Source organism: Pseudomonas sp. K2I15 (assembly GCF_002204795.1).
Taxonomy (GTDB): Bacteria; Pseudomonadota; Gammaproteobacteria; order Pseudomonadales; family Pseudomonadaceae; genus Aquipseudomonas.
Genome location: NZ_NIXO01000024.1, coordinates 1 through 56,857, shown reverse-complemented (window position 1 = coordinate 56,857; position 56,857 = coordinate 1). Strand labels below are relative to the sequence as shown.

Below are 56,857 nucleotides of genomic sequence, written 5' to 3'. Positions count from 1 at the left end.
CTGAATGGTTCCGGTGTCGATCCCCAGGCGATCCACCGCCTCCTGGTCAGACCATTCATCGGCGTTGCCGATACGGTCGTCCGCCTGGGCGAAGCGGCAGTACAGCAGGTAATGCGCGCCGGCAGCACGGGCCTCCGACATCGCCTGCTCCAGACCTTCGGGCTTGCGGGCGCGACGGACCATCGGGAAGTATTCGACAAAACCGTTGAAAGCTTCCTCGGCCACCACATTGGGCCGCGGATAAGCGCTGCCCGGCGGAGTGAACGCGCCTTGGGCGATGAAGACAAAGGAGTCCGGCTGAATGCGAACCGAATTGACGCGGCGGGTATCGCTGTGGTCCAGCAAGCCGGCATCGCTCATCTGATAGCGCGTGCCTTCGGCCATATCACTGACGGTCATGCAGCCACCCAGCGCGAGTGACGCCAGCACCAAAACCAGACTACGCATCCTAATTCTCCAGAGGCCGGTGACGGAAAACCGGCGAATGGGCACGAGATGCAGATTTTGCGCCAGCTTGCGGGACTAGCCGCCGATGATCTTCATGATAGTGGCGCCGCCGGAGAAGGCCACTTCCTGCTTGTCGCCCAAGGCCTTGACCAGCAAGCGCTGCAAGGCCGGCAGAGCCTGATGGCGCGGTTTGTCCAGCAGGTCGCCGACGTAGTGGCGGTTGCTCGACGACAGGCAGCCATGCAGCCAGCCGGTGGACGACAGGCGCAAGCGCGAGCAGGTGCGGCAGAACGGCACGCTTTCGTTGGCGATTACGCCAAAGAAGCCTTTGCCGGGCACTTCGTAGCGTACGGCGGTGGCGTCCACCGGGGCGTTGGCTTGCAGGTATTCGTGATGCTCGCCGATCAGGCTGAGCAATTGCTGCAGGCTAACGAACTGCTGCAGGAACGCATTGGAATCGGTGGCCAAGTGGCCCATACGCATCAATTCGATAAAGCGCAGCTCGTAGCCACGCTCCAGGCAGTAGTCGAGCAGCGGCATCACCTGGTCGAGGTTCTGGCCGCGCAACGGCACCATGTTGACCTTGATCTTGATCCCGGCGGCGCTGGCCTGGTCCATGCCATCGAGCACGGTGGCCAAGTCGCCACCACGGGCGATGCTGCGGAAGGCGTCGGCGTCCAGGGTGTCGAGTGAGACGTTGATGCGGCGAATCCCGGCGTCCACCAGCAGCGGCAGTTTGCGCGCCAGCAGTTGGCCGTTGGTGGTCAGGCTGATATCACTCAAGCCCATCTGCCCCACTGCGCCCATGAAGGCTTCCAGCTTGGGGCTGACCAGCGGCTCGCCACCGGTAATGCGCAGGCGTTCGATGCCGGCGGCCTCGATCAGGTATTCAACACCGCGTGCCATTGCCTCGGCCGACAGTTCATCCTGCGCAGCCACCAGCCGCTTGCCGTTGGGCACGCAGTAGGTACAGGCGTAATTGCAGGCTGAGGTCAGGCTGATCCGCAAATTGCGGAATCGCCTGCCTTGACGATCAACGATCATGGATCACTCCGGCAGAGGATAATTCGGGCGCACTAAAACCTGACTGAAAAATCAAGTTTTAGCAAGGTCCTTGCCTGAGTATATTCCTGGGTTACTGCGCTGGGCAGGAAATCATATCGCCATCACGTTGGCGAATGATTCAAGTGGCCGGCGTTTCGGCGTTCGGCAAATCGGTGCTGTGCTTGCGCTTGTTGCCCATGCGCACGCCGATATCCATCAGGAACTGGAAGAAACCTTCCTGGTCTTCCAGCACATTGCTCCAGAACGGCGAGTGGTACAGCGCCACGGCGCCGTGCACCAACGCCCAGGCGGCGCAGTAGTGGAAATACGGTGGCACGTCTTCGAGCTTGCCTTCGCTGATGCGGCCCTTGATCAGCAGGGTCAGGCGTTCGAAGTTCGAGGCACGGATCTTGTGCAGCTCCTCGACCATTTCCGGCACCTGATGGCCCTTGACCACTTTTTCTTCCAGGCGATCGAACAGGCGGTAGCGCTGCGGGTCACGCATGCGGAACTCAAAATAGGCGCGGGACAGCGCTTCCTTGTCCTTGTCGACATCGGCCGAGTGCAGCAGCTCGTTCAAATCGCGCTCGTAGTCGAGCATCAGGCGCAGGTAGATCTCGGCCTTGGACTTGAAGTGCTTGTAGATGGTGCCTTTGCCGATACCCACGGCATCCGCAATCATCTCGACGGTGACGCTGTCTTCACCCTGGTCGAGGAACAGCTTGAGTGCGGTGTCGAGAATTTCCTGCTCGCGGCGGCGAAACTCACGGACCTTGCGGGGTTCTTTGTGCATAAGAGAAAGGTCTGCAGAGATAGATATTGGGAGGGTTGCGTGCCCCAAGCCGTGCTGGTCGGAACGTTTTACCCAGTGCGCGGGATTATCCCGACTGAACGGTCGTTGGGCAACGCCTATATGAACAACCTTTGCACTTAACTTACAGCGCGCCAACGAATAAGCCGATTTGAGTCAGAAATAAAACAGGCCATCCCTGCATGTGCATCGCAATCAATGAGAACTCAACCGAAGCGGGCGTATTCCAAATCTGTTTAAAAAACGATCAGATGCGGCTGGACTGAATCGGATACTGATCAATACTTGAAATGTCGGCGTGGCATCTCCCCCAAGTGACGCGTCGACCTGGGTACCGACGGACTGCGTGCCCTTGTTTTACTCCTAATGGTCTTAGCCCGGATTCACCCCCCCAGAACCCGGGTTTTTTTTGCCTGCGATTTAGTGGCCGACGTGGGCCAGCGGGAACAGGCGCTTGAAGTTTTCGGTGGTCTGTTCGGCAAACCGCTCGTAGGACTCGCCCCGCAGCATCGCGAGGTAATCCGCCACATCCCGTACGTATTCCGGCAGGTTGGGTTTGCCGCGATGAGGGATCGGCGCCAGGTACGGCGAATCGGTTTCCACCAGCAGGCGGTCTGCCGGCACCTGCCGCGCTACATCGCGCAGGGCGTCGGCATTGCGGAAGGTCACGATGCCAGAGAGGGAAATGTAGAAACCCAGGTCGAGGGCGGCCTTGGCCATGTCCCAGTCTTCAGTGAAGCAATGCAGCACACCGGCCTGGGGCAGCGCGGCTTCGCGCAGCAGGGTCAGGGTGTCGGCACGGGCGCCACGGGTGTGGACGATCACCGGTTTGCCGGTCTGCTGGGCGGCTTGCAGGTGCAGGCGGAACGACGCCTGCTGCAATTCGGCGGCTTGCGGTTCGTAGTGGTAATCCAGCCCGGTCTCGCCGATGGCCACCACGCGCGGGTGATTGAGTTCGCCGAGCAACCAGTCTAGGGCCGGGGCTTCGCCGGGTTTCAGATCCAGCGGGTGAATGCCCACCGAGCAGTCGACGTCGGCATAACGATCGGCCAGGGCTTTGACGTCGGCGGCATTTTCGGCGCTGACGCCGATGCACAGGAAGTGCCCTACTCCGCGCTGGCGCGCTGCTTCAAGGGCAGCGTCGAGAGAACCGCCGTGCTGGGCCAGGTCGAGGCGATCAAGGTGGCAATGGGAATCTACGAGCATAGGGATCTACAACTTGAGTCACGGGAAGTGTCTGGCCAACGATACACCCGTCGGCCACTGAAGGTTAACGCCGGCCGAGCAAGCCGACCCACTGCACCAGCAAGGCCTCAAGCAACAACACGCGGTTGAGGTTGGCTTTGCCCAGGACTTTCTGGCGTTGGGCGAGGATCCAGTCCTGAATATTCAGGACCTTGTCCTGGGCGCTCTTCTGCGCCAGGTATTGCACAACCTTGCGCATGTCCGGAAGGCCCAGGCCGTTTTCGTCCTGGGTCAGTTGGTAGCGCAGGATCAGGCTCGACCAGTCGCAGAACCAGTCGAACAGCAGCAGCAAGGGAATGTCTTTCCAGGCGCTTTCGGCCAGTTGCGTAGCGGACAGTTCCTGCTTGAGCAGCTTCTTCACGCCATCCACCACCAGCGCACGCTGTTCACGCACGCCCTGGGCATGGAGTTTGACGGCTGCCAACGGCGAGCCCGCCGCCAGGGTCAGCAATTCGACGCGCTCTGCCTCGCCACACTCCGGCAACGCCTGGGCCAGCCATTGCAGGCTCATGGCTTCGCTAGGCAACGGGCAAGCCTGTTGCACGCAACGGCTGCGGATGGTCGGCAGCAGGCGGCTGGACTGGTGGCTGACCAACAGCAGCACGGTATCGCCGGACGGTTCTTCGAGGCTCTTGAGCAAGGCGTTGGCGGCGTTGATGTTCATCGACTCCACCGGTTCGATCAGCACCACCTTGCGCCCGCCCATCTGCGCGGTCTGCACCACGAAGCTGACCAGATCACGCACCTGGTCGACCTTGATCGCCTTGTCGGCTTCTTCCGGTTCCAGCAGGTAGTTGTCCGGGTGGCTGCCGGCCCTGAGTAGCATGCAGGATTTACATTCCCCGCACGCCTCCAGGCCGTTGGGCCGCTGGCACAACAAGCTGGCCATCAGCCGCTCGGCGAGCGCGCGCTTGCCGATGCCCACCGGGCCGTGCAGCAAATAGGCGTGGGCGTGCTGGGCACGGCCCGCCAGTTGCTGCCAGAGACTGTCCTGCCACGGGTAGGCTTCAGCCACGGACACGCTCCAGGAGTTTCGGCAACAGGGCGTCAATCGCCTGTTGTACTTGAGTCAGGGGCAATGCGGCATCCAGCAAGTGATAGCGTGCAGGGTCGGCTTCGGCGCGCTTGAGAAACGCGCTGCGCACGGCCTCAAAAAACACCCGGGTTTCCAGTTCGAAACGGTCCAGGCGACCACGGGCAGTGGCGCGGGCCATGCCGACTTCAACCGGCAGATCGAACACCAGGGTCAGGTCGGGACGCAGATCGCCCTGGACGAAGGTCTCCAGGGTCGCAATGCGCTCAAGGGACAAGCCCCGACCGCCACCCTGATAGGCGTAGGTCGAATCGGTAAACCGGTCACAAATCACCACCGCACCACGGGCCAGCGCCGGGCGAATGACTTCGGCCAGGTGCTGGGCGCGGGCGGCGAATACCAGCAACAGCTCGGTGTCGGGGTTCATCTGTTCGTCGCCCGGGGTCAGCAGCACTTCACGGATGCGCTCGGCCAGCGGCGTGCCGCCGGGCTCGCGGGTCAGCAGCACCTCGATACCCTCGGCGCGCAGGCGCTCGGCCAGGTATTCGCGGTTGGTGCTTTTGCCGGCGCCTTCCGGGCCTTCCAGGGTTATAAACAAGCCAGTCACAGGCAGTCCTTAGTCAGAGTCATTGCGGGCTTTGCGGCGCGGCTTCGTCGGCTGCGGGAGACGGTTCAGCAGGCGTATCCACCGGCGCGTCCGCAGGTTTTGCCGCCGGCGCGGGCGCCGGGCTCGAACGGTAATCGGCGCGACGCTTCATCTGGAACTCACGCACCGCAGCGTTATGCGCATCCAGGTTATCCGAGAAAATATGGCTGCCATCGCCGCGGGCGACAAAATACAGGCTGCTGCCCGCCACCGGGTTCAGCGCGGCATGAATCGCCTCCCGCCCGACCATGGCAATCGGCGTCGGCGGCAGGCCGGCGATCACGTAGGTGTTGTAGGGCGTGGACTCCTTGAGATGGGCGCGGGTCAGCTTGCCGGTGTAGCGCTCGCCGAGGCCGTAGATCACCGTGGGGTCAGTTTGCAGCAGCATGCCGATCTGCATGCGCCGCACGAACACCCCGGCAATCTGGCCGCGCTCTTGCGGCACGCCGGTTTCTTTCTCGACCAGCGAGGCCATGATCAGCGCTTGATAGGGTTCGGTGTACGGCGCATCGGCCGCGCGCTTGCTCCACTCCTGGGCGAGGACATCATCCAGACGGTTGTAGGACTTTTTCAGCAACTCGACGTCGGTCATGCCGCGAACGAAGCGGTAGGTGTCCGGGAAGAAGCGGCCTTCGGGGAACACCCCAGGGTGGCCGAGTTGTTCCATCACCTCGCTGTCACTCAGGCCCGACAGGGTTTGCTCGATCTTTTCATGCTTGGCCAGGGCGGCGCGCACCTGGCGGAAGTTCCAGCCTTCCACCAGCGTGATGCTGTACTGCACCACCTCGCCACGCTGCCACAGACCGATCAGGCCCTCGGCGGTAAGGCCCGGGGTCATGCGATATTCGCCGCTGTGCAGCGGCTGGCCGTCAAGGTTGAAGCGCCAGTAAAGACGCAACCAGAACGCATCCTTGAGCACGCCGTCGTTTTCCAGGCGATTAAAGGTGCCGGTGGGCGTCGCGCCAGCGGGTACGTCCAGCAATTGCTCCTGGGTCAGATTCAGGGGCTGCTCAAGGGCCGAGTTCAGCTTCCAGGCCGAAGCGCCCAGCAGCAAACCCGCCAGGACCAGACCGATCTCCAGCAACAATACAAATTTACGTCTCAAATCAAATACCCAATAGTGCGCGAACAATGCCCTGCAGTTTACGGGTGAGCGGCCCAACCGGCCAGCTCATCGCAGCACATCCGCGCACCGGCCAAATGCCATATACGCTGTTGCACACAAAGACTTCGTCGGCCTGTTGCAGCTGTTCAAGGCTGATATCGGCCACGCTCGTCGGGATGCCCAGCGCTTGTGCCTGCGCCAACAGCTCGGCCCGCATGACGCCGGCGACTCCACAGCGATTCAGATCAGCGGTCAGCAACACGCCGTCACGTACCAGAAACAGGTTGCTGAATACGCCTTCGACGATTCGACCGGACATATCCAGCATCAAACCTTCGGCGTGCTCGGCATCCTGCCACTCGGCGCGGGCGAATACCTGTTCCAGGCGATTGAGGTGCTTGAGGCCGGCGAGCAACGGTTGCTCGGACAAACGGGTGGTACACGCAAACAGGCGAATGCCTGACGCTGCATGTTCCGGGGGATAAGTGGCAGGAGGACTGCCTTGCAGAATGCGCCGCGCCGGGGCGCCAGCGCTGATGCCATAACCGCGCTGGCTATCGCCACGGGTCAGGATCAACTTGAGTACACCGTCACCGAGGGCGGCGGCATAGGCCAGCAATTCGCTGCGGATCAACGGCTGATCCGCAACAATCGCCAACCGCCTGCAGCCTTCATCGAGGCGCTGCAGGTGGCGGTCGAGCAACACGGGCTGCCCGGCCTTGACGGCAATGGTCTCGAACAAACCATCACCGTACGCCAGGCCACGGTCTTTCAGGGGCACTGCGCCCGCCGGCTGACCGTCGACCCAGCTCTCCATCACTCGGCGAACCGGCGGAACACCAGGGAACCGTTGGTGCCACCAAAACCGAACGAGTTGGACAACACCACGTCGATCGGCATCTTCTGCGGCTCGTGAGGCACAAAGTTCAGGTCGCAGCCTGCATCCGGCTCATCAAGGTTGATGGTCGGCGGGGCGACCTGATCCTTGATGGCCAGCACACTGAAGATCGCCTCGACCGCGCCCGCCGCACCCAACAGGTGGCCGGTCATGGACTTGGTGGAGCTGACCGCCAGCTTGTAGGCGTGCTCGCCGAACACCGACTTGATGGCCTCGGCTTCCGCCAGGTCGCCCGTCGCGGTCGACGTGCCATGGGCGTTGATGTACTGCACCTGGTCAATGTTGACCTTGGCATCACGCAACGCGTTGGTGATGCAGCGTGCAGCGCCTGCACCGTCAGACGGTGGCGAGGTCATGTGGTACGCATCACCGCTCATGCCGAAGCCAATCAGCTCGGCGTAGATGGTTGCGCCACGGGCCTTCGCATGCTCCAGCTCTTCAAGCACCAGCGCACCGGCACCGTCGGCCAGTACAAAGCCGTCACGGCCCTTGTCCCACGGACGGCTGGCACGGGTCGGCTCGTCATTGCGGGTCGACAGCGCACGGGACGCGCCGAAGCCGCCCATGCCCAGGCCGCAGGCGGCCATCTCGGCGCCGCCGGCGATCATCACGTCAGCTTCGTCATAGGCGATGTTACGAGCCGCCATGCCGATGCAGTGAGTGCCCGTGGTGCACGCCGTGGAAATGGCGTAGTTAGGCCCCTGGGCACCCAAGTGGATGGACAGGAAACCGGAAATCATATTGATGATCGAGCCAGGCACGAAGAACGGTGAAATTCGACGGGGGCCAGACTCGTGCAACGTGCGGCTGGTTTCTTCGATATTGGTCAGACCGCCAATACCCGAACCCATGGCCACGCCGATGCGCTCACGGTTGGCGTCGGTGACTTCCAGGCCGGCATTACGCACCGCCTGAAAACCGGCTGCCAGGCCGTATTGAATGAACAGGTCGAGTTTGCGGGACTCTTTGACCGAGAGATATTCCTCGACATTGAAGTCCTTTACCGAGCCGCCAAAACGGGTGGAATAGGCAGAAAGGTCCGTGTGTTCGATCAGACCAATACCACTGCGGCCAGCCAGAATGCCCTGCCAACTGCTCGGCACATCCGTACCCAGTGGCGACAACATACCCATACCGGTGACTACGACGCGTCTACGCGACACAGCACTCTCCTTTTTCTAATGACGACACTTTGCATCAGGCTTAAAGGAAAAAACCGCACGCCATAGGGCAGTGCGGTTTTTCCATCACAGCAAGCGACGATTACAAACTATTACGCCTGGTGGCCAGTAACGTAATCAATAGCAGCTTGAACGGTAGTGATTTTTTCAGCTTCTTCGTCCGGGATTTCGGTCTCGAATTCCTCTTCCAGAGCCATCACCAGCTCAACGGTGTCAAGGGAGTCGGCACCCAGGTCTTCAACGAAGGAAGCGCTGTTGGTCACTTCTTCTTCTTTAACGCCCAGTTGCTCGGCAACGATTTTCTTGACGCGCTCTTCGATGGTGCTCATACCTTGTTTTCACTCCTAATGGACAAATTCAGGCAGCTGGCCAGTGGGTAAGTGTATAGAAAGACTTTTCAGCTTTTCAACTGAAAGCTTCACCCTCGTACCCTATTGGCCATCTGCCTATAAATAGATTGCAGCTTTATAACGGATTTTAGACAGCTCGTATGACATTTTTTTGAAGCGATCCGTCACAATTTAACTCATGTACATCCCGCCGTTAACCGGGATTGTAGCCCCAGTCACGTATGCCGCACCGTCGGATGCCAGGAAAGCGACCACATTCGCGATCTCTTGAGCCTGGCCCAGACGGCCCAGCGGAATCTGCGTCAGCAACGCTTCACGCTGCGCTTCAGGCAGTTCGCGGGTCATATCGGTGTCGATGAACCCAGGGGCCACCGAGTTGACCGTAATCGACCGCGAGCCCACTTCACGCGCCAGTGCACGGCTGAAACCTTCCAGACCGGCCTTGGCCGCTGCATAGTTTACTTGGCCTGCGTTGCCCATGGCACCCACTACAGAGCCAATATTGATAATTCGCCCCCAACGGGCCTTGGTCATGCCACGCAAAACACCCTTGGACAGCCGAAACAGACTGTTCAAGTTGGTATCGACGACGTCATGCCACTCGTCGTCTTTCATGCGCATCATCAGGTTATCGCGGGTGATACCGGCATTGTTCACCAGAATAGCCGGCACACCGAATTGCGCTGTGATTTCAGCCAATACAGCAGCAACGGATTCATCGCTGGTTACGTTAAGCTCAAGACCGGTGCCCTGAACGCCGTTTTCCTTCAGCGTCGCGGCAATGCGCTCAGCGCCGGCGGCGGAGGTTGCGGTACCGATGACCACAGCGCCCAGACGACCCAGCTCCAGGGCGATCGCCTGGCCAATGCCACGGCTTGCGCCGGTAACCAGTGCAACTTTACCTTGCAGACTCATGCAGGCTTCTCCTAAGTTCGGAAATTAAGGCTCAGGCCAGGGCTGCGCGAGCGGCAGCGAAGGCATCCGGGGTATTGAGGTTGGAAGTCGACACGCCTTCGGCGCAACGCTTGTTCAGGCCAGCCAGGACTTTGCCCGGGCCGCACTCTACCAATTGGGTTGCACCGTTGGCGGCCAGGGCCTGCACCGACTCAACCCAGCGAACCGGCTTGTACAACTGCTCCAGCAGGTCGCGCTTGAGGGTTTCCAGGTCGGGAGCAACGGCAGCGCTGACGTTCTGCACCAGCGGAATCTGCGGCGCCTGCCAGTTGATCGCAGCGATCGACTCGGCAAAACGCTCGGCAGCCGGGCGCATCAGCTCACAATGGGACGGCACGCTCACCGGCAGCGGCAATGCACGCTTGGCGCCACGGGCCTTGCAGCCTTCGATGGCGCGCTCGACAGCGGCCTTGGCACCGGCGATCACCACCTGGCCAGGGGAGTTGAAGTTGACGGCGCTGACCACTTCGCCCTGGGCCGCTTCGGCACAGGCGGCGATCACGTCCGCATCTTCCAGGCCGAGAATGGCAGCCATGCCGCCCTGCCCGGCTGGAACCGCTTCCTGCATCAACTGGCCACGACGCTCGACCAGCTTGACCGCTTCACCGAGGGTCAGGCTGCCAGCGGCCACCAGGGCGCTGTATTCGCCCAGGCTGTGACCGGCGACGTAGGCCGGACGCGCACCACCTTCAGCCAGCCACAGGCGCCACAGGGCAACGGAGGCGGTCAGGATGGCCGGTTGGGTCTTGTCGGTTTGGTTGAGCAACTCTTCCGGCCCTTGCTGGGTCAGTGCCCACAGGTCGTAACCCAGGGTATCGGAAGCTTCCTTGAAAGTTTCCAGGATCAGCGGATGTTCCGCGCCCAGCTCGGCCAACATGCCGAGGGACTGCGAACCCTGCCCTGGAAAGACGAATGCGAGGGATGTAGACATGTAACAAGCCCCTAATGATCTGGTCGTCGGAAATTGGCGCCCCACAGCGGGGAGCGCAAGAAACTGACAGATTGGATGGTCAATTGAACTGGCCGGTCACATTTAAGCATTTCCGGACCGATTCGCCTAAGGCAACAGATCCTCAAGGCGGCCGTGCAAGCGTTGCGGCAGGTTTTCCTGGATCTCGATCAAGGCGCGCTGGATGGCACTTTGAAAACCCTGCACCCCCGCCGAGCCATGACTTTTCACCACGATGCCCTGCAAACCCAGGAAACTCGCGCCATTATGCCGCGCCGGTGCCAGGTCAGCCTGCAAGCGCCGCATCAAGGGCAGCGCCAGGGCACCCACTAGCCGCGACGCCAGGTTGCGCTTGAACAAGGCCTCGATGCGCGCCGCAATCATCGTCGCCAGGCCTTCGCTGGACTTGAGCAGGATGTTGCCGACAAACCCGTCGCACACCACCACGTCTGCTTCGCCGCGGTACAAACCGTCACCCTCGACAAAGCCGATGTAGTTCAAGCCGCGCGCGCTTTGCAACAGCGTCGCCGCCAGCTTGACCTGCTGATTGCCCTTGATGTCTTCGGTGCCGATATTCAGCAACGCCACCCGCGGCCGGGCCACGCCCAGCGCTTCGGCCGCCACCGAGCCCATCAGCGCAAAATGCAGCAAATGCTCGGCGCTGCAATCGACGTTCGCCCCCAAGTCCAGCAACTGGCAATAGCCTTGCTGGGTTGGGATCGCCGCGACCATCGCCGGCCGGTCAATGCCCGGCAGGGTTTTCAGCACATGCCGCGACAACGCCATCAACGCCCCGGTATTGCCGGCACTGACACAAGCCTGGGCCTTGCCGTCGCGCACCAACTCAAGGGCCACCCGCATCGAAGAATCCGGTTTGCCGCGCAAGGCCTGCGCAGGCTTTTCATCCATAGTGATGGTTTCGCTGGCCGGTGTAATAGTCAGGCGCGCGCGATCCACCGCCGGATGGCTGGCAATCAGTTCTTCAAGTAAGGAGGGTTGACCGACGAGGGTCAGGTGCAGCGAGGGCGTAGCAGACAGGCAAGCAATGCAGGCCTGAACAATGCTGCGGGGACCGAAGTCCCCGCCCATTGCGTCAATCGCGATGACTTGAGCAGACAAGTGATTACTCGTCAGCGCCCTTGTCGATCACTTTACGGCCACGGTATACGCCTTCTGGCGATACGTGGTGACGCAGGTGAACTTCACCGGTGGTTTTTTCTACAGACAGAGTGCTTGCCGTCAGGGCGTCGTGCGAACGACGCATGTCACGGGCAGAGCGGGATTTTTTGTTCTGCTGAACAGCCATAATTGATTAACTCCTAAACGTTTGGGTCACGCTTTAACTGCGCCAATACACTGAACGGGTTGGACCGCGTTACCTCGTCCTCGCTCGGTTCGGGCTCATCGAGACCCGCCGGCTGCTGGCATTCTTCCGGATGATGAGCAGGCACAATGGGCAAGGCGAGCAAAAGCTCCTCCTCGATCAGTGACTGCAGATCCAAAGGATCTTCGCCCAGTTCCAGCACGTCATAACCTTTCGGCAACGACTGGGTATTCGCACCCTCTTTCACCACAGCATAACTGCATTCGCTGTGGATCGGCAGGGTGACCAGCTCAAGACAACGCTGGCAAACCATTTTGACTTCGGTGTCGATAAAGCTGTGGATTACCACAGACTTACGTTCATCTCGTTCAAAAACGAATTTAGCCTGCACCGTACCGACAGTGTCGGAAAGCGGGTCGCAGAGTCTCTCCAAATCGGCCAGCAGCACTTCACCTTGAAGGGTAGTGCCACGATCAGCCAATTTGCGCGGGTCAACGTGAGGTGGAATCGGGTCATTCAACATAGGCGCAGCATTATAGGGATGCACCCAGCCATGTCAAAGGAAATTCAGCCCTGTCCGTCGCGAGGCCTCCCCGCTAGAATCCGCGACTGCCTTGAGGAGACGCCCATGCTGCCTTTATTACTCGCTTCCAGCTCGGTTTATCGCCGGGAATTGCTGAATCGTCTGCACCTGCCGTTCATCTGCAGTTCGCCGGATATCGACGAAAGCCGGCGCCCGGACGAGTCTGCCGTGGCGCTGGTCAAGCGCCTGGCCGAAGAGAAGGCCCGCGCCTTGGCCGGCAGCCACCCGGGGCATTTGATTATCGGCTCGGATCAGGTCGCCGCACTCGACGGCCAGATCATCGGCAAGCCCCACACCTTCGAGAAGGCCCGCGAGCAGTTGCTGGCGGCGAGCGGCAAGCGCGTCAGCTTCCTCACAGGCCTCGCCGTGCTGAATAGTGCCACCGGGCACTGCCAGGTCGACTGCATTCCCTTCACCGTGCACATGCGCACCCTGGACGCAGCCCGCATCGAGCGCTACCTGCGCGTCGAGCAGCCCTACGACTGCGCTGGCAGCTTCAAGGCGGAGGGTTTGGGGGTGAGCCTGTTTCAAAGCACCGAAGGGCCGGATGCTACCAGCCTGATTGGCCTGCCGCTGATTCGACTGGTAGACATGCTGCTGGCCGAAGGCGTGCAGATTCCCTGAGAACACCACAAAACAAATGTGGGAGCGGGCTTGCTGGCGAAGGCGGTGTGCCAGTCAACATCAATATCGACTGACCCACCGCCTTCGCGAGCAAGCCCGCTCCCACATTTTGAGCTATATCACTTTCAAGATCTCAGCGCAGGGTCGGCCCCTGGAAGCCCATCCACATCGCCAACTGCTCCGCCACACTGGCGCCGAGCTTCTTCGAAAAGCGGTCAAACGGCGATTCCTGAACGGTGAAGTCCACCAGTTCTTTCTCGCCAATCACATCCCGAGCCACCGAACTGGCACTGCCCAGCCCATCGATCAAGCCCAGCGGCAGCGCTTGCTCACCGGACCAGACCAGGCCGGAGAACAGTTCCGGATGCTCTTTATCCTTGAGCCGGTCACCACGCCCTTGCTTGACGCTGGCAATGAACTGGCGATGAGTGGTGTCCAGCACGCCCTGCCAGAACTGCGTTTCATCCGCCTTTTGCGGCTGGAACGGGTCCAGGAACGACTTGTGCTCGCCCGACGTGTAAGTACGCCGCTCAACCCCCAGCTTCTCCATGGTGCCGACAAAGCCGTAGCCGGCCGCCGTCACACCAATGGAACCCACCAGGCTGGCCTTGTCGGCATAGATCTGGTCGGCGGCGCTGGCAATATAATAGGCGCCCGAGGCACCCAGGTCGGAGATCACCGCGTACAGCTTGATGTCCGGATGCAGGGCGCGCAGGCGACGAATCTCGTCATACACATATCCCGACTGCACCGGACTGCCGCCCGGACTGTTGATGCGCAGGATCACAGCCTTGACCTTGGAGTCCTCGAAGGCGGCCCGCAGGCTGCTGACGATATTGTCGGCACTGGCAGACTCCTTATCGGCAATCACCCCGCGCACCTCGATCAACGCCGTGTAATTACCGCTACGCGTGGCGCTCTTTTCCATATCCATCAGCGGACTGAACAACGCCAGCATGCCCAGCAGATAAATAAAGGTCAGGAGCTTGAAAAAGATCCCCCAGCGCCGCGAGCGACGCTGCTCCTGCACACTGGCCAGCAGGGTCTTTTCCAGCAACTTCCAGCTTTTGTCATCGCCATTGTTATCGGCATTGGCCTTCTCAGGCGCTTTCCACTCATCGGTCATGCCATCTACCCCAGCAAAGACTTAATGGGCCCGGCTGAGCCAGGCCTGCAATTCAGAAAAACGGTCAATCGTCAGTCTCGGCTCATACGCCTGCAAGGCCTGGGCAGACTGGGCGCCGTAGCTGACCGCCACGGAGTCCATGCCAGCATTGCGTGCCATCATCAGATCGAACGACGCATCACCCACCATCAACGCCCGCCGAGGCGACACGCCACATTGAGCGAGGATCTGTTCGAGCATCAGAGGATGGGGCTTGCTGGCAGTTTCATCCGCCGCACGGGTCGCGTCGAAATAATCTCCCCAGCCATGGGCCTTGAGCACCCGGTCCAGGCCGCGCCGAGCCTTGCCGGTCGCCACTGCGAGGTGGTAACCATCGGAGCGAAACGCTTCCATGGCCTGCGCCACGCCTTCAAACAGCGGCGACGGCTGGGCATCAAGCGCCATGTAGTAATCGGCGTAGTGCTGACGAAACGCTATCAGCTCGTCATCGCCAATCTCGGGATACAGGGTGCGGATCGCTTCCGGCAGGCCCAGACCGATAATGCCCTTGACCGCCAGGTCGTCGCACAACGCGTAACCGGAACGGGTCGACGCTGCGTGCATCGACTCGACAATCCGACCAATGGAATCGCACAGGGTGCCGTCCCAATCAAAGATCAGCAGCTTGTAGTCAGGGTGCGGCACTCAGGCGCTCCACGGTCTTGGCCCACATCTCATCGACAGGCGCTTGTAGCTTCAACTCGCCGCCGTCCGGCAGCGGCACGGTCAGCATGTAGGCGTGCAGGAACAGGCGCTTGCCGCCCAGGTCACGGATTTCCTTGGAGAAATCCTCGTCGCCGTATTTGGTATCGCCAGCGATGCAGTGACCCGCGTGCAGGGTATGCACACGAATCTGGTGGGTACGGCCAGTGACCGGCTTGGCCTCGACCATGGTCGCGAAGTCACCAAAGCGGCGCAGTACCTTGAACAGGGTCAGCGCTTCTTTGCCCTCCTCGTCCACCTCGACCATGCGTTCGCCGGAGCGCAGGTTGCTCTTCTGCAACGGCGCACGGACGCTTTTGATCGAGGTGGCCCAGTTGCCGCGCACCAGCGCCATGTAGCGCTTGTCCACGCCATCACCGCGCAGGGCGGCATGCAGGTGGCGCAACATGCTGCGCTTTTTGGCGATCATCAGCAGGCCGGAGGTGTCACGGTCCAGACGGTGGACCAACTCCAACTCCTTGGCATCCGGGCGCAACTGACGAAAGGCTTCGATCACCCCGTAGTTCAGGCCGCTGCCGCCGTGAACAGCGATGCCGCAAGGCTTGTTGATCACGATCAGCTTGTTGTCTTCGAAGACAATCGACGCTTCAAGGCGCTGCAACAGGCCCTGGGCCAGAGGAACCGGTTCGTCCCGCTCAGGCACCCGCACCGGCGGCACACGGATGATGTCACCCGCCTGCAGCTTGTACTCGGGCTTGATCCGGCCCTTGTTCACGCGCACTTCGCCTTTACGCAAAATGCGGTAAATCAAGGTCTTGGGCACGCCTTTGAGCCTGGCAAGAAGAAAGTTGTCGATGCGTTGGCCGGCATATTCCGGCGAGACCTCAAGCAGCTGGACGCTGGGGGTCTGGGGGGCGGTAGTCGTCATGGCGGCGATGATAACAATTTTTTATGGAATTGAAGCACTTAATCATTGCTGCTATAGTCGCGAACGCCGCCAAAAGCGGCCTGGACAGAGGACTAGCGGCAAACTGCCGGCCCTGACCATCGCAATTCATCAGGACGCGAGGCCGTCCTACGGGGCTTTCGCCACCCTGGAAGGCTCGAGATTGTAACAAGCGCAGGTGACATGAGGCCTGAAGCGAGTGCAAAAAGCAGAGTGATTACTCGCCTTTTGCGCCGATATTTACGGCCAGTTCACAAAGTGCAGTCAGTCTTGAGCCAGACCACGGCGAATGCTTCGGAAACAACGCCTGTTACAAGCTGAGTGAGAGCACAGTCGCCCACACCCGGTCTTGTTTAGCCATGAGCGTGTTCTCCCCATTGGAGAACACGGTAAATGCCAACCCGCTGCGGATTCTGCGCGCGGCAGCACCCGAATTATCAGGGATACGTGTAGGGTGGAGATGCACAACCGTCGGACCGTGTAGCACTAGGCTTATATTTAGACGCTTCATCTCGTCCACAGTCGCCGGTTGATTCCTCCTCCTGACTGAGTGCTTAAGTCACCACAGCAAGCAGGAAGCGTACGTCGCGATATCGCCCATTTTGGCGGGTATTGCTGGACACTGGAGTGGCCAACCACTCTTGACGCACCTGACACCGACCGTGAGAAGTCGTGTGTGCCGAACGCCGTTTCCGGCAGCCCGGAAACCGACGGTACAACATGAAAAGAATGCTGATTAACGCAACTCAACCCGAAGAGTTGCGTGTTGCACTGGTAGACGGCCAACGCCTCTACGACCTGGACATCGAGTCCGGTGCACGCGAGCAAAAGAAGGCCAACATCTATAAAGGCCGGATTACTCGTATCGAACCAAGCCTTGAGGCTGCCTTTGTCGATTTCGGCTCCGAGCGCCATGGCTTCCTGCCCCTCAAAGAAATCTCCCGCGAATACTTCAAGAAAGCCCCCGAAGGCCGCGTGAACATCAAGGACGTCCTGAGCGAAGGCCAGGAAGTCATCGTTCAGGTGGAAAAAGAAGAACGTGGCAACAAGGGCGCCGCCCTGACCACCTTCATCAGCCTGGCTGGCCGCTATCTGGTCCTGATGCCGAACAACCCGCGTGCCGGCGGTATCTCCCGTCGCATCGAAGGCGAAGAACGCAACGAACTGCGTGAAGCGCTGAACGGCTTGGTCGCTCCGGCCGACATGGGCCTGATCGTGCGCACTGCCGGCCTTGGCCGCAGCAGCGAAGAAATGCAGTGGGACCTCGACTACCTGCTGCAACTGTGGACCGCTATCAAAGAAGCGTCGCTGGATCGTTCCGCGCCATTCCTGATCTACCAGGAAAGCAACGTGATCATCCGCGCTATCCGCGATTACCTGCGCCAGGACATCGGCGAAGTGCTGATCGACAGCGTTGAAGCCCAGGACGAAGCCCTGACCTTCATCCGCCAGGTGATGCCGCAGTACGCCAGCAAGATCAAGCTGTACGAAGACAGCGTTCCGCTGTTCAACCGTTTCCAGATCGAAAGCCAGATCGAAACCGCTTTCCAGCGCGTAGTCGAACTGCCTTCCGGCGGCTCCATCGTGATCGACCCGACCGAAGCCCTGGTGTCCATCGACATCAACTCGGCGCGCGCCACGAAGGGTAGCGACATCGAAGAAACCGCCCTGCAGACCAACCTGGAAGCGGCTGAAGAAATCGCCCGCCAGCTGCGCCTGCGTGATATCGGCGGCCTGATCGTGATCGATTTCATCGACATGACCCCAGCCAAGAACCAGCGCGCCGTGGAAGAGAAAGTCCGCGAATGCCTGGAAGCTGACCGTGCCCGCGTACAAGTCGGCCGCATCTCGCGCTTCGGCCTGCTGGAAATGTCCCGTCAGCGCCTGCGTCCATCGCTTGGCGAAAGCAGCGGCATCGTCTGCCCGCGCTGCAACGGCACCGGCATCATCCGTGATGTTGAATCGCTGTCGCTGGCGATCCTGCGCCTGATCGAAGAAGAAGCCCTGAAAGACCGCACTGCCGAAGTGCGCGCCCAGGTGCCGATCCCGGTCGCTGCGTTCCTGCTCAACGAAAAACGCAACTCGATCACCAAGATCGAACTGCGCACCCGTGCCCGCATCGTCATCCTGCCGAACGATCACCTCGAGACGCCGCACTTCGAAGTGCAGCGCCTGCGTGATGACAGCCCCGAAGCCCACGTTAATCAGTCCAGCTACGAAATCGCTGCTGCCGCTGCCGAAGTGGAAGAAGTCCAGCCAGCCGCTGCGACCCGCACCCTGGTTCGCCAGGAAGCCGCCGTCAAGACCGCGCCAGCCCGTGCCAACGCACCGGTTCCGGTTGAAGCTGTTGCTCCGGTTGCAGCGCCAGCCGCCCTGCCTGAGCCAAGCCTGTTCAAGGGCCTGGTGAAGTCGCTGGTCAGCCTGTTCGCCACCAAGGAAGAGCCGGTAGCTCCAGTTGTGGTCGAGAAGCCTGCCACCGAACGCCCTGCACGCAACGAAGAGCGTCGCAACGGTCGCCAGCAGAGCCGCAATCGCAACGGTCGCCGTGACGAAGAGCGCAAGCCTCGTGAAGAACGTGCACCCCGCGAAGAACGCGCCCCACGTGAAGAACGCCAACCGCGCGAAGCCCGTGAAGAAACGCCAGTTGTAGCCCGTGAAGAGCGCGCACCGCGCGAAGAACGTGCACCGCGCGCGCCACGCGCTCCTCGTGAAGACCGCAAGCCACGTGGCGAGCGTGAAGAACGTGTGCGTGAACTGCGCGAGCCGCTGGATGCTGCTCCGGCCGTAGCCGCTGCTGCTGCCACCGTTGCCACGGCTGAAGAGCGTCCAGCTCGCCAGCCGCGTGAAGAACGTGCGCCGCGCGCTCCTCGTGAAGAGCGTCAACCACGTGCCGAGCAGGCTGCTGTTGCCGGTGAAGAAGAAGAGCTGCTGTCCAACGAAGATCAGCAACAGGAAGACGGCCAGGACAACGCCGAAGGCGATCGTCCACGCCGCCGCTCCCGTGGCCAGCGTCGTCGCAGCAACCGTCGTGAGCGTCAACGTGATGCCAACGGCAATGAAATCGAAGGCTCGGAAGAGACCGGCGAAGCCACTGCAACCGACGAACCCACTGGCGCCGAACTGGCTGCCGGCCTGGCCGTTACCGCTGCTGTTGCCAGCTCGGTCATCAGCGCACCTGCTGAAGCCCAAGCCAACGAGCAAGCTGAAGCCGCCACCGCTGCCATCCAGGAAAACACGGTTGTAGAGACGCCAGTCGTCGAAGCGCCAGTGGTTGAAGCGACGACTCCAGTCGAAGCGCCAGCTGCTCCGGAAGTGGAAGTGGAAGTAGCACCGGTTCGCCACGTTCGTGAAGTTCGCGAGCCTCAGCCTGAAGCTGAAGTGGTTGCCGAGCCTGCGGTTGTTGTTGAACAACAGCCAGTGGTTGAAGCCGCTGTTGAAGCACCGGTTGCCGAGCCGACCCCTGAAGTGCGTGAAGTTCGTGAAGAACAGACCGCCTTCCAGTGGACTGCCGAGCCAGCCGCAGTAGTTGAAGCGGTCGAAGCACCCGCACCGGCTCCAGTCGTCGAACAAGCTCCAGCGCCAGTCGCTGAAGTGGTTGTCGCCGCTGAACCCGTCGCCGTTGTTGCCGAGCCTGCTCCAGTGGTTGAAGCGCCAGTGGTTGCCGAAGTGGCAGCACCGGTGGTTGAAGCCGCCCCGGCCAGCGCCCTGACAGAAAACGGTCGTGCGCCGAACGACCCGCGTGAAGTGCGTCGTCGTCGCAAGGAAGCTGAACTGGCTGCTGCCGCTGCTGCGTCGGCGCCTGTCGAAGCTGCACCGGTCGTCGCTGAAGTTGTCGAAGCAGCCCCTGCTCCGGTAACCGAAGCTGTGGTTGAGCACACTGCCCCTGCTGTCGAGGAGAACCTGCGTTCCGTTGAAGAAGTGGTAGAGCACAACCCTAAAGCCCTGGAAGAAGAGCACGAGCCTAAACCCCTCGTCTGATTCCATCGGCCACTAAAACGCCCCGCCTGAGTGATCAGGCGGGGCTTTTTTATGTCTGCGCTATCAGCTAGCGGTAGTTCAACAACGCCGGCACATCAACATCCCACACCACACCGGGATCATCGACCGCCACTTCCTGTACGGTCGCCTGGGCGAACAACGGCTTTGCCCCACGATCGCCGGTCAACGCCATTAAGGCCGGGCCGAATAAACGACCAAACCCTACGGGATGCCCGTACTGGCCTGCGTGCACCGGCACACTGATACCGTCTTCCTCAAGGCGCGAAATCACCTGCTCGATACTCGCAGGCAGGGTGAACGGCATATCCCCCAATACCACCAGCCAACCGGCAGACGGACCACTGGCAGCCACCGCCGCAGCGATGCTGTCACCCATGCCCGGCGAGCGCAAAAGCAGCACTTCACAGCCATGCTCCTTTGCCAGTCGAATGACTTCAGTGCGGTCCGGCGACGTCACCAGCCAACGCCTGGCAACCGCAAGTGGCAAATTCACCAGTACCTGCTCAATCACCGGCCGCGTGATGCCATCACGACCCACGCAGGGCGCCAGCAGCTTGTCCTTATTCGCACCCGCTTCAGCCCGAAAACGACTGCCCTGCCCCGCTGCCAGGATGATCGCGGTGATGCCCGTCAACTGACCGCTGCCTGCGACGGTTTTTTCTGCAACAGATCAATCCCGTTCTTGATGGCCACGATTTCCGCCATCAACGACAACGCGATCTCCGCGGGCGTATGACTGCCGATATGCAACCCAATAGGACCATGCAGCCGCGCAATGGCCTCCCCGCTCAACCCCAACGCTGCCAGGTTTTCCCGACGTTTCTGGCTGTTGACTCGCGAACCCAGGGCGCCAATGTAGAACGCCTTGGAATTGAGGGCCGTCAGCAGCGCCATGTCATCCAGGCGCGGGTCATGGGTGAGCGCGACAATGGCCGTGCGTTCATCGGTCTGGATATTCAGCACCGCTTCATCCGGCATGCCCGGTACAAAACGCCCGTGCTGTTCTTCCCAGCCATAGACAAACTCCTGGCGCGGGTCGCAGATCAGTACTTCGAAATCCAGCAAGCGCGCCATTTCCGCCACATAACGCGATAGCTGGCCCGCGCCGATCAGCAACAGGCGCCAGCGCGGGCCATAAATCGCCCGCAAACGTTCGCCGTCAAAGCTGACCGTATCGGTCTTGCTCGCACCGCTCAACACCACCTCACCGGTGGTCAAGTCCAACTCACGGGCAACAATCTCGTGCGCCGCGCAACGTGCCAGCAGGTCCGCGACCCAGCCTGGATCGCCCACACGCTCCTCGGTCAGGCGCAAGGTGCCGCCACAGGGCAGGCCAAAACGCGCGGCCTCATCCCGAGTGACGCCATACGTCACAAGCTGCACCGGCGGCCCGTCTTCAGGCAGCCGGCCATCCTGCAAACGGGCGATCAAGTCGTCCTCAATGCACCCGCCAGACACCGAGCCAATCACCACCCCGTCACCGCGCAAGGCCAACATGGCCCCCGGTGGACGCGGCGCGCTGCCCCAGGTCTGGACCACGCTGTACAGCACCACCCGCTGCCCGGCGCGGCGCCATTCCAGCACGCTGCGCAACACATTCAGATCAACACTGTCCATCAGGCCTTCGCCTCCTGCCAACCCTGCAACTGATAGCGGACCGGCAGGTTGCGGATGCGCTTGCCGGTAGCGGCAAAGATCGCATTGCACAGGGCCGGCGCAATCGGCGGTACGCCCGGCTCACCGACGCCACCCAATGGAACGTCACCCTTGGGCGTGACCAGGTGCACCGCGACTTCCCTGGGCGCGAGGGACATGCGCGCCACTTCATACATATGGAAGTTGTCCTGCTGGACCTTGCCGTCCTTGAAGCTGATTTCCCCCAGCACCGCATTGCCCAGGCCCATCACGCAGGCGCCTTCGAACTGCGAGCGAATGCGCTCCGGGTTGATCTGCGGGCCGCAATCCACGGCGATGTCGGCCTTGTGCACGATCAGGGTGCCGTCGTCTTTGACTTCTACCTCGATCACCGCCGCCACGTAAGTGACGAAGCTGTAGTGCACCGCCAGCCCCAGGCCGCGGCCCTTGGGCAAGGTGCGGCCCCAACCGGCAGCCTTGGCGGCGGTCTCAAGCACGCCGCGCAAGCGAGCCGTGTCAATGGGGTAACGCTCTGGTGATTCGCCGTAGTTCCACTCATCGCTCAGGGTCTTGGGATCGATCTGACGGTCTGGCCCTAGGAGTTTGAGTTGGTACTTCAGCGGATCCTCACCGGCCTTGTGGGCCAGTTCATCGACAAAGCTCTGAATCGCGAAACCGTGGGGAATGTTCGACACCGAGCGGTACCAGCCGACTCGCGTATGGGCCGCCGCTTCCGGGTTTTCCAGGCGTACGTTGGGAATCGCGTAGGCCATGTTGGTAAAGCCCATGCCCAGTTCGAACGGTGCCTCATGGATCATGTTCGGTGCAAACAGCGCAGTGATGCTCGGCGCCACGGTACGGTGCAGCCAGGCGGCGGGCAGGCCATCCTTGTTCAGGCCGGCCTTGAGGTACTCGGCGGACACAGTATGGAAGTACGAGTTATGGATATCGTCTTCACGGGTCCATTGCACCCGCACGGCCTTGCCGGGGAATTCCTTGGCCAGCACGGCGGCTTCAACGATGAAGTCCGGCTTGGACTTGCGACCAAACCCGCCACCCAGCAGCGTGACATTAAAGGTGACGTTATCGAACGGCAAGCCCAGGCGCTCGGCAATCCGTTCGCGGGTCACTTGCGGGGCCTGGCTTGGTGCCCAGGCTTCGCACTGGCCCTTGTCGTAGCGGGCGACGGCGACCATCGGCTCCATCGGCGACTGGGACAGGTGCGGCAGGTAATAGGCCGCTTCCAGGGTGCTGTCGGCATCGCTCAACGCCTGGTCGATGGTGCCGGTATTGCGCACCACTTTGCCCGGCTTCAGGGCTGCGGCTTCCAGCTCCTTGCGGTAGTCGATGGAGTTGTAGCTGGCGTTGACGCCATCATCCCAGACGATGTTCAAGGCATCGCGGCCCTTGATCGCCGCCCACGTATTGCTCGCAACAACCGCCACACCGCCCAACGGCTGAAACTCCGAAGGCAATGGCCGGCTTTCGATTTCCAGCACCTTGATCACACCAGGGACTTTCAACGCCGCACTGGCATCGAAAGATTTGACCTTGCCGCCGTACACCTTCGGCCGAGCGATGGTGGCGTACAGCATGCCGTCGAAATGCACATCGGCGCCATAGACCGCCCGCCCGTTAACGATGTCGGCACCGTCGATGGCCTTGACGCCTTCCTTGCCAATGTAACGAAACTCCGACGGCTGCTTCAGCTTCAAGCTATCCCGCGCAGGCACCGCGAGTGCACCGGCAGCGGCGGCCAAGGCGCCATAGCCCAACTCACGCCCGCTCGGCTGGTGAACCACTTTATGCAACTGAGCATGGCACTCACCTACCGAAACTTTCCATTGTTCAGCAGCGGCCTGCTCCAACATCGCACGAGCGGCAGCGCCACAGCGGCGCATCGGCTCATACCAATGGCGCATGCTGCGGGACCCGTCGGTGTCCTGGTTGCCGAACCGCACTTCATCGCCCGGTGCCTGCTGGACTTTGACCCGCGCCCAATCGGCATCCAGTTCGTCAGCCACCACCATGCTCAAGCTGGTGCGCACGCCCTGGCCCATTTCCGAACGGTTGCAGATCACCGTCACGGTGCCGTCGGTGGCGATACTCACGTAAACCTTGGGATCGTCGATCACGCCATGGGGCATGGCGTCACCGCCGTACTTCTTCACCGCGTCGGCGGCAAACGCTTCCGGCAAGCCCCAACTGGCAGCGATCACCAAGGCGCCCGTTGCACCGACACCCTTGAGGAACCCCCGGCGGCTGAGGTTATTCAGGACAAAATCAGCGGGTAACTGGCTCATGCCTTGGTCCCCTGCAGGTGAGTGGCGGCCTGGCGGATCGCGGTCTTGATCCGGTTGTACGTGCCGCAGCGGCAGATATTGCCAACCATGGCTTCTTCAATCTGCTCGTCGCTGGGATTCGGGTTGGTTTTCAGCAATGCGGTGGCAGACATGATCTGCCCGCCCTGGCAGTAGCCGCACTGGGCCACGGCCGTTTCGAGCCAGGCTTGCTGCACCACTTGGCCGACCGGGTCGGTGTGCAGGTTATCGATGGTGCTGACGTCTTGGCCCTTGACCGAGCCGATCGGGGTGATGCAACTGCGCGCCGGCGAGCCGTCGATATGAATGGTACACGCGCCGCACAAGCCCATGCCGCAACCGAATTTGGTGCCGTTGTAACCGGCCACGTCGCGGATCGCCCACAACAGGGGCATATCCTCGGTGACATCCAGTTGATGGTCTTGACCGTTGAGCTTGAGGGTAATCATGGGCACGCCCGCATAGAGAAAAGGTTATGGGGTCGAGCAATCTGCCACTTGGGGGCCAAGCGGAGTCGGTTCACGCAGATGGCTCAGGCTAATCGGCTCTCTTGTGAAAACGAATCTTCACCGGGCCTTTGATAAACAGGGTCTATGAACTGATAAAAACACATCGATAGCCAGCTAAGTTAACTCAGCCGCAATAAAAAAGCCCTGCAATGCAGGGCTTGGTGCGTCAAAAAACAAGCTTAGTTCAATAGCGGTTGGGTTCCATTTCCAGCACAACCTTGAAACGTTTTTCAATGTCCTGCTGGATACGCAGCGCGAGGCCGGCAATGTCCTGGCCGGTGGCCGCGCCATAGTTCACCAGCACCAGCGCCTGCAAGCGATGCACGCCCGCATCGCCGTCGCGAAAGCCCTTCCAGCCAGCCTTGTCGATCAGCCAGCCGGCGGCCAGCTTCATCTGCCCGTCCGACTGTGGGTAAGCCACCAGGTCCGGGTATTGAAGCTGCAACTCGGCGGCCAGTGCCTGGGACACCAGCGGGTTCTTGAAGAAGCTGCCGGCATTGCCGAGCACCGCCGGGTCTGGCAGTTTCTCGCTACGAATGCTGCAAATCGCGCGGCTGACGTCGCTGGGGGTGGCCTGCGCAATGCCGTGCTCGGCCAGGCGCTGCTGCACTGGCCCGTACTCAAGCTTCAGGTGCACGGCGCGGCTCAGGGCAAAACGCACCCGCAGGATCAGCCAGCGGCCGACTTCGTGCTTGAACAGGCTGTCGCGGTAGGCAAAGTTGCACTCGGCCAGGCTGAAATCACGCAGCTCGCCGGTGTGGCGGTCGAGGGCGGTCAGGCCGGCGAACACGTCCTTGATCTCCACACCGTAGGCGCCGATGTTCTGCATCGGTGCGGCGCCCACCGTGCCGGGGATCAAGCTGAGGTTTTCCAGGCCAGAAAAGCCCTGGGCCAACGTCCACAGTACAAACGGATGCCAGGCTTCGCCGGCTTCGGCTTCAACCACCACGTGCACGCCATCATCCTGCAATACCCGAATACCGTGACTGGCCATGCGCAGCACCAGCGCGTCGATGTCCTGGGTCAGCAGCAAGTTGCTGCCGCCACCAATCACCAACAACGGCAGCGCTTGCACAGCCGCATAGGCCAGGGCTTCGCGCACGTCGGTGTCGTTGTGGGCCTCGGCGAACAGCCGGGCACGCACGTCGATGCCAAAGCTGTTGAACGGCTTGAGCGAAACCCGTGCTTGCACCTGCAAAGTCATAACCGGCCCTTCAATTCAATCACCAACAGGTCACAAGCGCGCTCGATCAGGTCGAGGACGGTTTCGAAGCCTTGATCGCCTTCGTAATACGGGTCCGGTACTTCATCCACCACCGAGTCGTAACGGCGCAGGAACAGGTCCAGGTCCGCCTTGCCTTGGGCTGGCTGCATGGCCTTGAGGTTGCGCAAGTTGCTCTGGTCCATGGCCAGGATCAGGTCGTAGCGGGAAAAGTCGGCACGCGACACCTGTTGTGCGCGCTGGGCCGACAAGTCATAGCCACGTAGCAGCGCTGCGCGCTGGCTGCGCTTGTCCGGTGGGTTGCCAACGTGCCATTCACCGGTGCCGGCCGAGGCCACTTCAACCTGATCCGCCAGGCCGGCCTCACGCAGTTTGTGGCGCAATACACCTTCTGCCGTAGGCGAACGGCAGATGTTGCCCAGGCAGACGAACAGAACTTGCATCAGGCCCCCAGCAGGCGACGGACGCGCTCGAGGTCTTCAGGGGTGTCGACACCGGCCGGTGGCGCTTCCAGCGCATCGCCCACGTGAATGCGCACGCCGTGCCACAGGGCCCGCAGTTGTTCCAGGGATTCGGTGTTTTCCAGCCAGCACGGGCCCCAACTGACGAAGTCATGCAGGAAACCGGCGCGGTAGGCGTAGATGCCGATGTGGCGGCGGTAAGGCACGCCAGCCGGCAGCACGTCAGGCTGTTTGGCGAATGCATCCCGCGCCCACGGCAAGGTGGAGCGGCTGAAGGTCAGCGCCAGGCCATGGATGTCGCTGACCACTTTCACCACGTTGGGGTTGAACAGGGTCTGGATGTCTTCAATCGGCTCGGCCAGGGTCGCCATGCGGGCTTCGCCATGAGCTGCCAGGTTGGCCGCCACCTGGTCGATGACGCAGGGCGGAATCAACGGCTCATCACCTTGCACGTTGACCACGATGGCGTCCGCCGCCAGCCCCAGCTTGGTGGCCACTTCGGCCAGGCGGTCGGTGCCGGAGTTGTGGTCTTCACGGGTCAGCACCGCTTCGGCGCCAAAGCGTTTGCAGGCCTCGATGATTCGCGGGTCATCGGTAGCCACTACCACCCGTTCGGCGCTGCTTTTGCAGGCCTGTTCCCACACCAGCTGGATCATCGGCTTGTCGCCGATCAGTTGCAGTGGTTTGCCGGGCAGCCGGGTGGAGGCGTAACGGGACGGGATGACAACGGTGAAGGCGGTGGTCATTTATCCAGGCGCTCGTCGGTGGTCAGGGTGCGGGCTTCGCTTTCAAGCATTACCGGAATGCCATCACGGATCGGGTACGCGAGGCCGGCGCCCTTGCTGATCAGCTCGGTTTTGTCGGCGCTGAGCTTGAGCGGGCCTTTGCAGATCGGGCAAGCGAGGATATCGAGCAGTTTGGTGTCCATGAGTGTTTCCTGGAGAGCAGCGTTTTAAGGCAAAAGGCGAGCGGGCAGCAAGCGCATCAACTGCGTGTCAAACCAGGCGACAAACGCCGGTGACGGTGCCGCGTCCACCGCAAGGTACCACCAGTCGGGCTGGGCAAAGGCGCGGCACTTCACCGCGTCCTTTTCAGTCATGACCAACGGCAGTGCCGGTGTGAAATTCAAGACCTCGGCGCTGTAGGGCGCGTGGTCGGCAAAAGCATGGAGTATTGGCCGCCAGTGTAGCGTTTCAAGGGTGTTGAAGAAACGTTGCGGGTTGCCGATGCCGGCCACCGCGTGCACTTGTTGTCCCAGCGGGAAGTGATCAACGGGTTTGCGCTCGCCGGTGTGCAGGTTGACCAGGGCGGTGGGCAGCAGCCGGAAGGCAAAGCCGTCGTCACGGTCTGCACCCGCGCCGTTATAAAGCAGCGCATCGACGCTTTGCAAACGCTCGACCGGCTCGCGCAACGGGCCTGCCGGCAGGCAGCGACGGTTGCCGAGCCCACGGGCGGCATCAATCAAAACCAGCTCCAGATCACGGGCCAGGCGGTAATGTTGCAGGCCGTCGTCGGAGAGGATCAGGTCCAGGGTTTCGCTGGCCAGCAGCGCCTTTACCGCGCGGCTACGGTCGGGGTCGATCATCAGCGGTACGCCGCTGCGCTGCACGATCAGCAAGGGTTCGTCCCCCGCCACCGCTGCGGTCTGACTGGCTTCGACGCGCCATGGAAACTGTGGCGGTTTGGCGCCATAACCGCGACTGACTACACCGACGCGCAAGCCGCTGCGCTGGCAATGGTCGATCAGCCAAAGAATCAAGGGGGTCTTGCCAGTACCGCCGACGGTGATATTGCCTACAACCACGACTGGCACCGGCGACTGATAGATCTCGCCCTCGCCCGCCAGGAACCGCGCGCGTTTGCGCTGCACCACCCGGCGATAGAGGGATTCCAGCGGCTGCAACACCGCGAGCGCCGGATGGCCTTCGTACCACGCCTTGAGCAAACGATCAGTCATGGCCATCAGGGTTGGCTCGCCGCCTCGACGGTGGTCATGCGCAGATGGCTGAAACCGAGCTTGCCGGCAGCGTCCATCGCAGTGATCACCGCCTGGTGCTTGGTGTTGCCATCGGCACTGATGGAAAGTGGCAGGTTGGTATCACCCCCCGACTCTTTTTGCAGCGCCTCCATCAGGCTCGCCAGGTCGTTTTTCTCCAGCAACTGGTTATTCACCGAGAACACGCCATCGGCGCTGATGGCGATATCCAGTTGCTTGGCCTGCTGGTCTTGCGCCGGGGAGCCGCTGACGGCTTCCGGCAGGTCGACGCGCAGTTGGGTTTCCCGGGTAAAGGTGGTGGTGACGACAAAAAACAGCAGCAGGATAAACACGACGTCGATCAACGACGCCAGGTTGATATCGACGTTTTCCCGTTGCTTGCGGCGAAATTTCACGCGTTGCCCTCAACCAGGTCCACATCACGGTCGCCTTGCACCACTTCCACCAGCTTGATGGCTTCCTGCTCCATGCCCACCACCAGCTCGTCAATGCGCCGTTGCAAGAAACGGTGGAAGAACACCGAAGGAATACCGACCATCAGGCCCGCCGCGGTGGTGATCAATGCCTTGGAAATACCACCGGCCAGCACCGCAGCGTTGGTGGTCATGCCCGAGCCCATGAAGGAGCTGAAAATATCGATCATGCCCAGCACCGTACCGAGCAGACCGAGCAACGGCGCCATGGCGGCGATGGTGCCGAGGGCATTGATGTAGCGCTCCAGCTCATGAATGACCCGCGCGGCGGCCTCTTCGATGCACTCCTTCATGATCTCGCGACCATGCTTGGAGTTGGCGAGACCGGCGGCAAGGATTTCACCCAGGGGCGAGTTGGCCCGCAGTTCCTTGAGTTTTGCCTTGTCCAGTTGCTTGTTCTTGATCCAGCCCCAGACCTGGCCCAGCAGGTGGTCAGGTGTTACACGGCTGGCACGCAGGGTCCACAGGCGTTCGGCGATGATGCCGAGTGCGGCGATGGAACTCAAAATGATCGGCAACATCATCCAGCCGCCGGATTTGACCAATTCCCACACAGTGAAAGCCCCCTCGAAAAAGTGCGCCACTTTACCATAAGGGTCCGGCGCAAGGGCGGGCCTGCCCCAGAGCATCCTGTCGCAGGGGCTGGTCTTTGGTAACGCTGTTTTGCGGCGGGCGCTCGCGCCAGAAACGGCGCTGGCTGCGGGCGGCCACCGGCGGCTGGAAGGTGCCCAGTTGCAGGCGAAGCGCACCTTGTTCGGCGCTGTCATAAATCGCGCTGCCCACGGCCCGGTAACGCTCCAGCACCTGGGGATGTGGATGGCCAAAGGCATTGCTGCGGCCCCGGGAAATCAATACAGCCTTGGGGGCGAGGCGCTGTAGAAACGGCCATGACGACGAGCTGCGGCTGCCATGGTGGGGCGCTTGCAGCCAATCGACGGGGGCGCCGAAGGGTGTGGCCAGCAATGCCCGCTCGGCTTCACGGTCAATATCACCCGTCAGCAACAACCGTTCGCCGTTGGCCTGCACCCGCAATACACAGGACATCTGATTACCGTCCGTCGCATCAGGCCATTGCCACAGCTCGAACGTCACGCCGTCCCATTCCCACTGCTCGCCGCTGACACACGCCTGAGTACCGAGTGCCGCCGGGAGCCGCTCGGTCTCACCGCCCACCACACGTTTGACCGGCAACCCCTGGGCGACGGCCAATGCACCGCCGGCATGATCGGCGTCGGCATGACTGAGCAGCATCAGATCCAGCTCCGCGACACCCAGCTTGCGCAACGCGGGCAGCACCACGCGAGCCCCAAGATCGAACTCACCGGAACGTGGCCCGGCGTCATACAGCAGCACGTGGTTGCGGGTACGCAGGATCATCGACAGCCCTTGGCCGACATCCAGTTGCACCACATCGACCTGCCCATGGGGCACTGATTCGCGAGGGGGAAACACCGCCAGCAGCAACATCGGCCAACCCAGCAGCCGAAACGGGATGCCCTTGGGCAGCAATAACAACACCGCACCCAACACGCTCACCAACCATAAACCTACGGGCACTTGCGCCGGTATCCAGGCCGGCACGTACTGCGCCAGCAGCGCCAGGGCCTTGAACAGCCAGTCCAGCGTGCCGCCCGCCAGCCATAACAAACCCTCACCTATATAAGGCAGCGGCAACAAAGCCGTCCCCAGCAAGGCCAGGGGCAATACCACCAGGCTGATCCACGGCACCGCAACCAGGTTGGCCAGCGGCCCGCTCAGGCTGATGGGCAGGCCGAGCACCAGCAGCAGAGGAAACAGACCGATGGCAATCAACCACTGGGCCCGGGTCCAGGCCTGCCAGGCACTCCAGGGGCCCAGTCGGCCACTGAACGCCAGGATCAGCACCGCCACAGCAGCAAAAGACAGCCAGAACCCCGGTTGCAGGCTGGCCAACGGTTCGAGGACCAGCACTGCATTCAGTGCCAGCAACAGCGGCCACCAGATCCCCAGGTGTCGAAACCGCAGGCGCCACAGCAGGACCAATCCCACCATCACGCAGGCCCTTTGCACCGGCACCTCGAAACCCGCCAGCAAGCCGTAGCCCAGCGCAGCGGCAAACGCCAGGCCGCAAGCCCAGGGCAGCCACGGCAAGGGTTTCGGCCAACACCCGTAGCGCGCCAAGCCGGCGACCAGGCCATAAATCAGCCCCGCCAGCAGCCCGATGTGCTGGCCGGAAATCACCAATAAGTGCACGGTGCCGGTCGCTTGCAGAACCTGCCAATCCTCGGCGGCCAACCCGGAACCATCCCCGAGTACCAGCGCAGCAATCCCGGCCTCACGCCCTTGGGCATCTACCGCCAACAGCCGCTGGCGAATCCCGTCGCGCCAGGCATGCCGCGCAGGTGCCAACCGCTGGCCATCCTTGACCGAACCGGTGGCGCCAATCCGCTGGGCCAGCAACCAGGCTTCATAGTCAAAACCCTCGGCATTGAGCAAACCGGAGGGACGCTTGAGGGTGACGGCCAGCCGCCAGCGCTCACCACTCTGAACCGGCGGGCCGCCACGCCATGACAAGCGGATACGCTTGGGAAGCAGGTCCTTGCGTGACCGGCTGTCGGTCAGTTCGAAACGCACACCGTCGCCCGTCTGTTGCGGTAACCCGGTAACACGCCCTTCCACCCAGCGGGTCTGGCCCTCCAAACGCGGTGCCAACCGGTCATCCAGCGCCCACTGCGCACTGAGGCACGCCCAGCCCAACCCCAGCAAGAAAAACGCCAGCGGATAGGTACGAAAGGGCAACAGCATCAGGGCCAGCACTGGCATCAGCAGCAGCCAGCCGGTGGACGGCAACGCAGGTAAAAAGCGCAAGGCAAGCAGCCCCAGCGCGAGTGCGAACATACCTGTTCTCATGGATCTTTCCTTGAAAGCGACCCATTGAGTCTTAGCCGGGCTGCCGATGCGGCCTATTATTATTTGTCACAAAGTCTGAATTTCCCGTTCGTAGAATGCGGGCATACTTGCCCTTCGAACTGACCTGGACCCCTTATGCCACGGCGCTTATTCAAACGGTACATGCCCGATCCGACCAGCATTCGGGAACACAAGTCCTTACGCTTTCTCGGCAAATTGCTGCATGACCCGAACCTCTGGCACCTCAATCGGCACTCGGTCGCGCGGGCGATGGCGGTTGGCCTGTTCGCGGCGTTTATCCCGATTCCTTTGCAAATGCTGCTGGCGGCGATCCTCGCCATCAGCGTGCGCGGCAACATGCCGATTGCCGTCAGCCTCGTATGGCTGACCAACCCGATCACCATGCCGCCGGTGTTCTTCTGTACCTACATGACCGGCGCCTGGCTGATGAACGTGCCGCCCCGCAGCATGCCCGACGAACTGACCTGGGAATGGATCAGCGGGCAGTTATCGACGCTCTGGCAACCGTTCCTGCTGGGCTCGGTGGTGCTGGGGCTGGTGATGGCGGCGCTGGGTTATTGCCTGACCATGGGCTACTGGCGCTGGTGGGTGGCGCGCCAGTGGAAAAAACGCAAACAACGCAGAATGTAAACGCTACCGGGCGGTGAACCGTCCAGCCCGGTTTACGACGCAAAGATCCGCTCCCACTCCAACTCGTCGGTTCCGACGCCTGCTTACTGTCGCGGGCCACACACAGCGTTCTGAGTGCCCAACTGATCGATACAGGCCGGCAAAGGACCGCCGCCGGGCGTCCGTGGGTCCAAGGTTTGCCCAAGGTCATTAATTTGCAAGATTCCACACCGCGCAAATGGCTACACTGCGCAGGTGGCGCGGGCCGGATGCCTGCGTGGAATTCGACAACAGTGTGGTAGCAGGAGAGTGGCGTGCTTAGAAGAATGGGGATAAAAGGCCGCGTACTGTTGCTGACCTTATTGCCTACCAGCCTGATGGCGTTGCTGCTGGGTGGCTACTTCACCTGGATGCAACTCTCGGAGCTGCAGTCGCAATTACTGCAACGAGGCGAGATGATCGCCGAGCAACTGGCGCCGCTGGTGGCCCCGGCCCTGGGCACCAAAAATACCGACCTGCTGGAACGCATTGCCACCCAATCCCTGGAGCAAACCGACGTACGCGCCGTATCGTTCCTCGGGCCCGACCGCACTCCCCTGGCCCACGCCGGCCCGACCATGCTCAATCAACCGCCGATCGGCAACAGTTCACACCTGTTGCAGCGCACCGGCAATGACGCAACCCGCTATCTGCTGCCGGTATTCGGCCGCCATCGCAACCTCGCCGGTGAACTGATCCCCGACGAAGCCGACCGCCTGCTGGGCTGGGTCGAGCTGGAGCTGTCCCACAACGGCATGTTGCTGCGCGGCTATCGCAGCTTGTTCGCGAGCCTGCTGCTGATCGCCATTGGCCTGATCTGCACCGCGGCCCTGGCCTTGCGCATCAGCCGCACGATCAACTCACCGATCGGCCTGATCAAGCAGGCCGTGGCACAGCTCAAGGACGGCAACCTGGAAACCCGGTTGCCGCCGCTGGGCAGCCAGGAACTGGATCACCTGGCCTCGGGCATCAACCGCATGGCCGAGACCCTGCAAAACGCCCAGGAAGAATTGCAACACAGCATCGACCAAGCCACCGAAGACGTGCGGCAGAACCTGGAAACCATCGAAATCCAGAACATCGAACTGGACCTGGCTCGCAAGGAAGCGCTGGAAGCCAGCCGTATCAAGTCAGAGTTTTTGGCCAACATGAGCCATGAGATCCGCACGCCGTTGAACGGCATTCTCGGCTTTACGCACTTGCTGCAAAAAAGCGAGCTGTCACCGCGCCAGCTGGATTATCTGGGCACCATCGAAAAGTCTGCCGACAACCTGTTGGGCATCATCAACGAGATCCTCGATTTCTCGAAAATCGAGGCCGGCAAGCTGGTGCTCGACAGCATCCCGTTCAACCTGCGGGACCTGCTGCAAGACACCCTGACCATCCTCGCCCCGGCCGCCCACGCCAAACAGCTGGAGCTGGTGAGCCTGGTCTACCGCGACACGCCGCTGTCGCTGGTGGGTGACCCGCTGCGGCTCAAGCAGATCCTCACGAACCTGGTGAGCAACGCGATCAAGTTCACCCGCGAAGGCACCATCGTTGCCCGCGCCATGCTCGAAGACGAGCAGGAAGACAGCGTGCAACTGCGCATCAGCGTGCAGGACACCGGTATCGGCCTGTCGAATCAGGACGTGCGGGCGCTGTTCCAGGCATTCAGCCAGGCAGACAATTCGCTGTCGCGGCAACCCGGCGGTACCGGCCTGGGGCTGGTGATTTCCAAGCGCCTGATCGAGCAAATGGGCGGCGAGATTGGCGTCGACAGCACGCCTGGCGAAGGCTCGGAGTTCTGGATCAGCCTGAACCTGCCAAAAACCCGCGACGACATCGAGGACCTGCCCTCCGCGCCGCTGCTGGGCCGGCGCGTAGCCGTGCTGGAAAACCACGAACTGGCGCGCCAGGCCCTGCAACACCAACTGGAAGACTGCGGCCTGGAAGTCACCCCATTCAACAGCCTGGAGAGCCTGACCAACGGCATCACCAGCGCCCACCAGACCGAACAGGCGATTGACCTGGCGGTACTCGGCATCACCGCCAACGACATTCCGCCGGAACGTTTGAACCAACACCTGTGGGACCTCGAACACCTGGGCTGCAAGGTGCTGGTGCTGTGCCCCACCACCGAACAACTGCTGTTCAACCCATCGGTGCCCAACCCCAACAGCCAGTTGCAGGCCAAGCCCGCTTGCACACGCAAACTGCGCCGCGCCCTGGCCGACCTGATCAGCCCGCGCCCGCTGCGCAGCGAACCCGGCGAGCCGCTGTCCAGCCGCGCACCAAGGGTGCTGTGTGTCGACGACAACCCGGCCAACCTGTTGCTGGTGCAAACCTTGCTGGAAGACATGGGCGCCAAGGTCCAGGCGGTAGAAAGCGGTTACTCGGCCATCGAAGCGGTGAAGCAGGAAGCCTTCGACCTGGTGCTGATGGACGTGCAAATGCCCGGCATGGACGGCCGTCAGAGCACCGAGGCGATTCGCACGTGGGAAAGCGAACGCCATGGCACGCCGCTGCCTATCGTTGCGCTGACGGCCCATGCGATGGCCAACGAAAAACGCGCCCTGCTGCAAAGCGGCATGGATGACTACCTGACCAAACCCATCAGCGAACGGCAACTGGCCCAGGTGGTGTTGAAATGGACCGGGCTGGCCTTGCGCAATCAGGGCCCGGAGCGCGGCGCCGAAAATTTGGGGCATGCCACACAATTGCCGGTGCTGGACCACGAAGAAGGTTTGCGCCTGGCGGCCGGCAAGGCAGACCTGGCGGCGGACATGCTGGCGATGTTGCTGGCTTCGCTGGAGGCTGACCGCGAAGCGATTCGCGTCGCCCGTGATGCCAACGACCGCAACGCCCTGATCGAGCGGGTTCACCGCTTGCACGGCGCCACCCGATATTGCGGCGTGCCACAACTGCGCGCGGCCTGCCAACGGGCCGAAACCCTGCTCAAACAGGACGACGCCAAGGCCATGCCGGCCCTGGATGAACTGGACATGGCGATTGCCCGGCTGGCCAGCGAGGCGCGGGTCAGCGCGTAAACTTTTGGGGCAAGGACGCCTGTCCCGTGGCGAGGAGCTTGCTGTGGCGAGGGAGCTTGCTCCCGCTGGGCTGCGCAGCGGCCCCAAAATCCTGGGAGCGCTTCGCACTCCAGCGGGAGCAAGCTCCCTCGCCACAGCAAGCTCCCTCGCCACAGCAAGCCCCCTCGCCACAAAGGCAGCTTTCCATCATCAAGAAGGAATATTTGATTCGCATTATCCTCTTCAGCAGCCAGACCTACGACCGCGACAGCTTCCTCGCCCAACCGTTGCCCGAAGGCATGCAGCTGCAATTCCAGCCGGCCCGGCTGAACCTCGACACCGTGGCCCTGGCCGAACACCACGAAGTGGTCTGCGCCTTTATCAATGACGATCTCAGCACCCCGGTGCTGGAGCAGTTGGCCAACGGCGGCACGCGCCTGATCGCCCTGCGCTCGGCCGGTTACAACCATGTCGACCTGCCCACCGCCAAGCGCCTGGGCCTGACCATCGTGCGCGTGCCGGCCTACTCGCCCCATGCGGTGGCCGAACATGCGGTCGCGCTGATCCTGGCGCTCAACCGTCGCCTGCACCGCGCCTACAACCGCACCCGCGACGGTGACTTCAGCCTGCACGGCCTGACCGGTTTCGACCTGGTGGGCAAGACTGTCGGCGTGGTCGGCACCGGGCAGATCGGCGCCACGTTCGCCAAGATCATGGCCGGGTTCGGCTGCCAGTTGCTCGCCTACGATCCCTACCCCAACCCGCAAGTCGAAGCCCTTGGCGCGCGCTATGTGAGCCTGCCGCAGTTGCTCGGCGAGGCGCAGATCATCAGCCTGCATTGCCCACTGACCGCGGACAGCAAACATTTGATCAACGCCCAAAGCCTGGCGCACATGCAACCCGGCGCGATGCTGATCAATACCGGGCGCGGCGGGCTGGTGGACACCCCGGCGCTGATCGATGCGCTCAAGGACGGCCAACTCGGCTATCTGGGGCTGGATGTGTATGAAGAAGAGGCCCAGCTGTTTTTCGAAGACCGCTCGGACATGCCCCTGCAAGACGACGTACTGGCGCGCCTGCTGACCTTCCCCAACGTGATCATCACCGCGCACCAGGCCTTCCTGACCCACGAGGCGCTGGGGGCGATTGCCGGCACCACCCTGGCCAACATCGCTGCGTGGGCTGACGGGCAGGCGCAAAACCTCGTCGAAGGATGATCAGCGGTCACATAGCCGCGCCATGATGGGTGGCGGCCCGTGATAGGATGCCGCGCCTATTTGGAGGATCCATGGCCGAACACGATTTCCGCTTCAGCTTGCTGAGCCCGCAACACACCCTGATCGAATGCCGCGCCCTGGTGCCGGGCCGCTATCAAGTCACTGGCAACGGTGGCTCGATCAAGAACGGCGACGTTCTGATCGTCACCCTGCGCGGCAGTAAAACCCTGTCGATGCGACTGACTGTCGAAGGCGATGCGCGCTACTCCATCCGCCCGGCGGGCCAGTGGGTCGCCATGGCCCAGGGGCCGAAGTTCGGCGAACTGGAGATTCACACCTGGAAGGTCAACTGCGACAGCTGCGACAACGTGCTGGAGTTTGAATTCGCGGTTGAAACCAAGCTGAGCAAAGAGCCGCTGCAACCGGCCGCCACCGCGCGGGTCACCGAGTTGGGCTGGGCCACCCTGGGTGACAAGCACCGCTGCCCGAAATGCCAGAAGGCCGCGCAATGAAAGCCTTGCTGATGCTGGCCGTGCTGGGCGCAGGCCTGGCGGGCTGCGCCAGCGATGAGGTCAAGCTCAAGCAGGACCACAGCTACGTGGTGGAATGGATCGGTGAGCGGCCATTGATGGATTACGCGCACCTGACCGTGACCCTCGGCGCCGATGGCCGCGCCTACGGCAACGGCGGCTGCAACCACTGGTTTGCGCCGTACACCGTGGACGGCGACAAGCTGAGCTTCGGCAAGGTCGGCAGCACCCGCAAACTCTGCGCCGAAGCGCTGATGGAGCAGGAGCACCGCTTCTTCCAGGCCCTGCAAGGCGTGCAGCGCTGGGACATCTCACCGATCGAACAAACCCGTTTCTGGCCGGCGGATGGCATGCCATTGCGGTTGTGGCTGGAGGAAGGCTGATCTGTAAGGCGCAACAGATCTAAATGTGGGAGCGGGCTTGCTCGCGAAAACGGTGCGACAGTCACCAGATACATCGACTGATCCACCGCATTCGCGAGCAAGCCCGCTCCCACATTTTTTAACCGCGCAACGCCTTGAGCTTGGCCAACACCCCCTCCGCCGTCTGCTCACCCATCAGTTGCTCGCGCACCTTGCCCTTGTCATCGATGATGTACGTCACCGGCAAGGCCTCGCTGCGGGGAATGTCGAAGATCCCGTCCGGGTTCTGCGCCAGTACGGTGAACTTGATGCCCAGCTTGTCGCTGGCGCTTTTGAGTTCTTCACCCTGGACGTTGTCGAAATTCACCCCGAACACACCCACCGACTGGCCCTTGAGCTGTTCGGCCAAGGCGTTGAGTTCGGGGATTTCGGTACGGCACGGGCCACACCACTCGGCCCAGTAGTTGACCACCAGCCATTGCTTGTCCAGGCGCTCGGCGGCCACTTTCTGACCGTATTGGTCAACGCCATAATCATTGCCACAGCCGCTGAGCAGCAGCGTGCCGATGATTGCCAATGCGCCTAACAGTCGCCTCGTCATGGGGTAATCCTTCGTAAAAATGAACGTTGGCTGCGGCCTATCGCCTCTCATGGTTTAAGGACGTGGCGCAGCGCGGGTAGAATACCCGCCACCTTACGCAAGATGCGACCCGCACATGACCGATCTGACGCTTTATCACAACCCGCGCTGCTCGAAATCCCGCGGGGCGCTCCAACTGCTGGAAGCCCGTGGCATGACACCGAACGTGGTGCGCTACCTGGAAACCCCGCTCGACGCCGCGCAATTGCAGGCCTTGCTGGGCAAGCTGAACATCAGCGCGCGGCAATTGCTGCGTACCGGCGAAGACGAATACAAAACCCTCAACCTGGCCGACGCCAGCCTCAGCGAAGCGCAGTTGATTGCCGCCATCGCCGCTCATCCGAAACTGATGGAACGCCCGATCCTCGAAACCGCTGACAAGGCCGTGATCGGCCGCCCGCCGGAGAACATTCTGGAGCTGGTTTCGTGAGTGCGCCGTATGTGCTGGTGTTGTATTACAGCCGCAACGGCTCGGTCAGCGAAATGGCCCGGCAGATCGCCCGGGGTATCGAGCAGGCCGGGCTAGAGGCGCGGTTGCGTACCGTGCCGGCCATCTCCAGCGAGTGTGAAGCCGTGGCACCGAGCATTCCAGTCGACGGCCCGCTGTACTGCAGCCTCGACGACCTGAAGAACTGCTGCGGCCTGGCGCTGGGCAGCCCAACCCGTTTCGGCAACATGGCCGCACCGCTCAAGTACTTTCTCGACGGCACCAGCAACCTGTGGCTGACCGGTGCCCTGGTCGGCAAGCCGGCGGGTGTGTTCACCTCCACCGCCAGCCTGCACGGCGGCCAGGAAACCACGCTGATGTCGATGCTGCTGCCGCTGTTGCACCACGGCATGCTGATCACCGGCCTGCCCTACAGTGAGCAGGCGCTGCTGGACACCAAAGGCGGCGGCACGCCGTACGGCGCCAGCCACCACTCCGGTGCCGACGGCAAGCGCGCGCTGGATCAACATGAGATCGCCCTGTGCCGCGCCCTCGGCCTGCGCCTGGCGAAGACCGCCGCGCTACTGGAGAACGGCCGTGGCCAGGAAGCCTAAGGTACTGCCGCCCCAGGCGTGGCTGGAGCCGCGAGTAAAGGCTGCGCGGGCGTTGAGCCTGCTGGCGTTTTTGGGGTTGGTGGGGTTGCTGTGTGCCTACTACCTGGTGTTCGCCGACCTGCATGGCGCGCGGCCGTGGGTGATTCTGTTGATCGAGCTGGTGCCGCTGCTGTTGCTGGCACCGGGGATGATTCTGGGCAGCGCGCGCGGGCATTCGTGGATGTGTTTTGTGGTGAACTTGTACTTCATCAAGGGCGCGCTGGCGGCGTATGACCCGAACCGGCAATGGTTTGGTGTGCTGGAAATGCTGGCGAGCCTGGCGGTGTTCTGCACGGCGTTGATGTATGTGCGTTACCGGCACCAGCTGAATCGGCGGTTGGCGGGGGAAGGTTTGCCTGCCTGAACGCATTTCTTCAGGCAAGCCCAGATAAGTGTGGCGAGGGAGCTTGCTCCCGCTGGGCTGCGCAGCGGCCCCAAAATCCTGGGAGCGCTTCGCACTCCAGCGGGAGCAAGCTCCCTCGCCACAGCAAGCTCCCTCGCCACAGGGTTATTCGTCGGACTTAGTGGTTCACGGTATACGCCAACATCATCGACAACTGGCACATCGGCCGCCCGCTCTCGGCATGCCACTGGTTGAACGCGCCCTGCACCGTGGCCAGGTCCCGCAGGCTGGTGGGCACCTTGTCGACAATTTTCTGCGCATTCAGCGCCGCCACCACGTCATAGCTCGGCACGAACGTGTCCTTGCCCACCATGCGCAAAAAGCGCGGCGCCGACAGCCCGCCTAACTGGTGGCCGTGCTTGCTGAGGTACTTCCACAGGCCGACGATATCGGTCACCGGCCAGTCGGCAATCAGCGCACCGAAGCTGCCCTTTTCCTTTTCGATATCCAGAATCATCTGCGCATTGCGCGGCACGCTCTTGAGCTTGCCCAGGTGGCGGATGATGCGCGTGTCCTGCATCAGCCGCTCCAGGTGCTCGGCGCCCATCAGCACGACTTTTTCCGGGTCAAACCCAAAGAACACCTGCTCGAAGGCCGGCCACTTGGCGTCCACCACGCTGTGTTTGAGCCCGGCGCGAAACACTCGCAGCGACAGGGTCGACAGGTAGCGGTCATCACTGATCTTGCGCAGTTGCGCCGGGGTCAGGGGCACAGGCAAATGGGCTTCCAGCTCGGCCGCCGAACCAAAACGGTTCAGACAATATTCGTGCAGCCACTTGTAATCGCGCATGCCCTCTCCTAAGGATTGAAATGAAAACGGCGCCCAGGAGCGCCGTCTGTCAGAGCCGTGAAAGCGCTCAGAGGTTCACTACGTTGACGAAGCGCGACGCCGCGCTTTCGTCGATACGCAGGCTGGTGAAGTCGAACAGGTTACGGTCGGCCAACTGCGACGGCTGCACGTTCTGCAAGCTGCGGAAGATGCTGTCGACACGGCCCGGGGTCTTGCGGTCCCAGTCCTGGAGCATGTCCTTGACCACCTGGCGTTGCAGGTTTTCCTGGGAGCCGCAGAGGTTGCACGGGATGATCGGGAATTGCTTGAGGTCCGAATACGCCTGGATGTCCCGCTCATGGCAGTACGCCAGCGGGCGAATCACCACGTTGCGCCCGTCATCGGCCCGCAGCTTGGGCGGCATGGCCTTGAGGCTGCCGTTGAAGAACATGTTGAGAAAGAAGGTTTCGACGATGTCATCGCGGTGATGACCCAGAGCCATTTTGGTCGCGCCGATTTCGTCGGCAAAGGTGTAGAGCGTGCCACGGCGCAGGCGCGAGCACAGCGAGCAGGTGGTCTTGCCTTCCGGGATCAGTTCCTTGACCACCGAGTAGGTGTCTTTCTCGACGATGTGGTACTCGACCCCCAGTTCCTTGAGGTAGGCCGGCAGCACGTGCTCGGGAAAACCCGGCTGCTTCTGGTCCATGTTCACGGCGACGATCTCGAACTTGATCGGCGCGACCTTTTGCAGGTGCATCAGCATGTCGAGCAGGGTGTAGCTGTCTTTGCCGCCAGACAGGCAGACCATGACCTTGTCGCCCTCTTCGATCATGTTGAAATCGGCGACTGCCTCACCGGCCTGGCGACGCAGGCGTTTTTGCAGTTTGTTCTGGTTGACCGTAAGAGTGCCCATGGCGCTTGGATCCGCGAAAGGTATGTGACGAAAAGCCGGGTATTTTACCGGGATGGACGACCGAGTTCCAATTAACAGACCCCGCCGCGATTAAGCCCAATGTTTACAGCGCAATTTGCTCTAAAGCCCTACAGTTTTTCCGGTCACCACTTCCTATACTGCGACATAAGGTCGCACATATATCCAGACCTTTCAGGCCAATTGGCCCGTGGGCGCTCCGCTGGGGGGCGATGGTAATAACGACAGGAGTGACTGGCATGATCCATCACGTCGTGGGACTTTTCACCCACCCCGACCAGGAATGGCGGGAAATTCGTGGCGATAAAGAAGAAAGCATCGGCCACATGTACCTCACCCACACCCTGATTCTCGCGGCGATCCCCGCGGTATCAGCCTTTATCGGCACCACTCAGGTAGGTTGGGTCATCGGCAGCCGTGCACCGGTCATGCTGACGGTGGAAAGCGCGTTGTGGATGACCATCATGTCTTACGCGGCGATGCTCGGCGGCGTGGCGGTGATGGGCGCGTTCATTCACTGGATGGCCCGTACTTATGACGCCAACCCCAGCATGGCGCGCTGCGTGGCGTTTGCCACCTACACCGCGACACCGCTGTTTATCGGCGGGCTGGCGGCGCTGTACCCGCATATGTGGCTGGGCATGGTCGTCGGCACAGCCGCCATCTGCTACACGGTGTACCTGCTGTACGTAGGGTTGCCGACGTTCATGAACATCAACCCGGACGAAGGCTTCCTGTTTTCCAGCTCGGTGCTGGCGGTAGGCCTGGTGGTGCTGGTGGCGATCATGGCCTTTACCGTGATCGTCTGGGGGCTGGGCGTAGGCCCGATCTACACCAACTGACGCGGCTCAACCCGCAGGAAAAGCCACCGCAAGGTGGCTTTGTGCGTTATGCATGACCATTCGGCGCCTGACAGATTCGGATACACCGTTGTTTGCGGCATACTGGACATCTCTGGAGATATGTACAGCATGCCCGAGCAACTCAATACCCGCGTCGAAGATTGTTTCCTGCAAGCCGAATCCTTTTTCAAACGAAGCTTCAAACGCCCCCAGGTCAGCCTCAAGCTGCGGGGCCAGAAGGCCGGCGTCGCGCATTTGCACGAGAACCTGCTGCGCTTCAACCCCCAGTTGTACCGTGAAAACAGCCAACACTTCCTTAAACAGACGGTCGCCCATGAAGTGGCGCACCTGATTGCCCACCAATTGTTCGGCGAGCGCATCCAGCCCCATGGCGAGGAATGGCAGTTGATCATGCGTGGGGTTTACGAACTGCCGCCGGACCGCTGCCACACCTATGAAATCCAGCGGCGGCGCGTAACGCGCTATATCTACCGCTGCCCGTGTGCCGACAGCGACTTCCCGTTTTCGCCACAGCGTCACGGGCTGGTGAGCCAGGACCGGCGGTATTTGTGCCGCAGGTGTCGGCAGACTCTGGTGTTTACCGGGGAAACCCGCGTCGAGTAAGGTTTGTGGTGGCTGTAAGGGCCCTTTCGCGAGCAAGCCCGCTCCCACATTGGACCCAGTTCCACTTTTGGAATGCAGTCTAATGTGGGAGCGGGCTTGCTCGCGAAGGGGCCGGCCAAAGCGCTACTTAATTACCTTGGCACGCCGCAAATCGTCTATCTGCTGAGCACTGAACCCTAATTCCCCCAACACCTCATCCGTGTGGGCACCCACCGCCGCGCCAATGTGCCTGGCGGGCGGCAAACCCTCGGAAAACTTCAGCGGGCAGGCCATTTGCGCCTGGCTGGAACCATCGCCCCGCGGCACCTGGCTGACCAGCTCCCGGGCTTTCAACTGCGGGTGCTCAACGGCCTCGCTCAGGTGCAGCACCGGCTCGACACACGCATCAATCCCGGCAAACAGCTCACGCAGCTCATCAAAGCTGAGTTTCTCGAACTCGACCTGCAACGCCAGCTTGAGGGCTTTCTGCTGCTCGGGCTTGGGTGACAAACCCTGCGCCGCCAACTCGGGGCGCCCAAGGGCTGCACACAACTGCTGCATAAAGGCCGGCTCCAGGCTGCCCACAGACAACCACCGCCCCTCGCGCGAGCGGTAATAGTCATAAAAGCTGCCGCCATTGAGCACCTGGTTCTCCCACGCAGGCTCCACGCCACACGCAAGATAACCCGCGCCGGCCATGGCATTCAGGCTGAAGGCGCAGTCGGTCATGCTCACGTCCAGGTACTGCCCTGCGCCGCTGTGCTGCCGGGCAATGACCGCCGCCAGCAAGCCGACCACCGCGTGCAACGAGCCGCCGCCCACGTCTGCCAACTGCACGCCCAGGGGCAACGGCCCGCTGTCCTGGCGCCCGGTGTAACTGGCGACACCCGCCAGCGCCAGGTAGTTGATGTCATGGCCGGCGCGGTCCTTGTAGGGGCCGGTCTGGCCGTAGCCGGTGATGGAGACGTAGATCAGCTTCGGGTTGATCGCCTTCAAGGCCTCGTAACCCAGGCCCAGGCGTTCCATCACCCCGGGGCGAAACTGCTCCAGGACGATGTCGTAGTCGGCCACCAACTGCCGCACGATCGCCACCGCCTCGGCCTGCTTGAGGTCCAGGGCCAGGCTGCGTTTGTTGCGGTTCAGGTAGGCATGGCTGGCCGACACACCCTGATCATGGGGCGGCAATACCCGCAGCAGGTCCAGGCGTGTGGGGGACTCGATGCGCAGCACCTCGGCGCCCATGTCGGCCAGCAGCAACGAGGCGAACGGCCCCGGCAGCAGGGTGGAGAAATCCAATACTTTGAGGGACGCCAAGGGGCCTGACATGAAGACTCCGATTCCGATTCGATAGCTCACAGAGTAGGCAAACCTGGCCGTAAGCGGCAATCACATAAACCATCATCCGGGGTGACTGATGTTTATGGCAGGCATAAAAAAACCCATCCGAGGATGGGTTTTTCACACACGGTGCAGCCTTACTTGACGGCGGTTGGAGCCGGGCCTTCGGCCACGCCCAGGTCGTCTTCTTCGCGGGTCTCGGAGATACCGCGACCACCGGAAGCCAGTTCGACTTGCAGTTTGTCTTCGTCCAGCTCCTTGACCCACTTGGCCACAACCAGGGTCGCAACGGCGTTGCCTACCAGGTTGGTCAGTGCGCGGGCTTCGGACATGAAGCGGTCGATACCCAGGATCAGCGCCAGGCCGGCAACCGGCAGGTGGCCAACAGCCGACAGGGTCGCGGCCAGTACGATGAAGCCACTACCAGTCACGCCAGCAGCACCCTTGGAGGACAGCAGCAGTACCAGCAACAGGGTGATCTGGTGGGTGATGTCCATGTGGGTGTCAGTCGCCTGGGCGATGAACACAGCAGCCATGGTCAGGTAGATCGAAGTACCGTCCAGGTTGAAGGAGTAGCCAGTCGGGATAACCAGGCCAACTACCGACTTCTTGGCGCCCAGGCGTTCCATTTTGATCAGCATGCGTGGCAGTGCGGATTCGGACGAGGAAGTACCCAGTACGATCAGCAGCTCTTCACGGATGTAGCGGATCAGTTTCAGGACGCTGAAGCCGTGAGCGCGGCAGATGCCACCCAGCACGATCAACACGAACAGGATGCAGGTGATGTAGAAGCAGATCATCAGCTGACCGAGCTGCACCAGCGAACCTACACCGTAGGCACCAATGGTGAACGCCATGGCGCCCAGGGCACCCAGTGGCGCGAGCTTCATGATCATGTTGATGATGTTGAACATCACGTGGGCGAAACGATCGATGAAGTCCAGCACCGGCTTGCCGTAGGCACCCAGGCGATGCAGGGCGAAACCGAAGATCACCGAGAACATCAGTACTTGCAGGATGTCACCGGTGGCGAACGCACCCACGATGGTGTTCGGGATCACGTTCAGCAGGAAGCCAATGATGCTCTGGTCTGCACCGGCAGTCACGTAGGCCGCGACTTTAGAGGCGTCCAGGGTAGCCACGTCGATGTGCATGCCGGCGCCCGGTTGCACAACGTTGACCACGACCAGGCCGATCAGCAGGGCGATGGTGGAAACGACTTCGAAGTACAGCAGCGCGTAGCCACCGGTTTTGCCGACCGATTTCATGCTTTGCATGCCAGCGATGCCGCTGACAACGGTGCAGAAGATGATCGGGGCGATGACCATTTTGATCAGCTTGATAAAGCCGTCACCCAGTGGCTTGAGGGCCACGCCGGTCTGCGGGTAGAAGTGGCCGAGCAAAATACCGATAACGATTGCAACGATCACCTGGAAATACAGGGATTTGTACAGTGGCTGACGAGTCGTCATTGCAAAGTTCCTCAATCGTCCCGTGTGGCAAATATCCGCCATTGCCCACGACACTTGAATTGCGAACCCTCCTGCACTGGAGGGATTTGTTGTTTGCGAGCTGCGCACGGCAGTTCTGCGTCTCCTATCGCAAGCGTCGTGCCACTTTTACTGAAAACCGCTGAAGGCCTTTAGACATAAGCGCTTGAGTGGTTTTAGGCCTCAGACTCCGCCTACAGAAGGTGGCGGATTTCCGCCGCCACTCCTGATCTCGTCCTACAATTTGGCGGATATCCGCCTTGTTGCACCTGTACTGGATGGCTAACATCCGCCACTCAATGGACGAGGCCCCTCATGCGTGAACGTACCATCGCCAGTCATTACGCCCGGGCCGCCCTCGGCGGTGCACGCCGGGCCGGCTACGACTACTCGGGCCTGCTGCAGCAAGTGGGCATTACCCCGGAACTGCTGAGCGAACCCCGCGCGCGCATCGCCCCGGAACAATTCACCCGGCTGTTGCAAATGCTGTGGCTGGCGCTGGATGACGAATACCTGGGTTTTGCCGAAGGCCCGAGCAAGCGCGGCACGTTCGCCATGATGTGCCACGCGCTGATTCATTGCCGCACCCTGGAGAAAGCGCTGGAACGCGGTTTATTATTTTATAGCCTATTCCCGCAAGGTCCGCGCTGGCACCTGACGCGCGAAGGGGAAATGGCCCGCTTGAGCCTGGACGATTCGCAGCTCTGGGACCCTGATCACTTCCTCAGTGAGTGCCTGCTGGTGATCTGGCATCGCCTCGGCAGTTGGCTGATCGGCCAGCGCATCCGCCTCGACCAGGCCACCTTCAGCTACCCGGCGCCGCCTCACGCGAGTGAATACGACTTGCTGTTCCCCTGCCCGCAGGTCTTCGCGGCGCCCACCAGCAGCCTGGTGTTTCCCAGCCGATACCTGAGCCTGCCGCTGTTGCAGGACGAGCGCACCCTCAAGCACTTTCTTGAGCGTTCACCGGCCGACCTGTTATCGCGACCGGATGAAGGCGACAGTTTGAGCAGCCAGTTGCGGCGTTTATTAAGCCGCGACCGCACGCCCTGGCCCGACCTGGAAGCCGTCGCCCAGCACTTGCATATCAGCCCGCAGACCCTGCGTCGGCATTTGCGGGAGGACGGCACCAGCTTTCAGGCGCTCAAGGATGAGTTGCGCCGGGACATTGCGATTTATCACTTGGGGCGCGCGGATTTGTCGTTGCAGGAAATCGCCGAGCAGTTGGGGTTTTCCGAACCGTCGGCGTTTCATCGGGCGTTCAAGAAGTGGACCGGGCTGACACCGGGCGCCTATAGAGCGCAGGAAAGCTAAAGGCGAATACAAAACTTGTGGCAGTAGCGATCACTGTGGTGAGGGGCTTGTCCTGTGGAAGCTCACCCACCGCAGCAATGATCAAACGGCCGGGAAGTGAATCTTGAACGCCGCACCACCCAGCGGTGAATCCCCAAGGGTCAGCCGTGCGCCGTAACTCTCAATGATGTCCTTGACCACCGCCAGGCCAATCCCCTGCCCCGGATGCTGGCGGTCCAGCCGCTCGCCCCGTTGCAGGATTCGCGCTCGCTGGTCCGGGGGCACGCCGGGGCCGTCGTCCTCGATGCACAGCTCGGTGCCCTCCAGGCTTTCATGCAAGGTGATGCGCACTTCGCTCAGGCACAGGCGATAGGCGTTTTCCAGCAGGTTGCCGAGCAGTTCCAGCAAGGCGCCCTTCTCGATCGGCACGTCGCACTCATCCGGCAAATCGAAGGCGACCTTCACGCCTTTGTCGCGATAGACCTTGTCCAGGGTGTCGCACAGGCTTTGCAGCACCGGCTCCAGCCGCACCTGGTGACGCACCAGGCCGCTTTTACGCAGGCTGGCGCGCTGCAACTGGTAGCTGATCTGCTGGCTCATGCGCTCGATCTGCGATTGCAGCACCCACGCCTGGTCTCGATCTTCAGGACGCTGGGCCATGTCTTCGCTCACGCCCTGAAGCACCGCCAACGGGGTTTTCAGGCTGTGGGCCAGGTCGTCCAGGGAGTCTCGGTAACGAGTGCGTTGCTCCCGCTCGCTGTGGAGCAAACGGTTGAGGGAGCCGGTCAGGCGCAGCAGCTCACGAGGGTGTTGCTCACTGAGGCTTTCCCGCGTGCCGCCTTCGATCTCATCCAGTTCCTGGCTCAGCCGACGCAGCGCTTGCAGGCCCCAGGTCAGGCCCAGCCACAACAAGGTCAGCAGCACCAGCAAGGCCGCGCCGAAGCCCAGGTAGAGGTTTTCGCGCAGGCCTTCGAGGGTCAGTTGATATTCACGCACCGGTTGCAGGGCGACGATACTGAACGCTGCACTCTTGCCGCCCAGCAGCTTGACCTCGACGTCATAGACAAAAAATTCCTGGCCGTTGGCCTCGCGGATCCGCGCAAACTCGTTGCCGCGCCCGTCATAGCGCGGTTTGTAGTTGATGTTCTCTTCCTGGGTGGCGCGCGAACGCCAGACCAGATGGCCCTCGCGGTCATAGATGTAGCCCAGCAGGCGGCTGTCGGTGAGGTTGAAGCGCTCATCCGGCAACTGCGCGGGCATCAGCAGGCGGTTGTTTTCGACACGGGCAGCCGAAATCAGCGTCGTGACATCCGACGCCAGGCGCTGCTCGATGGAGTCCTGCAGGGCCAGGCTGAAGGCGCCTTGCATGGCCGGCAACAAGGCCAGCATAAACAGCACGGCCAGGGTGGTGGCCGCGAGCATCAAACGCACACGTAACGAGCGAATCAACGGCAGCGCTCATTAAACAGGTAGCCCAGGCCGCGCACGGTGTCGATCGGCTTGAAGCCCGCCGGGCCTTCCAGCTTGCGGCGCAGGCGGCCCACCAGTACTTCGATGACGTTCGGATCGCGCTCGTCGTCATCGGGGTAGAGCTGTTCCATCAGGCGGTCCTTGGCGACCACTTGCTGATGGTGGCGCATCAGGTATTCGAGGATGCGGTATTCATAGGCGGTCAACGCCAGCGGCTGTTCATCGAGGGACGCCTGCTTGCGATTGAGGTCCAGCAGCAACGGCCCGGCGACGATGGTCGATTGGGTAAAACCGCTGGAGCGGCGCAGCAATGCGTTCATCCGCGCTTCCAGCTCTTCGAACTGGAACGGCTTGACCACGTAGTCGTCGGCGCCGGCGGCCAGGCCTTCGACCTTGTCCTGCCAGTTGCCGCGGGCAGTCAGGATCAGGATAGGGAATGTCTTGGCCTGGGCGCGCAGTTGGCGGATCAGGTCCAGGCCGCCCATGCCGGGCAGGCCCAGGTCGATGATCGCCAGGTCGTGGTTGAATTGCCCGGTCTGGTACAGCGCCTCCTCGGCGTTGGCGACGGCCTCGACCACGTGACCGCTGTCGGTAAGGCGGGTCAACAGGTGATGACGCAGCAACGCCTCATCTTCGACAACCAGCAATTTCATAAAGCTCTCCAAGGCAATCAACTTTCCGACTGGGGTATATCATAGCGGCCTTGCAGGTCTTGCTGGCGCAGTTTACTGCCGTTGAACTGACCTGACAGGTTTTCATTGCCCACGCGATAGTCCGACTGTGGGGTGTGCTGGCCCAAAGACTGGCCCCAAGGGGCGGCTTGTTCGCCGACATCCTCGAAGCTCACCCGCTGAAGAAGGCTGTAGGGCTTTTTGCTCTTCTCTTTGGAGAAACCCGCGAAACTCGCGTCAGAGGCCTGGACGCCAGCAGTGGCACTGAGCATGGTTAACGCCAACATCAGCTTCTTGATCGCAGTCATGGTGCTACCTCATACGCTTTGGCTTTGGGTACAGGGCCAGACTACGCAGACGCCCCTGAACTCCCCCTGAACACTCTCTGAACCTGCGCTGAACCGAAGCCGGCTACTGTGTAACAGTTTATTTACGTGCCCCCGGGCGCAGGCTATCCAGCGGCCCTCCAACTCGGCAAAATACCCGGCATGAATTCCCTACCCGCCTGCTGCACCCCACTTGATGCCCATTGGCCGTTGCCCATTGCGTTGCCCGGCACGGTATTGCTGAGCACCCGTTTTGACCCTGCCCTGCTGGCCATCGGCGACTTCCAGCGCAGCGCCGTGCCACCGCCCGCGAGCATCCAGCGTTCGGTGGCCAAGCGGCAGGCAGAGTTTCTTGCCGGTCGCGTCTGTGCGCGTGCCGCGCTGCAACAGTTGGACGGGCTCGATTGCGTGCCTGCGATTGGCGAAGACCGTGCGCCGGTCTGGCCCGCGCACATCAGCGGCTCGATCACCCACAGCACCGGGCATGCAGCGGCCATCGTCGCCCATAAGGCCCAGTGGCGCGGGCTGGGGATGGACCTGGAGAACCTGCTGACCCTGGAGCGGGCGGAACGCCTGGCCGGGGAAATCCTCACGCCGGATGAGTTGCGGCGCATGGCAGCCGGGCCGCGGGAGCAGATTGCGCAGTTGGTGACGTTGACGTTTTCGGCGAAGGAGAGCCTGTTCAAGGCGCTCTATCCGATCGTGCAGAAGCGCTTTTATTTTGAGCATGCCGAGTTGCTGGAATGGTCGGATACCGGCCATGCGCGGCTGCGGTTGCTGACGGACCTGTCTGCAGAGTGGTGCCATGGCAAGGAGCTGGAGGCGCAGTTTGCGGTGGATGAGGGGCAGTTGTTGAGTTTGGTGGCCGTCAGCGCCTGATTTTGGGGGCTGCTGCGCAGCCCAGCGGGAGCAAGCTCCCTCGCCACAAAAACCTCAGTGTTTCTCTTGATCCCGCGGCCAGCTCAGGCTGAAGCACGCGCCTCCCAGGTTGTTGCTCTTGCTGATCAACGCCCGCCCGCCGTGCCAATGAATGATCCGCCGCACAATCGACAATCCCAACCCGTGCCCGCCCGACGCACGGGTGCGGCTGTCGTCCAGGCGCAGGAAGGGGGTGAAGATCCGTTCCCAGGCACTTTCCGGCACGCCCGGCCCGTCGTCTTCCACGTCGATGCGGCAACGCACCTGGCCCACCTGGTAACTGATCAGCACCTGCCCCTGAGCATGGCGCATGGCGTTGCTCACCAGGTTTTGCAGGGCACGGTGCAGGTAGCGCGGCTCGGCCGCAACCCACGCGTCGTCCCAATGGGCCGATGACAGGCAGATGCCCCGCTCCACGTTGATTTCCGGGCGTAGCGGCGACAGTTCATCAATCACCTGATCGAGCAAGGCGCTGAGGTCGACCCGCTGGAAGTTCAGCGCCGGCGAACCCTGCTCCAGCCGCGCATAAGTCAGCATTTCGTCCACCAGGCCATCGAGGTCCTGGATGTCGCTGTCCATGCCTTCCATGTACTTGCGCCGCGCTTCAGGCGTGGCCGCGTCACCAATCATTTCCAGGCCAAACCGCAGGCGCGCCACCGGCGTGCGCAGTTCGTGGGACACCGCGCGCACCAGTTCACGCTGGATCGCCAGCAGGCGTTGCAGGTGTTCGGCCATACCATTAAACGCGGCTGCCAGGCGGCCGACCGAATCGGCTCCCCGGGCCGGCACCCGCACTTCCAGGCTGCCTTTGGCGATGCGCGTGGCGGCGGCTTCCAGGCCACTGAGGCGTCGCTCCAGTTGGCGCACCAATAAATAGACGATCAAACCGATCAAGGTCAGGCTGATCAGCGCGATCAGGATCAGCCATTGCGCCGGGTATGGGCTCATCTGGTACAGCGGGCCGATTTCCAGGACCCACGGCGTGCCGACCATGCCGGCAAACACCCGGATCGAATCGCCGCCCTTGCCCAAAGCCATCACGGTATCGCCCTCGGACACGCGGCGGCGCTGGTCTTCGTCCATATCCGCCTGGTCGAGCATCAGCAGGTGCATCTCGAAACCAAAGCCCTTGGCCTCTTTCAGGTCGGCGAGCTTTTGCGGTTGCTCGGCCACCGGGAAACGCACCAGTTCATCGGCCAGCAGGTAAATAGTTGCCCGGGCCAATTGTTCGCTGATTTGTTGCACTTCGCCGGTGAGCAACAGTTGCTCCTGGTCGCTGACCAACCGTAGAACCCTGGCCGCATGGGGTCCGGTTTGCTCGACCAACACCTGGCCGCGTTGCAGGCGTGTGCGCTGGCTCAGGTCCAGGTGCGCCTCGGCTACGGTCTGCAATTCCAGCGGGATGCCCAGCAAGCGCTCCCACACCGCCAGGGCGCGGCGGCGTTCGATGGCGCTCATGGGTTGCAGGTTGTCACCCATCAGCGCGAAAGTGCCGTGGGCCAGGCGCTCGCGGTACTGGCCGCTGCGCACTTCATTGAGCAGGTGCAGGGCCAGCACGCCAAGCAACGCCACCAGAATCAGCGCCGCGCACATGCCGCCGTAGATGCGCAGGAAGATTGAGTTCATGGCGTAAGGTCAGCAGCAGCTTCGGGAACGAACAGGTAGCCCTTGCTGCGAATGGTCTTGATCAGCCGCGGGTGGATCGGGTCGTCGCCGATTTTCGGGCGAATTCGCGAGATGCGCACGTCGATAGAGCGGTCCTGGCCGTCATAGCCAATGCCGCGCAAGGCGGTGAAGATTTCTTCCCGGGACAGGATCCGCCCGGCATTCGCCACCAGCAGCCACAGCAGGTCGAACTCGGCGCTGGTCAGTTCGATGCCGCCTTCGTGCAGCCAGGCTTCACGCAGGGCGTTGTCCACCACCAGCGGACCGAACTGCAGGCGCCGCTGTTTTTCGGGGGTGGCCGGCTCGACGCTTTCGCTGCGCCGCAGCAGGGCCTGGATGCGCGCCAGCAACAAGCGTGGGCGCACGGGTTTGCACACGTAGTCGTCGGCGCCCATGTCCAGGCCCAGCACCTGGTCCATGTCGTCGGTGCGCGCGGTCAACATCAAAATCACGCCGTCGTAGCGCTCGCGCACCTTGCGGCAAATGCTCAGGCCGTCTTCGCCGGGCAACATCAGGTCGAGAATCACCAGGTCTGGCTGCTCGGCGATGATCCGCGCCGCCGCCAGGGCGCCGTTGCCCTCCACCGACACCCGCAGGCCGTTGCCCTCCAGGTAGTCACGGGTCAACTCAGCCAGGCGCTGGTCGTCCTCGACAATCAATACCTGCCAGGCTTCATGCTCCATGCGTTACCTCGGTTCTAATTATTGTAGGAGCGGGCTTGCTCCGGGCGGCGTTCCGACGAAAAACTCAAGGGCGCCGCGTTTATTCAGGTTTCCAGCGTTATCGTTGACGTCCTTCGCGAGCAATCTCGCTCCTACAGTTGTCATGTGGACTGAACAAGATATCGCGTGAATAAGGGACGATTGTAGCCATGGCCCAGCCCACTAGCACAAGCGCGCAAATGCGTTCGGACATCGTGTTTTTTTGTGATAGGGTTCGCGCCCGCAAAAATCCAACCGGATGTTTTTACCTCGGAATATCCGGTGACAAACGGCGCAATGCAGCAGTACTGCGGCCTACACGCCTGTTCCACGTTTCATACACATTTTACCCACAGCGTTATCCACAGGTAGTGCGTTGCCATACCCCCGAAAACGCATTATCTTGTAGGTCGTCGCCAAAAAAACCCTACATGTAGGGTTTTCAGCGAAAAGACCAAACACAAATCAGACAAGAAACTCAAGTCCTTTCTTGCTCCTGTTTGGTTGAACTTAAGCCTTTTTCAGAAGACCAAACCGCGCACGCGGATGGCAGCCGTTTTAAGCCCCGATCAGGCGAAAACGGTACGGGTGTTGCAGTACGAAACTGTCACCCACCAGGAATACGGTAGAGAGCCCCAAGGCTTGTAACCGAAGACTTCGGCATGGAAGCGGCGCGATCAGCTCCCTTCCTCCTGTCCCGAAGTTGTTATGCCAGGCCCAGGCCTGTTGTAAGTGCTTCAGGACGGAACGGTGGGCACCGTGATGGTGCCCAAATAAATATAGAATGTGGAGACAACCCCCCATGCAAACCGACACAACTCGCGAGAACCCGCAAGGCTCCGTGCCGCAGGCCGCTGATTCGAACCTGGATCTGTCCGCCACCGCACCTGGCCAACTGCGCGTGATCAAGCGTAACGGCACTGTCGTTCCTTACACCGATGACAAAATCACCGTCGCTATCACCAAAGCGTTTCTTGCAGTTGAAGGCGGCACCGCTGCTGCCTCGTCGCGCATCCACGACACCGTTGCGCGCCTGACCGAACAGGTCAGCGCAACGTTCAAGCGTCGCATGCCATCGGGCGGCACCATCCACATCGAAGAAATCCAGGACCAGGTCGAACTGGCCCTGATGCGTGCCGGCGAGCAGAAAGTAGCGCGCGACTACGTGATCTACCGTGACGCCCGTTCCAAGGAACGCGCCGTACGCGCACCGTCCGAAGAAGCCGTACAAGCTCACCCATCGATCCGCATCACCCGCGCCGACGGCACCTTCGCGCCGCTCGACATGGGCCGCCTGAACACCATCGTCACCGAGGCCTGCGAAGGCCTGGAAGAAGTCGACGGCGACCTGATCCAGCGCGAAACCCTGAAGAACCTGTACGACGGCGTGGCCCTGACCGACGTCAACACCGCCCTGGTGATGACCGCACGTACCCTGGTTGAGCGTGAGCCAAACTACTCGTTCGTCACCGCCCGCCTGCTGATGGACACCTTGCGTGCCGAAGGCCTGAACTTCCTGGGCGTCGCCGAGAGCGCGACCCACCACGAAATGGTCGACCTGTACGCCAAGGCACTGCCGGCCTACATCGCCAAGGGCATCGACTTCGAATTGCTGAACCCGATCCTGGCCACCTTCGACCTGGAAAAACTCGGCAAGGCGATCAACCACGAGCGTGACCAGCAGTTCACGTACCTGGGCCTGCAAACCCTGTACGACCGTTACTTCATCCACAAGGACGGTATCCGCTTCGAACTGCCGCAAATCTTCTTCATGCGCGTGGCCATGGGCCTGGCGATCGAAGAGAAGCAGAAAGAAGACCGTGCCATCGAGTTCTACAACCTGCTGTCGTCCTTCGACTACATGTCGTCGACCCCGACCCTGTTCAACGCCGGCACCCTGCGTCCACAGCTGTCGAGCTGCTACCTGACCACCGTGCCGGATGACCTGTCGGGCATCTACCACGCGATCCACGACAACGCCATGTTGTCCAAATTCGCTGGCGGCCTGGGTAACGACTGGACGCCGGTGCGTGCACTGGGTTCGTACATCAAGGGCACCAACGGCAAGTCCCAGGGCGTTGTACCGTTCCTGAAAGTGGTGAACGACACCGCTGTGGCCGTGAACCAGGGTGGCAAGCGCAAAGGCGCTGTGTGTGCCTACCTGGAAACCTGGCACATGGACATCGAAGAGTTCATCGAGCTGCGCAAGAACACCGGTGATGACCGTCGTCGTACCCACGATATGAACACCGCCAACTGGATCCCTGACCTGTTCATGAAGCGTGTCTTCGATGACGGTCAGTGGACCCTGTTCTCGCCATCCGAAGTGCCAGACCTGCACGACCTGACCGGCAAGGCCTTCGAAGAGCGCTACGAGTACTACGAAGCCCTGTCCCAGTACCCGGGCAAGATCAAGCTGTTCAAGACCATCCAGGCCAAAGACCTGTGGCGTAAAATGCTCTCCATGCTGTTTGAAACCGGCCACCCATGGCTGACCTTCAAAGACCCGTGCAACCTGCGCAGCCCGCAGCAGCACGTGGGCGTGGTCCACAGCTCGAACCTGTGCACCGAGATCACCTTGAACACCAACAAGGACGAGATCGCCGTTTGCAACCTGGGCTCGATCAACCTGCCGAACCACATCACCAACGGCAAGCTGGACACCGCCAAGTTGGAACGCACCGTGAACACCGCCGTTCGCATGCTCGATAACGTTATCGACATCAACTACTACTCGGTTCCACAGGCGCAGAACTCCAACTTCAAGCACCGTCCGGTTGGCTTGGGCATCATGGGCTTCCAGGACGCGTTGTACCTGCAGCACATTCCTTACGGTTCGGACGCTGCAGTCGAGTTCGCCGACAAATCCATGGAAGCGGTCAGCTACTACGCGATCCAGGCTTCCTGCGACCTGGCCGACGAGCGCGGCGCCTACGAGACGTTCCAGGGTTCGCTGTGGTCCAAAGGCATCCTGCCGCTGGATTCGCAACAGATCCTGATCGAGCAACGTGGCCAGAAGTACATCGACGTTGACCTGAACGAATCCCTGGACTGGGCGCCGGTACGTGCCCGCGTGCAGAAAGGTATTCGTAACTCCAACATCATGGCCATCGCGCCGACCGCCACCATCGCCAACATCACTGGCGTGTCGCAGTCGATCGAGCCGACCTACCAGAACCTGTATGTGAAATCGAACCTCTCGGGCGAATTCACCGTGATCAACCCGTACCTGGTTCGCGACCTGAAAGCCCGCGGCCTGTGGGACTCGGTCATGATCAACGACCTGAAGTACTACGACGGTTCGGTGCAGCAGATCGAGCGCATCCCGCAAGAACTCAAAGAGCTCTACGCGACCGCCTTCGAAGTGGACACCAAGTGGATCGTCGACGCTGCCAGCCGTCGCCAGAAGTGGATCGACCAGGCTCAGTCGCTGAACCTGTATATCGCCGGCGCATCGGGCAAGAAGCTGGACGTGACCTACCGCATGGCTTGGTACCGTGGCCTGAAAACCACTTACTACCTCCGTGCCCTGGCCGCCACCAGCACCGAGAAGTCGACCATCAACACCGGCAAGCTGAACGCTGTTTCCAGCGGCGGCAACCATGGTGATGATTCGGTGCTCGCCGCTCCTGCCGGCCCGGCGCCAGTGCCTAAAGCCTGCGCGATCGACGAGCCGGATTGCGAAGCTTGCCAATAAGCTGAGCCGGTCCCGGGTATAACCGCCCGGGATCGAAAAACCCCCGATAGACCCTGGCTGCATTTGGGTTTATCGGGGGTTTTCTTTTGCCTGGGGAAAAGCGCGAGCCCCGGTTTAGAACAGCACGGTCGCCGTGCCCGACTGAGGCACGCCGCCGCGCTGACCCCACAACTCAATCCGCCCGCCAATCACGGCCATCGAATGCCCGCCGTATTCCACCGTCCCCACCTTGCTGTTTCTCAAGTCGGCATCAGTGGCAGGCCGGTAATGCCCTTTCAGGCCCAAACGGTCGAGGCCTTCGCGCGCGTATTCCCCGTCATTGAGGCTGTTCATCGCTGCCTGGAAGCTGCGCCCGGCCGTACCGTCGTTGTTTTCCATCTGCGCCCGCTTGGCGCTCGCCGCATACATGAAATTGGCATCGGTCATCATGGCCGGATCATCGCCCTTGAACCGCGCGTGGGTGGCAGCCTGCTGCAATTCGTTCTGTGACAAGGAGAGCTTGAATCCATCGCGCATGGTCACCTCAAAACCATTGCCGCTCTGCTTCACGTCCTTGAAGACGTCGGTGGGCTTCTGGCCGAACTGCATCATGGCGGCCTTTATCGCCGAAACAGTGATGCAGTTGCCGTCGGGGCCCTGGCTGAAACCACTCCAGATATTGTCCGGCTTTTTCCCGGGGTTACTGGTGTCGGGCTTGTAGTTGAAATGCTGGGCGCCTGCGGTAATCGGCTTGTTGCTCATGGACTCGCTGGGGCCTAACC

55 protein-coding genes and 1 pseudogene (1 of these 56 cut by a window edge) are annotated in these 56,857 nt (G+C 61.6%); 15 read left to right on the top strand and 41 right to left on the bottom strand.

What is annotated here, in order from left to right; translation table 11 throughout:
• The 15 genes from CEC48_RS16140 to CEC48_RS16070 all read right to left on the bottom strand — a co-directional run.
• Positions 1-447, bottom strand: partial view of a DUF4823 domain-containing protein gene (locus CEC48_RS16140; protein WP_010165905.1) — the 5' portion only. It extends 159 nt beyond the left edge of the window; only the first 447 of its 606 coding nucleotides appear in the window; its start codon is at positions 445-447; the stop codon falls past the left edge of the window.
• Between the two features lie 75 nt (positions 448-522).
• Entirely contained in the window at positions 523-1,491 is a 969-nt protein-coding gene (locus CEC48_RS16135; RefSeq protein WP_010165903.1) for a GTP 3',8-cyclase MoaA, read from the bottom strand.
• 139 nt (positions 1,492-1,630) lie between these two features.
• Positions 1,631-2,284: a TetR/AcrR family transcriptional regulator gene (locus tag CEC48_RS16130; RefSeq protein ID WP_004371278.1), complete on the bottom strand. Its 654-nt coding sequence runs from the start codon at positions 2,282-2,284 to the stop codon at positions 1,631-1,633.
• A gap of 438 nt (positions 2,285-2,722) precedes the next feature.
• Positions 2,723-3,508 (bottom strand): TatD family hydrolase, encoded by a 786-nt coding sequence (locus tag CEC48_RS16125; protein WP_088424638.1) that lies wholly within the window; start codon positions 3,506-3,508, stop codon positions 2,723-2,725.
• A gap of 64 nt (positions 3,509-3,572) precedes the next feature.
• Positions 3,573-4,562 carry a DNA polymerase III subunit delta' gene (locus CEC48_RS16120; protein ID WP_088424637.1) on the bottom strand — a complete coding sequence of 330 codons (990 nt, stop codon included), beginning with the start codon at positions 4,560-4,562 and terminating at the stop codon, positions 3,573-3,575.
• Complete coding sequence (tmk, locus tag CEC48_RS16115; RefSeq protein ID WP_088424636.1) at positions 4,555-5,187, bottom strand: dTMP kinase; 633 nt, start codon at positions 5,185-5,187, stop codon at positions 4,555-4,557. The genes CEC48_RS16120 and tmk overlap by 8 nt, the downstream gene beginning before the upstream one ends.
• 19 nt (positions 5,188-5,206) lie before the next feature.
• Entirely contained in the window at positions 5,207-6,331 is a 1,125-nt protein-coding gene (mltG, locus tag CEC48_RS16110) for an endolytic transglycosylase MltG (protein ID WP_088424635.1), read from the bottom strand.
• 1 nt (position 6,332) lies between these two features.
• Positions 6,333-7,148 (bottom strand): aminodeoxychorismate lyase, encoded by an 816-nt coding sequence (gene pabC / locus CEC48_RS16105; RefSeq protein WP_088424634.1) that lies wholly within the window; start codon positions 7,146-7,148, stop codon positions 6,333-6,335.
• The gene (gene fabF / locus CEC48_RS16100) at positions 7,148-8,392 is read right to left on the bottom strand and encodes a beta-ketoacyl-ACP synthase II (protein WP_088424633.1); all 1,245 of its coding nucleotides are present in this window, start codon (positions 8,390-8,392) and stop codon (positions 7,148-7,150) included. The genes pabC and fabF overlap by 1 nt, the downstream gene beginning before the upstream one ends.
• A 110-nt stretch (positions 8,393-8,502) precedes the next feature.
• Positions 8,503-8,739: an acyl carrier protein gene (gene acpP / locus CEC48_RS16095; protein WP_088424632.1), complete on the bottom strand. Its 237-nt coding sequence runs from the start codon at positions 8,737-8,739 to the stop codon at positions 8,503-8,505.
• Between the two features lie 192 nt (positions 8,740-8,931).
• Complete coding sequence (gene fabG, locus CEC48_RS16090; RefSeq protein ID WP_088424631.1) at positions 8,932-9,675, bottom strand: 3-oxoacyl-ACP reductase FabG; 744 nt, start codon at positions 9,673-9,675, stop codon at positions 8,932-8,934.
• 31 nt (positions 9,676-9,706) lie between these two features.
• On the bottom strand, positions 9,707-10,645 hold the full coding sequence (fabD, locus tag CEC48_RS16085) for an ACP S-malonyltransferase (protein ID WP_088424630.1): 939 nt from the start codon (positions 10,643-10,645) through the stop codon (positions 9,707-9,709).
• Between the two features lie 126 nt (positions 10,646-10,771).
• Positions 10,772-11,782 carry a phosphate acyltransferase PlsX gene (plsX, locus tag CEC48_RS16080; protein WP_080673274.1) on the bottom strand — a complete coding sequence of 337 codons (1,011 nt, stop codon included), beginning with the start codon at positions 11,780-11,782 and terminating at the stop codon, positions 10,772-10,774.
• A gap of 4 nt (positions 11,783-11,786) precedes the next feature.
• Positions 11,787-11,969: a 50S ribosomal protein L32 gene (gene rpmF, locus CEC48_RS16075; RefSeq protein ID WP_004371305.1), complete on the bottom strand. Its 183-nt coding sequence runs from the start codon at positions 11,967-11,969 to the stop codon at positions 11,787-11,789.
• A 13-nt stretch (positions 11,970-11,982) separates the two neighbouring features.
• Positions 11,983-12,510 (bottom strand): YceD family protein, encoded by a 528-nt coding sequence (locus tag CEC48_RS16070; protein ID WP_017475815.1) that lies wholly within the window; start codon positions 12,508-12,510, stop codon positions 11,983-11,985.
• A gap of 105 nt (positions 12,511-12,615) precedes the next feature.
• Here CEC48_RS16070 and CEC48_RS16065 point away from each other — a divergent pair, with 105 nt between their 5' ends.
• On the top strand, positions 12,616-13,194 hold the full coding sequence (locus CEC48_RS16065) for a nucleoside triphosphate pyrophosphatase (RefSeq protein WP_088424629.1): 579 nt from the start codon (positions 12,616-12,618) through the stop codon (positions 13,192-13,194).
• Positions 13,195-13,327: 133 nt separating this feature from the next.
• Here CEC48_RS16065 and CEC48_RS16060 read toward each other — a convergent pair whose 3' ends face one another.
• Genes CEC48_RS16060 through rluC form a run of 3 tightly spaced genes read right to left on the bottom strand, consistent with a single transcriptional unit; the run spans position 13,328 to position 15,950 of the window.
• The gene (locus tag CEC48_RS16060; protein WP_088424628.1) at positions 13,328-14,320 is read right to left on the bottom strand and encodes a S49 family peptidase; all 993 of its coding nucleotides are present in this window, start codon (positions 14,318-14,320) and stop codon (positions 13,328-13,330) included.
• Positions 14,321-14,341: 21 nt separating this feature from the next.
• Complete coding sequence (locus tag CEC48_RS16055; protein WP_088424627.1) at positions 14,342-15,004, bottom strand: HAD-IA family hydrolase; 663 nt, start codon at positions 15,002-15,004, stop codon at positions 14,342-14,344.
• Positions 14,991-15,950 (bottom strand): 23S rRNA pseudouridine(955/2504/2580) synthase RluC, encoded by a 960-nt coding sequence (gene rluC, locus CEC48_RS16050; RefSeq protein WP_088424626.1) that lies wholly within the window; start codon positions 15,948-15,950, stop codon positions 14,991-14,993. Before rluC ends, CEC48_RS16055 begins: the two co-directional genes overlap by 14 nt.
• A 738-nt stretch (positions 15,951-16,688) precedes the next feature.
• Here rluC and rne point away from each other — a divergent pair.
• On the top strand, positions 16,689-19,946 hold the full coding sequence (gene rne, locus CEC48_RS16045; RefSeq protein ID WP_371917768.1) for a ribonuclease E: 3,258 nt from the start codon (positions 16,689-16,691) through the stop codon (positions 19,944-19,946).
• Positions 19,947-20,013: 67 nt separating this feature from the next.
• On the opposite strand, the gene CEC48_RS16040 is transcribed toward rne, so the two are convergent.
• The 12 genes from CEC48_RS16040 to CEC48_RS15985 form a co-directional block, all read right to left on the bottom strand.
• Positions 20,014-20,601 (bottom strand): NTP transferase domain-containing protein, encoded by a 588-nt coding sequence (locus tag CEC48_RS16040; RefSeq protein WP_088424624.1) that lies wholly within the window; start codon positions 20,599-20,601, stop codon positions 20,014-20,016.
• On the bottom strand, positions 20,598-21,584 hold the full coding sequence (locus tag CEC48_RS16035) for an XdhC family protein (RefSeq protein ID WP_088424623.1): 987 nt from the start codon (positions 21,582-21,584) through the stop codon (positions 20,598-20,600). Before CEC48_RS16035 ends, CEC48_RS16040 begins: the two co-directional genes overlap by 4 nt.
• Positions 21,584-23,905, bottom strand: coding sequence for a xanthine dehydrogenase family protein molybdopterin-binding subunit (locus CEC48_RS16030; RefSeq protein ID WP_088424622.1), 2,322 nt, complete (start codon positions 23,903-23,905; stop codon positions 21,584-21,586). Before CEC48_RS16030 ends, CEC48_RS16035 begins: the two co-directional genes overlap by 1 nt.
• Complete coding sequence (locus tag CEC48_RS16025; protein ID WP_088424621.1) at positions 23,902-24,372, bottom strand: (2Fe-2S)-binding protein; 471 nt, start codon at positions 24,370-24,372, stop codon at positions 23,902-23,904. Before CEC48_RS16025 ends, CEC48_RS16030 begins: the two co-directional genes overlap by 4 nt.
• A gap of 244 nt (positions 24,373-24,616) precedes the next feature.
• On the bottom strand, positions 24,617-25,636 hold the full coding sequence (gene murB, locus CEC48_RS16020; protein ID WP_088424620.1) for a UDP-N-acetylmuramate dehydrogenase: 1,020 nt from the start codon (positions 25,634-25,636) through the stop codon (positions 24,617-24,619).
• Positions 25,633-26,097, bottom strand: a complete 465-nt coding sequence (locus CEC48_RS16015) for a low molecular weight protein-tyrosine-phosphatase (protein ID WP_088424619.1) — start codon at positions 26,095-26,097, stop codon at positions 25,633-25,635. The genes murB and CEC48_RS16015 overlap by 4 nt, the downstream gene beginning before the upstream one ends.
• Positions 26,097-26,861: a 3-deoxy-manno-octulosonate cytidylyltransferase gene (gene kdsB / locus CEC48_RS16010; RefSeq protein WP_088424618.1), complete on the bottom strand. Its 765-nt coding sequence runs from the start codon at positions 26,859-26,861 to the stop codon at positions 26,097-26,099. The genes CEC48_RS16015 and kdsB overlap by 1 nt, the downstream gene beginning before the upstream one ends.
• Positions 26,858-27,043, bottom strand: coding sequence for a Trm112 family protein (locus CEC48_RS16005; RefSeq protein ID WP_003174668.1), 186 nt, complete (start codon positions 27,041-27,043; stop codon positions 26,858-26,860). The genes kdsB and CEC48_RS16005 overlap by 4 nt, the downstream gene beginning before the upstream one ends.
• 24 nt (positions 27,044-27,067) lie before the next feature.
• Complete coding sequence (gene lpxK / locus CEC48_RS16000) at positions 27,068-28,078, bottom strand: tetraacyldisaccharide 4'-kinase (protein ID WP_088424617.1); 1,011 nt, start codon at positions 28,076-28,078, stop codon at positions 27,068-27,070.
• The gene (locus tag CEC48_RS15995) at positions 28,078-28,506 is read right to left on the bottom strand and encodes a biopolymer transporter ExbD (RefSeq protein WP_017475826.1); all 429 of its coding nucleotides are present in this window, start codon (positions 28,504-28,506) and stop codon (positions 28,078-28,080) included. Before CEC48_RS15995 ends, lpxK begins: the two co-directional genes overlap by 1 nt.
• A complete protein-coding gene (locus CEC48_RS15990; protein WP_010165826.1) occupies positions 28,503-29,138 on the bottom strand; it encodes a MotA/TolQ/ExbB proton channel family protein in 636 nt (211 codons plus the stop codon). The genes CEC48_RS15995 and CEC48_RS15990 overlap by 4 nt, the downstream gene beginning before the upstream one ends.
• A 31-nt stretch (positions 29,139-29,169) precedes the next feature.
• Complete coding sequence (locus CEC48_RS15985) at positions 29,170-31,461, bottom strand: DNA internalization-related competence protein ComEC/Rec2 (protein WP_088424616.1); 2,292 nt, start codon at positions 31,459-31,461, stop codon at positions 29,170-29,172.
• Positions 31,462-31,608: 147 nt separating this feature from the next.
• On the opposite strand from CEC48_RS15985, the gene CEC48_RS15980 reads away from it, so the two are divergent.
• From CEC48_RS15980 to CEC48_RS15960, 5 genes are all read left to right on the top strand, one after another.
• Positions 31,609-32,124: a DUF2062 domain-containing protein gene (locus CEC48_RS15980; RefSeq protein WP_088424615.1), complete on the top strand. Its 516-nt coding sequence runs from the start codon at positions 31,609-31,611 to the stop codon at positions 32,122-32,124.
• A 293-nt stretch (positions 32,125-32,417) separates the two neighbouring features.
• The gene (locus tag CEC48_RS15975; RefSeq protein ID WP_088424614.1) at positions 32,418-35,171 is read left to right on the top strand and encodes a response regulator; all 2,754 of its coding nucleotides are present in this window, start codon (positions 32,418-32,420) and stop codon (positions 35,169-35,171) included.
• 206 nt (positions 35,172-35,377) lie between these two features.
• Entirely contained in the window at positions 35,378-36,367 is a 990-nt protein-coding gene (locus CEC48_RS15970; RefSeq protein WP_088424672.1) for a 2-hydroxyacid dehydrogenase, read from the top strand.
• 71 nt (positions 36,368-36,438) lie between these two features.
• Positions 36,439-36,879 (top strand): hypothetical protein, encoded by a 441-nt coding sequence (locus CEC48_RS15965; RefSeq protein ID WP_088424613.1) that lies wholly within the window; start codon positions 36,439-36,441, stop codon positions 36,877-36,879.
• Positions 36,876-37,280 carry an META domain-containing protein gene (locus tag CEC48_RS15960; protein WP_088424612.1) on the top strand — a complete coding sequence of 135 codons (405 nt, stop codon included), beginning with the start codon at positions 36,876-36,878 and terminating at the stop codon, positions 37,278-37,280. Before CEC48_RS15965 ends, CEC48_RS15960 begins: the two co-directional genes overlap by 4 nt.
• Before the next feature lie 118 nt (positions 37,281-37,398).
• Here the strand turns inward: CEC48_RS15960 and CEC48_RS15955 are convergent, their stop codons facing one another.
• Positions 37,399-37,860 carry a TlpA disulfide reductase family protein gene (locus tag CEC48_RS15955; RefSeq protein WP_088424611.1) on the bottom strand — a complete coding sequence of 154 codons (462 nt, stop codon included), beginning with the start codon at positions 37,858-37,860 and terminating at the stop codon, positions 37,399-37,401.
• A 115-nt stretch (positions 37,861-37,975) separates the two neighbouring features.
• Here CEC48_RS15955 and arsC point away from each other — a divergent pair, with 115 nt between their 5' ends.
• Genes arsC through CEC48_RS15940 form a run of 3 tightly spaced genes read left to right on the top strand, consistent with a single transcriptional unit; the run spans position 37,976 to position 39,343 of the window.
• Entirely contained in the window at positions 37,976-38,329 is a 354-nt protein-coding gene (arsC, locus tag CEC48_RS15950; RefSeq protein ID WP_088424610.1) for an arsenate reductase (glutaredoxin), read from the top strand.
• Positions 38,326-38,940, top strand: coding sequence for an NAD(P)H:quinone oxidoreductase (gene wrbA, locus CEC48_RS15945; RefSeq protein ID WP_088424609.1), 615 nt, complete (start codon positions 38,326-38,328; stop codon positions 38,938-38,940). Before arsC ends, wrbA begins: the two co-directional genes overlap by 4 nt.
• Positions 38,924-39,343 carry a DUF2069 domain-containing protein gene (locus tag CEC48_RS15940; protein ID WP_088424608.1) on the top strand — a complete coding sequence of 140 codons (420 nt, stop codon included), beginning with the start codon at positions 38,924-38,926 and terminating at the stop codon, positions 39,341-39,343. The genes wrbA and CEC48_RS15940 overlap by 17 nt, the downstream gene beginning before the upstream one ends.
• 157 nt (positions 39,344-39,500) lie before the next feature.
• Here CEC48_RS15940 and CEC48_RS15935 read toward each other — a convergent pair whose 3' ends face one another.
• Both CEC48_RS15935 and ttcA read right to left on the bottom strand, forming a co-directional pair.
• A complete protein-coding gene (locus CEC48_RS15935) occupies positions 39,501-40,172 on the bottom strand; it encodes a DNA-3-methyladenine glycosylase I (RefSeq protein ID WP_088424607.1) in 672 nt (223 codons plus the stop codon).
• Between the two features lie 67 nt (positions 40,173-40,239).
• Positions 40,240-41,064, bottom strand: a complete 825-nt coding sequence (gene ttcA, locus CEC48_RS15930; RefSeq protein ID WP_088424606.1) for a tRNA 2-thiocytidine(32) synthetase TtcA — start codon at positions 41,062-41,064, stop codon at positions 40,240-40,242.
• A 257-nt stretch (positions 41,065-41,321) separates the two neighbouring features.
• On the opposite strand from ttcA, the gene CEC48_RS15925 reads away from it, so the two are divergent.
• Together CEC48_RS15925 and CEC48_RS15920 are read left to right on the top strand one after the other, a co-directional pair.
• Positions 41,322-41,924 (top strand): Yip1 family protein, encoded by a 603-nt coding sequence (locus tag CEC48_RS15925; protein WP_088424605.1) that lies wholly within the window; start codon positions 41,322-41,324, stop codon positions 41,922-41,924.
• Positions 41,925-42,053: 129 nt separating this feature from the next.
• A complete protein-coding gene (locus CEC48_RS15920; RefSeq protein ID WP_088424671.1) occupies positions 42,054-42,548 on the top strand; it encodes a SprT family zinc-dependent metalloprotease in 495 nt (164 codons plus the stop codon).
• Positions 42,549-42,671: 123 nt separating this feature from the next.
• Here the strand turns inward: CEC48_RS15920 and CEC48_RS15915 are convergent, their stop codons facing one another.
• On the bottom strand, positions 42,672-43,853 hold the full coding sequence (locus CEC48_RS15915) for a CaiB/BaiF CoA-transferase family protein (RefSeq protein WP_088424604.1): 1,182 nt from the start codon (positions 43,851-43,853) through the stop codon (positions 42,672-42,674).
• Between the two features lie 149 nt (positions 43,854-44,002).
• The gene (locus CEC48_RS15910; protein ID WP_088424603.1) at positions 44,003-45,337 is read right to left on the bottom strand and encodes a dicarboxylate/amino acid:cation symporter; all 1,335 of its coding nucleotides are present in this window, start codon (positions 45,335-45,337) and stop codon (positions 44,003-44,005) included.
• A gap of 333 nt (positions 45,338-45,670) precedes the next feature.
• Here CEC48_RS15910 and CEC48_RS15905 point away from each other — a divergent pair, with 333 nt between their 5' ends.
• Positions 45,671-46,669 (top strand): AraC family transcriptional regulator, encoded by a 999-nt coding sequence (locus CEC48_RS15905; RefSeq protein ID WP_088424602.1) that lies wholly within the window; start codon positions 45,671-45,673, stop codon positions 46,667-46,669.
• Between the two features lie 81 nt (positions 46,670-46,750).
• On the opposite strand, the gene CEC48_RS15900 is transcribed toward CEC48_RS15905, so the two are convergent.
• The 3 genes from CEC48_RS15900 to CEC48_RS15890 are packed head-to-tail and all read right to left on the bottom strand — an operon-like array spanning position 46,751 to position 49,097.
• Positions 46,751-48,097 (bottom strand): ATP-binding protein, encoded by a 1,347-nt coding sequence (locus CEC48_RS15900; protein WP_088424601.1) that lies wholly within the window; start codon positions 48,095-48,097, stop codon positions 46,751-46,753.
• Positions 48,094-48,771, bottom strand: a complete 678-nt coding sequence (locus tag CEC48_RS15895) for a response regulator transcription factor (RefSeq protein WP_003214228.1) — start codon at positions 48,769-48,771, stop codon at positions 48,094-48,096. Before CEC48_RS15895 ends, CEC48_RS15900 begins: the two co-directional genes overlap by 4 nt.
• A 17-nt stretch (positions 48,772-48,788) precedes the next feature.
• Positions 48,789-49,097, bottom strand: a complete 309-nt coding sequence (locus CEC48_RS15890; RefSeq protein ID WP_088424600.1) for a hypothetical protein — start codon at positions 49,095-49,097, stop codon at positions 48,789-48,791.
• Positions 49,098-49,277: 180 nt separating this feature from the next.
• On the opposite strand from CEC48_RS15890, the gene CEC48_RS15885 reads away from it, so the two are divergent.
• Positions 49,278-49,994 carry a 4'-phosphopantetheinyl transferase gene (locus CEC48_RS15885; protein ID WP_088424599.1) on the top strand — a complete coding sequence of 239 codons (717 nt, stop codon included), beginning with the start codon at positions 49,278-49,280 and terminating at the stop codon, positions 49,992-49,994.
• Between the two features lie 54 nt (positions 49,995-50,048).
• Here CEC48_RS15885 and CEC48_RS15880 read toward each other — a convergent pair whose 3' ends face one another.
• Both CEC48_RS15880 and CEC48_RS15875 read right to left on the bottom strand, forming a co-directional pair.
• Positions 50,049-51,659, bottom strand: coding sequence for an ATP-binding protein (locus tag CEC48_RS15880; RefSeq protein WP_088424598.1), 1,611 nt, complete (start codon positions 51,657-51,659; stop codon positions 50,049-50,051).
• Entirely contained in the window at positions 51,656-52,381 is a 726-nt protein-coding gene (locus tag CEC48_RS15875; protein ID WP_088424597.1) for a response regulator, read from the bottom strand. Before CEC48_RS15875 ends, CEC48_RS15880 begins: the two co-directional genes overlap by 4 nt.
• A gap of 820 nt (positions 52,382-53,201) precedes the next feature.
• Here CEC48_RS15875 and CEC48_RS15870 point away from each other — a divergent pair.
• Positions 53,202-56,096: a ribonucleoside-diphosphate reductase subunit alpha gene (locus CEC48_RS15870; protein WP_088424596.1), complete on the top strand. Its 2,895-nt coding sequence runs from the start codon at positions 53,202-53,204 to the stop codon at positions 56,094-56,096.
• Between the two features lie 114 nt (positions 56,097-56,210).
• Here CEC48_RS15870 and CEC48_RS15865 read toward each other — a convergent pair.
• A pseudogene (locus CEC48_RS15865) lies at positions 56,211-56,857 on the bottom strand (hypothetical protein); the annotation flags it as partial.

Excerpts from the sequence above, each read along its gene's own strand:
- CEC48_RS16135 (WP_010165903.1), bottom strand. The coding sequence starts at position 1,491 with ATGATCGTTGATCGTCAAGGCAGGCGATTCCGCAATTTGCGGATCAGC.
- CEC48_RS16130 (WP_004371278.1), bottom strand. The coding sequence starts at position 2,284 with ATGCACAAAGAACCCCGCAAGGTCCGTGAGTTTCGCCGCCGCGAGCAG.
- CEC48_RS16125 (WP_088424638.1), bottom strand. The coding sequence starts at position 3,508 with ATGCTCGTAGATTCCCATTGCCACCTTGATCGCCTCGACCTGGCCCAG.
- pabC (WP_088424634.1), bottom strand. The coding sequence starts at position 7,148 with ATGGAGAGCTGGGTCGACGGTCAGCCGGCGGGCGCAGTGCCCCTGAAA.
- acpP (WP_088424632.1), bottom strand. The coding sequence starts at position 8,739 with ATGAGCACCATCGAAGAGCGCGTCAAGAAAATCGTTGCCGAGCAACTG.
- fabG (WP_088424631.1), bottom strand. The coding sequence starts at position 9,675 with ATGAGTCTGCAAGGTAAAGTTGCACTGGTTACCGGCGCAAGCCGTGGC.
- fabD (WP_088424630.1), bottom strand. The coding sequence starts at position 10,645 with ATGTCTACATCCCTCGCATTCGTCTTTCCAGGGCAGGGTTCGCAGTCC.
- rpmF (WP_004371305.1), bottom strand. The coding sequence starts at position 11,969 with ATGGCTGTTCAGCAGAACAAAAAATCCCGCTCTGCCCGTGACATGCGT.
- CEC48_RS16070 (WP_017475815.1), bottom strand. The coding sequence starts at position 12,510 with ATGTTGAATGACCCGATTCCACCTCACGTTGACCCGCGCAAATTGGCT.
- CEC48_RS16065 (WP_088424629.1), top strand. The coding sequence starts at position 12,616 with ATGCTGCCTTTATTACTCGCTTCCAGCTCGGTTTATCGCCGGGAATTG.
- CEC48_RS16060 (WP_088424628.1), bottom strand. The coding sequence starts at position 14,320 with ATGACCGATGAGTGGAAAGCGCCTGAGAAGGCCAATGCCGATAACAAT.
- rluC (WP_088424626.1), bottom strand. The coding sequence starts at position 15,950 with ATGACGACTACCGCCCCCCAGACCCCCAGCGTCCAGCTGCTTGAGGTC.
- rne (WP_371917768.1), top strand. The coding sequence starts at position 16,689 with ATGAAAAGAATGCTGATTAACGCAACTCAACCCGAAGAGTTGCGTGTT.
- CEC48_RS16035 (WP_088424623.1), bottom strand. The coding sequence starts at position 21,584 with ATGGACAGTGTTGATCTGAATGTGTTGCGCAGCGTGCTGGAATGGCGC.
- CEC48_RS16030 (WP_088424622.1), bottom strand. The coding sequence starts at position 23,905 with ATGAGCCAGTTACCCGCTGATTTTGTCCTGAATAACCTCAGCCGCCGG.
- CEC48_RS16025 (WP_088424621.1), bottom strand. The coding sequence starts at position 24,372 with ATGATTACCCTCAAGCTCAACGGTCAAGACCATCAACTGGATGTCACC.
- murB (WP_088424620.1), bottom strand. The coding sequence starts at position 25,636 with ATGACTTTGCAGGTGCAAGCACGGGTTTCGCTCAAGCCGTTCAACAGC.
- CEC48_RS16015 (WP_088424619.1), bottom strand. The coding sequence starts at position 26,097 with ATGCAAGTTCTGTTCGTCTGCCTGGGCAACATCTGCCGTTCGCCTACG.
- kdsB (WP_088424618.1), bottom strand. The coding sequence starts at position 26,861 with ATGACCACCGCCTTCACCGTTGTCATCCCGTCCCGTTACGCCTCCACC.
- CEC48_RS16005 (WP_003174668.1), bottom strand. The coding sequence starts at position 27,043 with ATGGACACCAAACTGCTCGATATCCTCGCTTGCCCGATCTGCAAAGGC.
- lpxK (WP_088424617.1), bottom strand. The coding sequence starts at position 28,078 with ATGGCCATGACTGATCGTTTGCTCAAGGCGTGGTACGAAGGCCATCCG.
- CEC48_RS15985 (WP_088424616.1), bottom strand. The coding sequence starts at position 31,461 with ATGTTCGCACTCGCGCTGGGGCTGCTTGCCTTGCGCTTTTTACCTGCG.
- CEC48_RS15980 (WP_088424615.1), top strand. The coding sequence starts at position 31,609 with ATGCCACGGCGCTTATTCAAACGGTACATGCCCGATCCGACCAGCATT.
- CEC48_RS15965 (WP_088424613.1), top strand. The coding sequence starts at position 36,439 with ATGGCCGAACACGATTTCCGCTTCAGCTTGCTGAGCCCGCAACACACC.
- CEC48_RS15960 (WP_088424612.1), top strand. The coding sequence starts at position 36,876 with ATGAAAGCCTTGCTGATGCTGGCCGTGCTGGGCGCAGGCCTGGCGGGC.
- CEC48_RS15955 (WP_088424611.1), bottom strand. The coding sequence starts at position 37,860 with ATGACGAGGCGACTGTTAGGCGCATTGGCAATCATCGGCACGCTGCTG.
- arsC (WP_088424610.1), top strand. The coding sequence starts at position 37,976 with ATGACCGATCTGACGCTTTATCACAACCCGCGCTGCTCGAAATCCCGC.
- CEC48_RS15935 (WP_088424607.1), bottom strand. The coding sequence starts at position 40,172 with ATGCGCGATTACAAGTGGCTGCACGAATATTGTCTGAACCGTTTTGGT.
- ttcA (WP_088424606.1), bottom strand. The coding sequence starts at position 41,064 with ATGGGCACTCTTACGGTCAACCAGAACAAACTGCAAAAACGCCTGCGT.
- CEC48_RS15925 (WP_088424605.1), top strand. The coding sequence starts at position 41,322 with ATGATCCATCACGTCGTGGGACTTTTCACCCACCCCGACCAGGAATGG.
- CEC48_RS15920 (WP_088424671.1), top strand. The coding sequence starts at position 42,054 with ATGCCCGAGCAACTCAATACCCGCGTCGAAGATTGTTTCCTGCAAGCC.
- CEC48_RS15915 (WP_088424604.1), bottom strand. The coding sequence starts at position 43,853 with ATGTCAGGCCCCTTGGCGTCCCTCAAAGTATTGGATTTCTCCACCCTG.
- CEC48_RS15910 (WP_088424603.1), bottom strand. The coding sequence starts at position 45,337 with ATGACGACTCGTCAGCCACTGTACAAATCCCTGTATTTCCAGGTGATC.
- CEC48_RS15905 (WP_088424602.1), top strand. The coding sequence starts at position 45,671 with ATGCGTGAACGTACCATCGCCAGTCATTACGCCCGGGCCGCCCTCGGC.
- CEC48_RS15895 (WP_003214228.1), bottom strand. The coding sequence starts at position 48,771 with ATGAAATTGCTGGTTGTCGAAGATGAGGCGTTGCTGCGTCATCACCTG.
- CEC48_RS15890 (WP_088424600.1), bottom strand. The coding sequence starts at position 49,097 with ATGACTGCGATCAAGAAGCTGATGTTGGCGTTAACCATGCTCAGTGCC.
- CEC48_RS15885 (WP_088424599.1), top strand. The coding sequence starts at position 49,278 with ATGAATTCCCTACCCGCCTGCTGCACCCCACTTGATGCCCATTGGCCG.
- CEC48_RS15880 (WP_088424598.1), bottom strand. The coding sequence starts at position 51,659 with ATGAACTCAATCTTCCTGCGCATCTACGGCGGCATGTGCGCGGCGCTG.
- CEC48_RS15875 (WP_088424597.1), bottom strand. The coding sequence starts at position 52,381 with ATGGAGCATGAAGCCTGGCAGGTATTGATTGTCGAGGACGACCAGCGC.
- CEC48_RS15870 (WP_088424596.1), top strand. The coding sequence starts at position 53,202 with ATGCAAACCGACACAACTCGCGAGAACCCGCAAGGCTCCGTGCCGCAG.